Source organism: Sporosarcina soli, from assembly GCF_042655805.1.
GTDB lineage: Bacteria > Bacillota > Bacilli > Bacillales_A > Planococcaceae > Sporosarcina > Sporosarcina soli.
Window position 1 is genome coordinate 346,030 of sequence record NZ_JBHSNO010000016.1, and the last position, 57,671, is coordinate 403,700.

The 57,671-nt window shown below is 39.0% G+C and carries 55 protein-coding genes (1 of these 55 running past the window's edge); 7 read left to right on the top strand and 48 right to left on the bottom strand.

Annotated features, from left to right (window positions below; all coding sequences use genetic code 11):
- The 5 genes from ACFPRA_RS22345 to ACFPRA_RS22365 form a co-directional block, all read right to left on the bottom strand.
- Nucleotides 1-146, bottom strand: partial view of a YdhK family protein gene (locus tag ACFPRA_RS22345; protein WP_381439652.1) — the 5' end (the start) only. It extends 433 nt beyond the left edge of the window; 146 of the gene's 579 nt are visible here — the first part of the coding sequence; its start codon is at nt 144-146; its stop codon lies beyond the left edge, outside the window.
- 159 nt (nt 147-305) lie between these two features.
- Nucleotides 306-632: a four-helix bundle copper-binding protein gene (locus ACFPRA_RS22350; protein WP_381439654.1), complete on the bottom strand. Its 327-nt coding sequence runs from the start codon at nt 630-632 to the stop codon at nt 306-308.
- Between the two features lie 231 nt (nt 633-863).
- Nucleotides 864-1,679 carry a stage II sporulation protein P gene (gene spoIIP / locus ACFPRA_RS22355; RefSeq protein WP_381439657.1) on the bottom strand — a complete coding sequence of 272 codons (816 nt, stop codon included), beginning with the start codon at nt 1,677-1,679 and terminating at the stop codon, nt 864-866.
- Between the two features lie 208 nt (nt 1,680-1,887).
- Nucleotides 1,888-2,757, bottom strand: a complete 870-nt coding sequence (spoIIP, locus tag ACFPRA_RS22360; RefSeq protein WP_381439659.1) for a stage II sporulation protein P — start codon at nt 2,755-2,757, stop codon at nt 1,888-1,890.
- A 321-nt stretch (nt 2,758-3,078) separates the two neighbouring features.
- On the bottom strand, nt 3,079-4,587 hold the full coding sequence (locus ACFPRA_RS22365; RefSeq protein ID WP_381439661.1) for a multicopper oxidase family protein: 1,509 nt from the start codon (nt 4,585-4,587) through the stop codon (nt 3,079-3,081).
- A gap of 1,014 nt (nt 4,588-5,601) precedes the next feature.
- Here ACFPRA_RS22365 and ACFPRA_RS22370 point away from each other — a divergent pair.
- Together ACFPRA_RS22370 and ACFPRA_RS22375 are read left to right on the top strand one after the other, a co-directional pair.
- Nucleotides 5,602-6,603, top strand: a complete 1,002-nt coding sequence (locus ACFPRA_RS22370) for a metal ABC transporter solute-binding protein, Zn/Mn family (protein ID WP_381439663.1) — start codon at nt 5,602-5,604, stop codon at nt 6,601-6,603.
- A 186-nt stretch (nt 6,604-6,789) separates the two neighbouring features.
- Nucleotides 6,790-7,179, top strand: coding sequence for a cupredoxin domain-containing protein (locus tag ACFPRA_RS22375; protein WP_381439665.1), 390 nt, complete (start codon nt 6,790-6,792; stop codon nt 7,177-7,179).
- 142 nt (nt 7,180-7,321) lie between these two features.
- On the opposite strand, the gene ACFPRA_RS22380 is transcribed toward ACFPRA_RS22375, so the two are convergent.
- The 14 genes from ACFPRA_RS22380 to ACFPRA_RS22445 all read right to left on the bottom strand — a co-directional run bounded on the left by ACFPRA_RS22380 (nt 7,322) and on the right by ACFPRA_RS22445 (nt 21,243).
- Entirely contained in the window at nt 7,322-8,878 is a 1,557-nt protein-coding gene (locus ACFPRA_RS22380) for a multicopper oxidase family protein (protein WP_381439667.1), read from the bottom strand.
- Nucleotides 8,879-8,937: 59 nt separating this feature from the next.
- A complete protein-coding gene (locus ACFPRA_RS22385; RefSeq protein WP_381439669.1) occupies nt 8,938-9,168 on the bottom strand; it encodes a hypothetical protein in 231 nt (76 codons plus the stop codon).
- A 120-nt stretch (nt 9,169-9,288) separates the two neighbouring features.
- Nucleotides 9,289-11,706 (bottom strand): heavy metal translocating P-type ATPase, encoded by a 2,418-nt coding sequence (locus ACFPRA_RS22390; RefSeq protein WP_381439671.1) that lies wholly within the window; start codon nt 11,704-11,706, stop codon nt 9,289-9,291.
- A 152-nt stretch (nt 11,707-11,858) separates the two neighbouring features.
- Nucleotides 11,859-12,062: a copper chaperone CopZ gene (gene copZ, locus ACFPRA_RS22395; protein ID WP_381439673.1), complete on the bottom strand. Its 204-nt coding sequence runs from the start codon at nt 12,060-12,062 to the stop codon at nt 11,859-11,861.
- A 92-nt stretch (nt 12,063-12,154) separates the two neighbouring features.
- On the bottom strand, nt 12,155-12,442 hold the full coding sequence (locus tag ACFPRA_RS22400) for a metal-sensitive transcriptional regulator (protein WP_381439676.1): 288 nt from the start codon (nt 12,440-12,442) through the stop codon (nt 12,155-12,157).
- A gap of 18 nt (nt 12,443-12,460) precedes the next feature.
- Nucleotides 12,461-12,877, bottom strand: a complete 417-nt coding sequence (locus ACFPRA_RS22405) for a rhodanese-like domain-containing protein (protein WP_381439678.1) — start codon at nt 12,875-12,877, stop codon at nt 12,461-12,463.
- Nucleotides 12,878-13,206: 329 nt separating this feature from the next.
- Nucleotides 13,207-14,022, bottom strand: coding sequence for a ZIP family metal transporter (locus ACFPRA_RS22410; RefSeq protein ID WP_381439681.1), 816 nt, complete (start codon nt 14,020-14,022; stop codon nt 13,207-13,209).
- A gap of 387 nt (nt 14,023-14,409) precedes the next feature.
- The gene (locus ACFPRA_RS22415; protein WP_381439684.1) at nt 14,410-15,921 is read right to left on the bottom strand and encodes a multicopper oxidase family protein; all 1,512 of its coding nucleotides are present in this window, start codon (nt 15,919-15,921) and stop codon (nt 14,410-14,412) included.
- 28 nt (nt 15,922-15,949) lie between these two features.
- On the bottom strand, nt 15,950-16,186 hold the full coding sequence (locus ACFPRA_RS22420; protein ID WP_381439686.1) for an SHOCT domain-containing protein: 237 nt from the start codon (nt 16,184-16,186) through the stop codon (nt 15,950-15,952).
- A gap of 86 nt (nt 16,187-16,272) precedes the next feature.
- A complete protein-coding gene (locus ACFPRA_RS22425) occupies nt 16,273-17,181 on the bottom strand; it encodes an NAD(P)/FAD-dependent oxidoreductase (RefSeq protein ID WP_381439688.1) in 909 nt (302 codons plus the stop codon).
- 334 nt (nt 17,182-17,515) lie between these two features.
- Nucleotides 17,516-18,373, bottom strand: a complete 858-nt coding sequence (locus ACFPRA_RS22430) for a M56 family metallopeptidase (protein ID WP_381439690.1) — start codon at nt 18,371-18,373, stop codon at nt 17,516-17,518.
- The gene (locus ACFPRA_RS22435; protein ID WP_381439692.1) at nt 18,370-18,789 is read right to left on the bottom strand and encodes a BlaI/MecI/CopY family transcriptional regulator; all 420 of its coding nucleotides are present in this window, start codon (nt 18,787-18,789) and stop codon (nt 18,370-18,372) included. Before ACFPRA_RS22435 ends, ACFPRA_RS22430 begins: the two co-directional genes overlap by 4 nt.
- A gap of 209 nt (nt 18,790-18,998) precedes the next feature.
- Nucleotides 18,999-20,042 (bottom strand): C40 family peptidase, encoded by a 1,044-nt coding sequence (locus tag ACFPRA_RS22440; protein ID WP_381439694.1) that lies wholly within the window; start codon nt 20,040-20,042, stop codon nt 18,999-19,001.
- 277 nt (nt 20,043-20,319) lie between these two features.
- Nucleotides 20,320-21,243: a plastocyanin/azurin family copper-binding protein gene (locus tag ACFPRA_RS22445; protein WP_381439697.1), complete on the bottom strand. Its 924-nt coding sequence runs from the start codon at nt 21,241-21,243 to the stop codon at nt 20,320-20,322.
- Nucleotides 21,244-21,472: 229 nt separating this feature from the next.
- Here ACFPRA_RS22445 and ACFPRA_RS22450 point away from each other — a divergent pair, with 229 nt between their 5' ends.
- Both ACFPRA_RS22450 and ACFPRA_RS22455 read left to right on the top strand, forming a co-directional pair.
- Nucleotides 21,473-23,527 (top strand): copper-translocating P-type ATPase, encoded by a 2,055-nt coding sequence (locus tag ACFPRA_RS22450; protein WP_381439699.1) that lies wholly within the window; start codon nt 21,473-21,475, stop codon nt 23,525-23,527.
- A gap of 158 nt (nt 23,528-23,685) precedes the next feature.
- Complete coding sequence (locus tag ACFPRA_RS22455; protein ID WP_381439701.1) at nt 23,686-24,069, top strand: DUF302 domain-containing protein; 384 nt, start codon at nt 23,686-23,688, stop codon at nt 24,067-24,069.
- 352 nt (nt 24,070-24,421) lie between these two features.
- On the opposite strand, the gene ftsX is transcribed toward ACFPRA_RS22455, so the two are convergent.
- From ftsX to ACFPRA_RS22505, 10 genes are all read right to left on the bottom strand, one after another.
- Nucleotides 24,422-25,306: a permease-like cell division protein FtsX gene (gene ftsX, locus ACFPRA_RS22460; protein ID WP_381439704.1), complete on the bottom strand. Its 885-nt coding sequence runs from the start codon at nt 25,304-25,306 to the stop codon at nt 24,422-24,424.
- Nucleotides 25,296-25,982: a cell division ATP-binding protein FtsE gene (ftsE, locus tag ACFPRA_RS22465; protein ID WP_381439706.1), complete on the bottom strand. Its 687-nt coding sequence runs from the start codon at nt 25,980-25,982 to the stop codon at nt 25,296-25,298. The genes ftsX and ftsE overlap by 11 nt, the downstream gene beginning before the upstream one ends.
- Before the next feature lie 158 nt (nt 25,983-26,140).
- Nucleotides 26,141-26,950: a prolipoprotein diacylglyceryl transferase gene (gene lgt / locus ACFPRA_RS22470; RefSeq protein ID WP_381439709.1), complete on the bottom strand. Its 810-nt coding sequence runs from the start codon at nt 26,948-26,950 to the stop codon at nt 26,141-26,143.
- Between the two features lie 36 nt (nt 26,951-26,986).
- Nucleotides 26,987-28,171, bottom strand: coding sequence for a c-type cytochrome biogenesis protein CcsB (ccsB, locus tag ACFPRA_RS22475; protein WP_381439711.1), 1,185 nt, complete (start codon nt 28,169-28,171; stop codon nt 26,987-26,989).
- Nucleotides 28,171-29,820: a cytochrome c biogenesis protein ResB gene (resB, locus tag ACFPRA_RS22480; protein WP_381439715.1), complete on the bottom strand. Its 1,650-nt coding sequence runs from the start codon at nt 29,818-29,820 to the stop codon at nt 28,171-28,173. Before resB ends, ccsB begins: the two co-directional genes overlap by 1 nt.
- A 192-nt stretch (nt 29,821-30,012) precedes the next feature.
- Nucleotides 30,013-30,723, bottom strand: coding sequence for a cytochrome c biogenesis CcdA family protein (locus ACFPRA_RS22485; protein WP_381439717.1), 711 nt, complete (start codon nt 30,721-30,723; stop codon nt 30,013-30,015).
- 78 nt (nt 30,724-30,801) lie between these two features.
- Nucleotides 30,802-31,536, bottom strand: a complete 735-nt coding sequence (locus ACFPRA_RS22490; protein ID WP_381439719.1) for an urease accessory protein UreH domain-containing protein — start codon at nt 31,534-31,536, stop codon at nt 30,802-30,804.
- A 22-nt stretch (nt 31,537-31,558) separates the two neighbouring features.
- On the bottom strand, nt 31,559-32,482 hold the full coding sequence (locus tag ACFPRA_RS22495; protein ID WP_381439723.1) for a F510_1955 family glycosylhydrolase: 924 nt from the start codon (nt 32,480-32,482) through the stop codon (nt 31,559-31,561).
- A 14-nt stretch (nt 32,483-32,496) separates the two neighbouring features.
- Nucleotides 32,497-33,174 (bottom strand): response regulator transcription factor, encoded by a 678-nt coding sequence (locus ACFPRA_RS22500; protein WP_381439726.1) that lies wholly within the window; start codon nt 33,172-33,174, stop codon nt 32,497-32,499.
- A 20-nt stretch (nt 33,175-33,194) separates the two neighbouring features.
- A complete protein-coding gene (locus ACFPRA_RS22505; protein ID WP_381439728.1) occupies nt 33,195-34,556 on the bottom strand; it encodes a sensor histidine kinase in 1,362 nt (453 codons plus the stop codon).
- Between the two features lie 220 nt (nt 34,557-34,776).
- Here ACFPRA_RS22505 and resA point away from each other — a divergent pair, with 220 nt between their 5' ends.
- The gene (resA, locus tag ACFPRA_RS22510; protein ID WP_381439730.1) at nt 34,777-35,313 is read left to right on the top strand and encodes a thiol-disulfide oxidoreductase ResA; all 537 of its coding nucleotides are present in this window, start codon (nt 34,777-34,779) and stop codon (nt 35,311-35,313) included.
- A gap of 235 nt (nt 35,314-35,548) precedes the next feature.
- Here the strand turns inward: resA and asnB are convergent, their stop codons facing one another.
- The 6 genes from asnB to ACFPRA_RS22540 all read right to left on the bottom strand — a co-directional run bounded on the left by asnB (nt 35,549) and on the right by ACFPRA_RS22540 (nt 40,574).
- Entirely contained in the window at nt 35,549-37,369 is a 1,821-nt protein-coding gene (gene asnB, locus ACFPRA_RS22515) for an asparagine synthase (glutamine-hydrolyzing) (RefSeq protein WP_381439732.1), read from the bottom strand.
- Nucleotides 37,370-38,017: 648 nt separating this feature from the next.
- Nucleotides 38,018-38,314, bottom strand: coding sequence for a hypothetical protein (locus tag ACFPRA_RS22520; protein ID WP_381439734.1), 297 nt, complete (start codon nt 38,312-38,314; stop codon nt 38,018-38,020).
- Nucleotides 38,315-38,584: 270 nt separating this feature from the next.
- Complete coding sequence (locus ACFPRA_RS22525) at nt 38,585-38,863, bottom strand: hypothetical protein (RefSeq protein ID WP_381439737.1); 279 nt, start codon at nt 38,861-38,863, stop codon at nt 38,585-38,587.
- Nucleotides 38,864-39,166: 303 nt separating this feature from the next.
- Entirely contained in the window at nt 39,167-39,829 is a 663-nt protein-coding gene (radC, locus tag ACFPRA_RS22530; RefSeq protein WP_381439739.1) for a RadC family protein, read from the bottom strand.
- 117 nt (nt 39,830-39,946) lie between these two features.
- On the bottom strand, nt 39,947-40,309 hold the full coding sequence (locus ACFPRA_RS22535; protein WP_381439742.1) for a hypothetical protein: 363 nt from the start codon (nt 40,307-40,309) through the stop codon (nt 39,947-39,949).
- A gap of 16 nt (nt 40,310-40,325) precedes the next feature.
- On the bottom strand, nt 40,326-40,574 hold the full coding sequence (locus tag ACFPRA_RS22540; protein ID WP_381439745.1) for a hypothetical protein: 249 nt from the start codon (nt 40,572-40,574) through the stop codon (nt 40,326-40,328).
- 635 nt (nt 40,575-41,209) lie between these two features.
- Here ACFPRA_RS22540 and ACFPRA_RS22545 point away from each other — a divergent pair.
- The gene (locus ACFPRA_RS22545) at nt 41,210-41,800 is read left to right on the top strand and encodes a GIY-YIG nuclease family protein (RefSeq protein ID WP_381439748.1); all 591 of its coding nucleotides are present in this window, start codon (nt 41,210-41,212) and stop codon (nt 41,798-41,800) included.
- Between the two features lie 78 nt (nt 41,801-41,878).
- On the opposite strand, the gene ACFPRA_RS22550 is transcribed toward ACFPRA_RS22545, so the two are convergent.
- From ACFPRA_RS22550 to ACFPRA_RS22565, 4 genes are all read right to left on the bottom strand, one after another.
- Nucleotides 41,879-42,373, bottom strand: a complete 495-nt coding sequence (locus ACFPRA_RS22550) for a single-stranded DNA-binding protein (RefSeq protein WP_381440013.1) — start codon at nt 42,371-42,373, stop codon at nt 41,879-41,881.
- Between the two features lie 69 nt (nt 42,374-42,442).
- Nucleotides 42,443-43,228 (bottom strand): hypothetical protein, encoded by a 786-nt coding sequence (locus tag ACFPRA_RS22555; protein ID WP_381439750.1) that lies wholly within the window; start codon nt 43,226-43,228, stop codon nt 42,443-42,445.
- A 2-nt stretch (nt 43,229-43,230) separates the two neighbouring features.
- Nucleotides 43,231-44,502 (bottom strand): RecT family recombinase, encoded by a 1,272-nt coding sequence (locus ACFPRA_RS22560; protein ID WP_381439752.1) that lies wholly within the window; start codon nt 44,500-44,502, stop codon nt 43,231-43,233.
- Between the two features lie 575 nt (nt 44,503-45,077).
- Nucleotides 45,078-46,976, bottom strand: a complete 1,899-nt coding sequence (locus tag ACFPRA_RS22565; protein WP_381439755.1) for an ATP-binding protein — start codon at nt 46,974-46,976, stop codon at nt 45,078-45,080.
- 174 nt (nt 46,977-47,150) lie between these two features.
- Here ACFPRA_RS22565 and ACFPRA_RS22570 point away from each other — a divergent pair, with 174 nt between their 5' ends.
- The gene (locus tag ACFPRA_RS22570) at nt 47,151-47,738 is read left to right on the top strand and encodes a hypothetical protein (protein ID WP_381439757.1); all 588 of its coding nucleotides are present in this window, start codon (nt 47,151-47,153) and stop codon (nt 47,736-47,738) included.
- Between the two features lie 344 nt (nt 47,739-48,082).
- Here ACFPRA_RS22570 and ACFPRA_RS22575 read toward each other — a convergent pair whose 3' ends face one another.
- The 9 genes from ACFPRA_RS22575 to ACFPRA_RS22615 all read right to left on the bottom strand — a co-directional run bounded on the left by ACFPRA_RS22575 (nt 48,083) and on the right by ACFPRA_RS22615 (nt 57,585).
- Nucleotides 48,083-48,793, bottom strand: a complete 711-nt coding sequence (locus ACFPRA_RS22575; protein WP_381439759.1) for a hypothetical protein — start codon at nt 48,791-48,793, stop codon at nt 48,083-48,085.
- A 139-nt stretch (nt 48,794-48,932) separates the two neighbouring features.
- Entirely contained in the window at nt 48,933-49,370 is a 438-nt protein-coding gene (locus ACFPRA_RS22580) for a DUF3997 domain-containing protein (RefSeq protein WP_381439762.1), read from the bottom strand.
- 176 nt (nt 49,371-49,546) lie between these two features.
- Nucleotides 49,547-50,368: a S1 RNA-binding domain-containing protein gene (locus ACFPRA_RS22585; RefSeq protein ID WP_381439764.1), complete on the bottom strand. Its 822-nt coding sequence runs from the start codon at nt 50,366-50,368 to the stop codon at nt 49,547-49,549.
- A 59-nt stretch (nt 50,369-50,427) separates the two neighbouring features.
- On the bottom strand, nt 50,428-52,122 hold the full coding sequence (locus ACFPRA_RS22590; protein ID WP_381439766.1) for a type IV secretory system conjugative DNA transfer family protein: 1,695 nt from the start codon (nt 52,120-52,122) through the stop codon (nt 50,428-50,430).
- A 21-nt stretch (nt 52,123-52,143) separates the two neighbouring features.
- Nucleotides 52,144-52,557: a hypothetical protein gene (locus tag ACFPRA_RS22595; RefSeq protein WP_381439769.1), complete on the bottom strand. Its 414-nt coding sequence runs from the start codon at nt 52,555-52,557 to the stop codon at nt 52,144-52,146.
- 268 nt (nt 52,558-52,825) lie between these two features.
- On the bottom strand, nt 52,826-54,106 hold the full coding sequence (locus ACFPRA_RS22600; protein WP_381439771.1) for a S1 family peptidase: 1,281 nt from the start codon (nt 54,104-54,106) through the stop codon (nt 52,826-52,828).
- A 153-nt stretch (nt 54,107-54,259) separates the two neighbouring features.
- Nucleotides 54,260-54,763 carry a hypothetical protein gene (locus tag ACFPRA_RS22605; protein ID WP_381439773.1) on the bottom strand — a complete coding sequence of 168 codons (504 nt, stop codon included), beginning with the start codon at nt 54,761-54,763 and terminating at the stop codon, nt 54,260-54,262.
- A 153-nt stretch (nt 54,764-54,916) separates the two neighbouring features.
- Nucleotides 54,917-55,591, bottom strand: a complete 675-nt coding sequence (locus ACFPRA_RS22610; protein WP_381439776.1) for a hypothetical protein — start codon at nt 55,589-55,591, stop codon at nt 54,917-54,919.
- Between the two features lie 713 nt (nt 55,592-56,304).
- Nucleotides 56,305-57,585 carry a M20 family metallopeptidase gene (locus ACFPRA_RS22615; protein ID WP_381439778.1) on the bottom strand — a complete coding sequence of 427 codons (1,281 nt, stop codon included), beginning with the start codon at nt 57,583-57,585 and terminating at the stop codon, nt 56,305-56,307.
- Nucleotides 57,586-57,671 lie beyond the last annotated feature (86 nt).

The following is a 57,671-nucleotide window of genomic DNA, read 5'->3' on the forward strand; positions in this document are numbered from 1 at the left end:
ATTTCCATTTCCATGTCTTCGTGTTCCACATTTTCCTGTTCCGGTTCATTATTGACGGTTGGACTTTTCTCAGTGCTCGTTTTACTTCCACACCCAGTTAAACCAATCATCATCGCCAGACCTAAAAAAAATAATTGTTTCTTCATTTAAGTAACACACCTCTGATTTCATAAATTTTAATGACCAAACAGGCGAAAATTCAATTTCTAACCTGTATAAATCATAGATAGCAATGAAGTTATTCCAAGAAATAGTTTTCATTTCTCGGAATAACTTCATTTATGATCACATCTTCTATACAGGGTTTAAGCCACCATTTGACGGCATGCTTCAGCACATTTCCGGCAAGATTCAGCACAACGTTGACAATGATCGTGCTCGTGTTTTGCACACTCTTCCGCACAACGTTCGCAAACTGTTGCACAAAGTTCTAAAATCTGTTTTGTAAAGGGACTATTACGCGTTATCGCTTGTGCAGCGAATGCACACATATCTGCACATTCACGGTCCAATCGAATGCACTCTGCCATCATCTTCACATCGTCTTCACGCAAGCATGCGCCGAAACAGGTATTGCATGCTTCAAGACATTCTAAACATGCTTTTAGGCATTCTTCATATTTCGAATTCATGGAATCACCTCCTGATGTTTTGCATTCAATGATATTTTTCCCTTAGGGTGAAACTTTAAACTAAAATTGAATATCTCCTTAAAAAATCCTTATTTCTTTTAATTGATTTTGGTGTTGCTTACTGTGTTAAGGATAAATGCATCCCTCTGGCACGAGAAACCAGCTTCAGATAATATCCGAAGCTGGTTTCAGTAACAATATCCAACACAAAACCAATTTTGAAACCTAATATCACTTAGAATTTTGATCTTGTAATGCCATAGAAACTGCCTTTGCCAATACAGAAATCGTCCGATTAATTTCTTCTTCTGTATTATCTATACCTCCTAGTTCAATAAGAACCATATTTTGTGCCAGGTCTTGATTATAGACTCCGTCTACGTGCTCCCCCTTTTTCCCAAATATGCCCCTTGAAATACCCGGTACCAATTTATTCAAATGAACAGACAGCTGCTCGGCGTAATCTTTGTTTTTAGAGTAATTAGGATTATTTTCTCCTACGACGAAATAGATTTTTCCATACGTCTGATTATTGTAAGTAAGTGTCGAGGTCTTTCTTTTAGCGGAATCCCTGTGAAGGTCAATGATTAAATCATATTCATTTTCCGTGATTTGTTTATCGACAAAAGGACGGACTACATTGTAAGCCTCGTGGAAGGCTCTATTCTTCTTTTTCATTTCGTCCATTGTATCAACAGCAAGAAATTCCGTTTGAATTCCGTTTAAATCAAAATGACTTTTTATCGTATCCTCGAACGCCATAATATTTGAAGTAGGATGATAAACAGCTGTAAGATTTTCCTTGTTTTGCACAATCGGTTGGAAGGCTTCATGTGAATGCGTGAAATAAACTAAGGCTTTTGTAGACTTTGATTGTAATTGCGGAACGTCGGATTCTAACAGATTTTCCGCATACACCATTAGACTATTTCTTTGCGGCTCCGCCTTGGTTACTTGTTCAGGTGTCGAAGGAAAATTCACGACAATAATTGGAAACAAAAATAGTATAAATATAAATATCGAGTATTTTTGAACTTCTTTCCGCATTTCAATCCCCCCCTGAAGACAATTCTATGAATCGAAACTTTTGAATAGAATTGTAGTCTGAGCGGAAATCAACGATGTACAACAACTGAAATTTCAAGTTTACTCAAACTTTTACTTTGGCCGCTGTAGATGATTATCTATAAGCCTGTTTTAGATAGTTCGATGATCTAAAAAAACATTGCCACTCATTAAAACCAGGACAAATTAATTACTTTTCTCCGTGCCAGTAATAATCGCTTAGTACATCCGCCAACGCTTCGGTAGTCCGATGTAGTTCTTCCACTGTATTATCCACGCCGCCAATTTCAACAATGACGGATTTCGGGGAAATATCTTGGTTATAGACTCCATTCCCTTGACTGCTGTCTTTGGTCATTATTCCTTTTGACAAACCGGGATACTGCGTAGCGAGACGTTCATGCAGACCTTCTGTAAATAAAAGGTTTTTTTCAAATTCATTGTGCCCGGTTCCAACTACAAATAACAGGCGCGCATAATTCTCACCATTCATTTCCACAGTGGTAGAATCTTTACGCAAAGAATCACGATGTACATCCAAGAAAATTTCTAAACCTTTGTTGTCAGCACGTGCAGACCGAGCCACTTCTCCCGAAAGCTTATATGAACTGGTATAGTCCAATTTCCTCATGCTTAGTTCTTGTACGATGTCCGTTGTATCCACTTTTGTCCCTACGCCACGTCTCTCCAATGCCCTACCAAGCATTTTACCGACCAACGTAATATTCGCCTTTGAGTGATAAGCATCTTCCGGTTTATCCGTGTCTTTTAGATACGGTAAAAAAGATTCCCTGTTATGGGAATGATATATATAAATGACCTCTTTGCCAAATGTCGAGTGTATAGTATCTTTGTTAATTCTTTTGGGTGATTTCATATTTTCAAAGATGGCATCTATATTTTTGAAAGTAAGCTCTTTATCTTTTAAAAGATCTTTCATAGCAGGCTTGAATTCATCTCGATTTTGCGGTTCCAAGCGACCTTTCGTTCTATTCTCTTCACTGGATGGGTCGTCAATAGGGACAGTTTCACTTTGTGTATTAGGGATTTCAGTGGACACCTTCAGCGTCTCCTTGTCAAATTCAGAAAAAGAATACACGTTACCCAGAATTGAATCTGTCCCAATTTCATCGCGATATAAGGTGAATCCCAGCCATAAAACAACAAATAACCAAATGAAAAATAGGAGAATGGCCAAATATAAAAGGACGATTAAAAGGGGTCTTTTCTTTTTCTTTTTGTGATTCTTCATTTTGGGAAACATGATATGACCCGCCTTTGGATAGAATGAATACAGTCATTTTTTCATATGTTTATGAATACAAATCTGAAAACAGCCAGCGTGAACAGATACACACTGGCTGTTTCATAGGGACGCGTTTTATTCTACTTTCACTTGTCCCATCATACCGTTGTCTTCATGTTCAAGAATATGACAATGGAACATATATACGCCCTTATTGTTAAATTTTACTGCTATTTTTACTCGCTCGTCTGGTTCGATGGAGATACTGTCTTTCCATCCCCGTTCATTTTCTGGTGGTGCTTCACCATTCCTGGAGATTATTTTAAATTGCGTGCCGTGAATGTGGAACGGATGAATCATTCCACCCATCTCATCCGGTTTATTGTAAATTTCCCATACTTCAGTGACCCCTTGCTGTTGTGTGAAATCAATTCGTTCCGAGTCAAATTTCTTTCCATTTATCGTTACTTGGTCCATCATCCCAAAGAGTTCCACTTTCTTTGTAACTGGTAATTCCATCTCTTCTTCCGTCAATGAAAAATCATTCATCTCTCCCGGAATTGTGCTAACCGCACCGCTTTGATTCGAAACCTCAAATGGTAACAAGATAGACCCATCTTCATTTACTAACGCCAAGTCATTTTCTGAATTCATCTGTGAAAAATCAACAATGATTTCCGCACGTTCAGAAGGCGCCAGTGTCACTTCTTTTAACACAACCGGCTCATTCAAGAAACCACCATCCGTTGCGATTTGAACAAAGGAATCCCCTGTATTCAATTTAAATGTGAAATTCCTCGCATTTGATCCATTTAATAAACGGAGACGTACTTTCTCTTTATCTACTGTCAACTTGGGATTGAGTGTTCCATTGACCAATAACGTATCCCCGATTGTTCCGTCATCGTTCATTGCAGCGATGAAATTCAATTGTTTCTCATCGTCGAATAGTTTATCTTGGAAAATCAACGGAATATCATTCTTCCCATAATCACTTGGCAATCCTAGACTTTTTGAATTATCATCTTCGATATAAAGCAATCCTGCAAGCCCATTGTATACCTGTTCAGCAGTTATGCCCTCCGGATGAGGATGGAACCATAACGTTGCCGCTTCTTGTGACACTTCAAATTCAATGATTTTTTCTTCTCCCGGTTTAATCACATCATGCGGTCCACCATCTGCATCTGCCGGAACATCCAGTCCATGCCAATGAAATGTTGTATTCTCGTCAAGTTCATTAATCGTTCTAATCTTCACTGTTTCACCTTTTTCAAGACGAAGCATCGGTCCTAAAAACGATCCGTTGTAGCCATACGTAGTTGTTTCAATCCCATCGAAAATTTCTGTTTTTCCTTTTTGTGCCCGAACTGTGTAGACGACTCCTTCTTCATCATCGCGTTCTAGCATGGACGGGATTTTCAATTCGTTTTCTCCTGTTGAGTCGTTTAAACTGACAACTTCGTCATGGCTCATATGACCTTCCATCATGTCGCCATCCATATCCATCATGGAATGATCCATCTCTTCGTCACTAATCTTGGAATGATCCATTTCCTCCTCTGATTGTGAATTCGCATTACTACAACCGCTGATCACCAATATACTAATCGCCAAAGCGGTAAGCTTCATTTTAATTCCCATTACGTTTTTCCCCTCTTCTCTTAATCATTTCTTTTGTAGTGTAACAAAAGAATATGAAAAAATTATGCAGGCAAAAGATGTATATGAAAATCGTCATAATAAATGCATAGATTTTGCATACTTTATGAGAATGCTAAGACTGATGTAAGATTAAAAAAGTACTATTCATGCTTTTATTTCCTTTTTGATAGACCTGTTATACAAAAGCAAGTAACGAAGGCTACGACTGAAACAAACAATGCAAATGATAATCCTATGAAAGCTATGAATGTGTCATTTTCCGGTGTTCCAGGTCCAAGAGTTGCTATCCTATAAACGCAAAATAGGAGGAGGAGAAGATAAAAACTACTGCCGATCACGCTCATGATTAACCTTTCTCTCTTTCCTTTATCTCCCGCATTATGAATTGCTATCCACAAATAGATGCTTACGATTGTTGCCAATAGCATGATTACCAAATGGAGAAATGGAATAGTTAACATCCCCGATAGGAAGATTAGTGACACTGCAACACTAAACAATATTGCATTTAAGAAAAATAAAAATATGCCACTGTACCATTCATTTTGAAACCACCTTGCGTTCGACAATTTCTGGACTAATAAAGTGTCTGTACTATTCATCTGAATAAAAGCTTGTTTGTTAAGCAAGAAAATAAATATAAAAACAGAACCCAAAACCAATAAAATTGACATAAACACCTATTCCTTTACCTTTTTCGGATTGTTGTTTGAATCTTTAATAATTGTAACGTCATCGTGTGCTAAAAGTTTCCTCTAATTTTTTTCAAAACTGCTTGCCCATTATTTTGTACAGAGGCTTTTTTGCAAATTTGGGCGTCTACTTTTCGAGAAAGTTAAATTAGAAAGAGCCTATGCTAACTTTTCAACAAGTTAACATAGGCTCTTTTTGTCACTCTTTTTTTGTTGCCAAATCTAATTCTCTCTTGTAAGATATAAAAGCACCGCCTCAAATCGTAACTATTACTATTTAAAACCAGGAGGAGTTATTACAATGAAAAAGAAGTCTTTAATCATCTTATCGATGCTAACAGTTATACTATTAGCTGCTTGTGGCAATAAAGATAATAATACATCTGCCCCAAAAGTGGATAATGAAGAAAAAAAGTTATCTGTCTTCACAACAGCCTATCCTCTTCTATATTTTACAGAGCGCATTGGTGGCAGCCATGTAGATGTTAAATCAATCTATCCAGCTGGAGCCGACGAGCATACATTTGATCCTACGCAGAAGGATATGATAGCACTTGCTGATTCTGACCTATTCTTTTATATCGGGCTTGGACTTGAAGGTTTTGTGGAAAATGCGAAAAAGTCGATGCAAGGTGAACATGTAAAAATGATCGCGACTGCAGAATCTATTCCTGACGAAATGCTTCTTGAAGACGAGGAGGAGCACTCGGACAATGAAGAAGATGCAAATCGCGACGATCACGACGTTAAACTCGACGAACAAGAGGACCACGGAGCTTATGATCCTCATGTATGGATTTCTCCAGTACTAAGTGTCGAACTTGCTTCATCAATAAAAAATTCACTTATCGAAGTAGCCCCCAAAAAGAAAGCCGAATTTGAAAAAAACTTTGAATCATTACGTACTGACTTAATGGCACTTGATAACAAATTTAAAAAGTTGGCATCAAATAGCACAACAAAAACGTTTTTCGTTTCACATGCTGCTTTCGGCTATATCGCGAAAACGTATGGACTTGAGCAAGTAGCAATTGCTGGTTTGAACACACAAAGCGAGCCCTCTCAAAAACAATTAGCATCTATAGTGAAATCAGCGAAGGAACAGGAAGTGAAATACGTATTTTCCGAACAAAATGTATCGTCAAAACTTACCGATATTGTCAGGAAGGAAGTCGGTGCGGAATCGCTTACGCTCCACAACCTTGGTGTACTAACTGCCGAAGACATCAAAAACAACGAAGACTATTTCTCCTTAATGGGGCGTAACATTGATACACTAAAAAAAGCATTGGGTGGAAAATGAAATGCAACATTAAACAACTTAAACGTTGATTTTGACTACCTGTTTTTTGTTCAGACAATTTACTCATCCACAATCGCCATAATTTTGTCTTATTTTCTCCATAGATAATGGATGTTTAATATATATCATTATGTATAAGAGGGATACAAGGAAATAGATCCCCAAAAATTATGGGAGGTAAACATTTTGAAAAGATGGTTATTGGGAGCAGTTTTATTAAGCGTTTTGTTTGTTCTTGCTGCCTGTGGTGGTAAAGAGGCAGGTGATGAAACGGGTCAGGTAGATAATACCGGCACTACAGAAGGTTCAACCGCTAGTAATGAAATAAATATTACAGCAGTAAACTTTGAATTTAATCAGGAAGAGTATACTGTTAAGGCCGGAGAAGAGGTTAAAGTACTATTTGCAAACGAAGAAGGCATGCACGGGATTACTATCGCTGGTCTTGATGTTGACATTAAAGGCGATGGAGAGGCAACTTTCACACCTACTGAACCAGGTGAATACACAATTTATTGTAATCTCCCCTGTGGGACTGGACATGCCGATATGAAGTCAACACTTATTGTTACATGAATTTTATTCGACTTTTGAATTTTTATATGATTAATGCAAATATTAAAACAGCCAATGCGAACTAATCGCACTGGCTATTTTAATATTTCTTTTTTGTACGTTTAGTGTTATATTCGACAATTACATATTTTGGGATTGAAGTTTATTCGACCTTTATCTGAGCCATCATGCCGTTGTCTTCATGTTCAAGAATATGGCAATGGATCATATACACACCCTTATCCTTAAATTGTATAGCAATTTTTACTCGCTCTTCTGGTTTTAAGGAGATACTGTCCTTCCAGCCCCGCTCATTTTCCGGTGGCGCTTCCCCATTCCTTGAGATTATTTTAAATTGAGTTCCGTGAATGTGGACTGGATGAATCATTCCTCCCATAGCGTCCGGTTTATTGTAAATTTCCCACACTTCAGTGACCCCCTGCTTTTGTGTGAAATCAATTCTTTCCGCATCAAATTTCTTTCCATTTATCGTTACTTTGTCCATCATTCCAAAAAACTCCACCTTCTTTGTAACCGGCAAGTTCATCTCTTCTTCCGTTATTGAAAAATTATTCATCTCTCCCGGAAGGTTGCTGTCCTCTCCCCTTTGATCAGTAACCTCAAATGGTAAAAGAATGGATTCATTCTCATTTATTAACGCCAAGCCTTTTTCAGTATTAAGCTGTGAAAAATCAACAATTATTTCCGCCCGTTCAGATGGTGTCAGTGAAAGTTCTTTCAGTGTCACCGGTTTATTCAAGAAACCACCATCCGTTGCAACTTGCACAAAGGAATCTCCTGTATTCAATTTAAATGTGTAATTCCTTGCATTGGATCCATTTAATAGACGAAGACGAACCTTTTCTTTCTTTACAGTCAATTTCGGATTCAACGTCCCATTGATCAATAACGTATCACCGATTGTTCCGTCTTCATTCATTGCCGCACTATAATTCAATTGCTTCTCATCATCAAATGTTTTATCTTGGAAAATCAAGGGAATGTCATTCTCCCCATACTCATTTGGTAATCCAAGACTCTTTGAATTGTCATCTTCGATATAAATCAATCCTGCAAGTCCATTGTATACCTGTTCAGCAGTGTTTCCTTTTGGATGGGGATGAAACCATAATGTCGATGCCTCTTGTGTTACTTTAAATTCGATCGGCTCTTCTTCTTCCGGTTTTATAACAGTATGTGGTCCGCCATCTACTTTCCCTGGCACTTCCAGCCCATGCCAATGAAAAGTTGTCACCTCATCCAGCTCATTTATCAATCTAATTTTCACCGTATCACCTTTACTAAGACGAAGCACCGGTCCTAAAAATGCCCCGTTGTATCCATACGTTTTCGTTTTAATACCATCGAATATTTCAGTCTCCCCTTTTTGAGCTCGAACAGTGTATACAACTTCTTTTTCATTATTGCTTTCAAGCACGGGAGGCATTTTTAATTCATTCTTCCCTGTTGAATCGTTTAAACTCACCACCTTGTCGTGGCTCATATGTCCCTCCATCGTTTCCATATCCATCTTGGAATGATCCATTCCTGCCATTGAATTAGACTCTTCTTTACCCATATCCATATTTTTATTTGCTTCATTCTCCGTATCAGCGTTATTATTAGGCGCTGTTTTATTTTCATTATTTCCAATACAAGCCGATAAAACAAGAGCTGCAATTAAAGAAATTAGAAATACTGCGAATTTTTTTTTTCCCATTACTCATATCCTCCATTCCTAAGATGATTCTTTAATAATATCCGCTAGTGCAATCATTCCTAGTAAATCACCACCTTTACATTTTCAACTGGATAAATATCTGTTACGCCAAAGTTTCCTGCCGTTAATGTTCCCGTTTTATCAAAGACAACCCTATCCAGTTTATGGGTACTTTTTTGTGCTTTTGACTTTATATTTTCTGCCCCACTCACCAACAGAACAGCCTGTGAAAGATAGGTATCATTACCGGTTTTGTTATCCCTTATTTTTAATTCATCAGAATCGTTCACGGAACAACCAATCGCTTCTAAAGCCTTTTTTGTAAAGTTGGACGCCTACTTTTTGAGAAAGTTAAATTAGAAAGAGCCTATGCTAACCTTTAAAAAAGTCAGCATAGGCTCTTTTCTTTATTAATGCCTTATATTCACTTTCTGAAGACGCAACGCGTTTAACACCACAGACACTGAACTGAACGCCATCGCTGCACCTGCTACCCAAGGCGCTAACAAGCCAATTGCCGCAATCGGTATCCCGATCGTATTGTAAATGAATGCGAAAAATAAGTTTTCCTTAATATTCCGCATTGTTTTTCGGCTCATGATAATCGCATCCGCAACACTATTTAAATCTCCCCGCATCAACGTGATATCAGCTGCTTCAATAGCGATGTCCGTTCCGGTTCCGACTGCCATTCCAACGTTTGCCATTGCAAGTGCTGGCGCGTCATTGATACCGTCCCCGACCATCGCTACCTTCTTGCCTTGTTCCTGAAGCTTTTTAACCTCTTCACTTTTCTGTTCTGGCAACACTTCCGCAATGACGTGGGACAGACCTACTTGACGGGCAATGGTCTCTGCGGTACGTTGGTTGTCACCCGTAAGCATGATGACTTCCAAACCAAGATCCTGCATTCTGGCAATCGCTTCTTTTGATGTCTCCTTCACTGTATCGGCTACAGCGACAACACCCGCAAGTTCGTGATCCACAGCAATGAGCATCGCTGTTTTCCCCTCGCTCTCCAGTTGTTCCATCGATTCTTCCGAATCCAAAATCGCGAGATTATGCTCGTTCATCAATTTTCTTGTTCCAACTAACACTTCTCTGCCGCTTACTACGGCCCGAATTCCATAGCCCGGTAATGCTTCAAAATCAGTTACTTCTAGAAGTTCAATACTTTTTTCTTTTACGCCATTCACAATTGCCTGAGCCAAAGGATGCTCGGATTGATTTTCAGCTGTCGCAACCAGTTGGAGAACTTCCTCTTCGTTAAAGCCGTCCGTCACCAAGATATCAGTTAATGCAGGTTCACCTTTTGTAACTGTTCCCGTCTTATCCAAGACTATGGTATCAATGGACTGTGTGTTTTCCAAATGTTCTCCGCCTTTAAAGAGCAGTCCCATTTCTGCCGCTCTGCCCGAACCTGCCATAATCGACGTCGGTGTTGCCAAACCAAGTGCACATGGGCAAGCGATGACCAAAATCGAGATGGTCGGAATAAGCGCTGAACGGAAATCACCCGGTGTCACTGCAAAATACCAAATAAAGAACGTGGCAATCGCAATAATGACAACAATCGGTACAAACACACCTGAAATCTTATCCGCTAAACGTTGAATTTCCGCCTTGGATCCTTGTGCTTCCTCAACCACTTTTACGATCTGTGCTAAAGCTGTGTCTTTTCCTACTTTTGTTGCTTTTATTTGCAATGAACCATTTTTATTGATCGTTGCACCAATGACTGCATCACCGACAACTTTATCAATCGGAATACTTTCGCCTGTTATCATCGATTCATCGATTGCAGAACGTCCTTCAATGATTTCTCCATCTACCGGAATCTTTTCACCCGGTTTGACTAAGATAATATCTCCCGCCACGACTTCCTCGATTGGAACTTCTTGTTCAACGCCGTCTTTCAGAACTCGCGCAGTTTTTGCTTGCAAGCCAAGCAACTTTTGAATGGCCTGACTCGTTTTTCCTTTTGCACGAACCTCAAATAACTTACCAAGTACAATTAATGTGATAATGACAGCAGATGCTTCAAAATAGAGCTCTGGCATTCCAATGCTACCTGCCATCATCCATTCTAGCGTAAGATAGAGGCTGTAAAAGTATGCCGCGCTCGTACCAAGTGCAACCAACACGTCCATGTTGGCACTTTTATTTCTCAGTGAGTTAAAAGCACCTTTATAAAATTGTGCGCCGACGATGAATTGAACCGGTGTTGCCAGCACAAGCTGTACCCATGGGTTCATAAGAATATTGGGCAAATAGATGAAAGATAGGAATTCAAAATGTGCAACCATTGTCCACAATAACGGAATCGTCAAGATCAATGAAAAGATGAACTTGTTCTGTTGCTTTTTGATTTCCTGTTCTTTATGATCCATTTTGTCTTTACCATCTTGCTTTGGAATCAATTCATAGCCCAGTTTCTTAACAGCCGTAATCATGTCGGAAGTTTGTACCTGTTTCCCGTCATATTCAACGGAAATTGTTTCTAGCGCAAAGTTGACATTGGCGTTGGAGACACCATCCATCTTATTGATTCTTTTTTCAATCTTTGTTGCACATGCCGCACATGTCATGCCCGAAATATCAAAAGCGGCTTTTTCTTGAATGACAGTGTAGCCGAGCTTTTCAACTCTTTCCTTAAACTCATTGACATTCGTTTTATCAGGGTCATAGACGATTGTTGAACGTTCCAATGCAAAGTTGACATTTGCTTGCTCAACACCCTCTATTTTGGAAAGCCCTTTTTCAATTCGATTTGCGCATGCTGCACAAGTCATTCCATTAATTTGCAATGTTTTTTGTTGTGTTGCCATGTAGCATCCCTCCTATACATAGTGGGGGTATATTTTTTTAAAAAAGAAAGATCATACCTGAAGGTACGATCTTATCCGCCGCCTTCTACCCCCATGCGGTATAAGCGGAAGATTATTTGTTGACTAAACCCTCTATCTCATAATATCCGAAATCAGACGATGTCATACCCTTGCTCTTCAATCGTTTCTTTGATCTGATCCAATGTTGTTTTCTGGCTATCAAACTCTACGGAAACCTCACTACTTCCAAGATCCACCTTTACGGAAGATACACCAGTAAGATTACCTACGCTTGTTTCGATTGAATTGACGCAATGATTACATGACATTCCTTGTACTTTCAATGTGTCTTTCATTTTGACGACCTCCTAGTCAGTTATTGCTTTAAATTTACTATACCCCCGAACGGTATGTCAAGCGATAAATAAAAAGTTTTTTCTACAGCCCTTTATTTCGTCATCGTTTTCATGACGTCCATCAGCTCCTTAATGGCGTTTTCACCATCTTGCCCTTTAATCGCGGTCGCTACACAATGGTGCGTATGATCTTCTAGCAAGGCCAAAGACACCTTATTCATCGCTGATTGGATGGCACTGATTTGATGTAAAATATCCACACAATAGCGGTCATTATCGACCATCTGATGGACACCCCTCACCTGCCCTTCGATTCGCTTTAATCGATTGAGAAGCTGCTGTTTATTTGGTTGAACGGTTGTTTTATTGGTCTCCTGCATGTCTACTCCTCCTTGTAATTATTTTTCCAACTCTCCTGTCCATTTAGCAATACCGCCCTCGAGATTATAAACTTGCTTGAAACCGTTCTCTAACAAGAGATTCCCGCTTTCCATTCCCATACGTCCTGTATGACAAACAAAGACAATTTTCTTATCATTAGGCAGTTCAGTATATCTTGACGGTATCTCCTCAAATGGGATGTTTATTGAGCTGGGTACTCTACTTTGCGAAAATAATTCCGGTTCCCTTAAATCGACAATAACCATATCTTCTTTACTGCTGATCATTTTCGTAAGCGTATTCGTATCAACTATATGTGGTTCAGTAATATTTTCTGAAACTCCTTTCGATGTTCCATTTAAGGAGGCAACTACCGCAATAACAATAGCTACAATCAATCCAGATAATATCAAAAGCCTGTTTTTTCTATTCATATACATCGCTCCTCACATGATACAATATACCCTATACCCCTATATTATCATTCCCCTGTTATACGGTCAAGTATCAACTGGTGGTCCAGGTCATTCATGACTTTAAAGTACCAGCGGGTTCCCATGTCTTGTCGAATCAGATGGTAGTGATCGGAAGCACATGGAATAGGGCAGAAAACTATTTATGTTTACCTTTTGTTATGCAAGGAGTGCAGGCGAATTGTGATCAACGCGATGATTTTTTTAAACACGATACAAAAAAGGGTAAATTCTGTTTTTATTTATGCAATGCTAGTGATCTCTTCCCACTTTACAATTTCTATATGCCCTTATCCGAATGCCACATCGAGTATCATCATTACTGTAAATCCTAACATCAAACAAATCGAAGCTAGATCTTTATTTCCGTTTTCTTGTGAGCCTGGAATAACCTCTTCTACCACTACAAATATCATCGCCCCTGCCGCAAAGCTTAAAGCAAATGGGAGAAGTGGTGTCATGAACGTTACTGCAAGAACGCCTACCACGGCTGAAATAGGCTCTACCATTCCTGAAAACTGTCCATATAAGAAGCTTTTACGACGAGACATACCATCTCTTCGTAAAGGCATTGCAACAGCAGTACCTTCGGGTAAATTTTGAATTCCTATCCCAATTGCCAAAGCTATTGCTGCCGGCAATGAGGCAGACGGGAATCCCGCAGCTACAGCACCAAAGGCAACACCGATCGCAAGCCCTTCAGGTATGTTGTGTAATGTAATAGCAAGGACAAGAAGTGTGCTACGTCGCTTACTTGCGGGATTTATCCCTTCTGCATCTTTCATCGGGGAAGTGGGGTGTACGTGCGGAATAACCTTATCTGCCATCCAAAGAAAAAAACCACCCAATAAAAAGCCAACAGCTGCCGGAAACCATGATGGTAAAGTACTGCCTTCCGCCATTTCAATGGCAGGCGAAAGTAACGACCAAAAACTCGCGGCAATCATAACCCCCCCTGCAAATCCTAACATTCCATCCATCAGCTTTTGGTTCATCGTTTTCGTTGTGAAGACTAAAGCGGCTCCAATCGCGGTCATGCCCCATGTGAAAATGGTAGCTATTAATGCCTGGGTGACTGGGCTTAGTGTTGCTATAAAATCAATCATCTTATTTTCCCCTTCAAAATATTATTTTCTATCATTTGCTGAAACATTTTCTTTATCAATTATATTGTCATTGTATGCTTCAAGTTTCCCTAACGCAACATTTTTATTCAAATAAATAAAAAAATAGCCTCTTAAATCCTTTCTTCTATTATGGGGTACCACCAGTGAAACGCTGATTTACAACGTTAAGGAAATACCAAAGATAAAAAGCCCAATTTCTCAGCATAAAAATTGAGAAATTGGGCTTTTTATTACGCTATTGAGGGTAGCTTCATCAACTGAAAATATCCTCGCATATAGTTGAATAGGGATACCGTGTGAAACCATAGAACATACACATCACTAAAAGACAACAACAGAGTTTGGTGAAGATCCAAAATTAGACAATTAATCCACCTTGAATTGTCCCATCATTCCGTAATCTTCATGCTCGAGAATATGACAATGGTACATAAAGAGTCCTTTGTGATTAAATGTTGCAATCACTCTAACCTTCTCCCCAGGCATTACAAGAATTGTGTCTTTCCAACCGGCTTCGTTTGCTGGTGGTGGATTACCATCACGATCCAGTATAAGGAATTGGGTACCATGACTATGGAACGGATGTGCCATTCCATGATTCATCCCCATCATCCCCATCGCTTCATTTGAAATCTCCCAAATTTCAGTATCATGAAGCTTAATCTCCTCATCTATCCGATCCATGTCCATTTGTTTCCCATTGATGCTAACATTTCTACCCATGCCTTGCATGACAAATTCTCTCGTCTTGACAGCTGTTGATGGGTCCACCTCTGAAATTTCAGCTAATCGGTCCGGAATTTCGGATGGCCCACTCTTCTTGTTATCAGACACAACAAATTTCATAAATGGAGTCCCCTGATCGGTTAGTTCTACAGTTTCTCCCTCCTTAAATGTCGAAAAATCGACAATTAACTCAGCCCTTTCGCCAGAACTCAAGACGAGTTTGTTCATTTCTACAGGCTTTTCGAGTAGGCCTCCATCCGTACCAATCTGGTAAAATGCCTGCCCGTTGCTTAATCTGAATTCATAAATCCTTGCATTTGAACCATTCAGCAAACGCAATCGCACTTTGCCTTTCGGGACCTCTACATATGGATCGATTGCTCCATTTACCATAATTGTATCCCCTTGAAGCCCCATCATAACATCATGCATACTAAGGTTATAATCAATTTGACCATTTACGTCCAGCTGTTTATCCTGGACAATCAATGGAATATCATTCACTCCATAGTCTTTCGGGAGGTCCAGTTTTTCCGTAACCTCATCGTCTATGATAAATAAACCAGCCAGACCTTTATACACATGTTCACCTGTCTTATGAATGAGGTGGGGATGGTACCATAAAGTTGCCGCAGGCTGTTCAATCGTAAATTTGGGGTTCCATGTTGTGCCAGGCTGGATACCACTATGCGGTCCCCCGTCCTGTTCACCATCCACTTCCAGTCCATGCCAATGAACGGTAGTGGCTTCACCCAGCTCATTCTTAATTTTTATCGATACATCCTCACCTTTTTTGACGCGAATGACCGGACCGAGATAATCGCCGTTATAGCCAAATGTATCTGTTTTTTTTCCTTCTAAAAATTCCATTGATCCCTTTTGAGCAACAAGATTGAATTCAGCTTTATCTGGATCAGGATTTTCGTCCTTCAAAATAGGTGGAATTGGCAAAGGCTTTTCACCCTCTAAGTATGATTCATTCTTCATCTCTACTACTGAGCCGTTTACCTTACCACTCCCCTGGCCACGATTATTACTGCTCACCCCAAGCGCATTTCCTCCAACGTCCATATTTCCTGTTAATAACCAGTCGCCGGCCAAGATAATCACAAGTATTAAAACTGCAACTAAACCTATTTTTTTCAAATGCATATGGCCCCCTCTCCGGAACTGGACACCACTAATTCCGGTTTAAAATTTTCATGCGTTCTTCGTACTCCGATTCGTTGATTTCACCTTTTGCATAACGGTCATGTAGAATTTCAACAGCCTTTTTGTCAGCTGGCGTTTGTTTTTGATTCATAAAATAACGAATTCCCCAAACAACCACCCAAAGGATAGCTATCCAGATTAGAACATGAAAGATACCTGCTAACCACATCCCTCCTATCCCGAAGCCGTTGCCAAACATACACATCTTTTCTCCTCCTAACTGCGTCACTCTTCAATGATAGATATCAAGCCGGTTCCTTGTGTTTAGGGATCCGGCTGTTTTTAATTCTGTTAATTTGTTTCAAACTCATCTTTTGTTAGATCCTGATTTACACCAATTGCAGCTCTACTTCCTTCACCTGCTGCTATAACTAGTTGTGTAGGGGCAATTACTGCCGAATCTCCTCCCGCATAAACACCTGAAATGTTTGTTCTGCCAAAGTCATCAGTAATAATTGCGCCCATATCATTTGTATTGCACCCTAATGACTTGTGGAATAAAGATGCTTGACTTAATTTGGGCATTATAAATCCCGCTTGTCTTTCTAGCTCAGTGCCATCTTCTAAAATCAGGCCCCTCAAATTCCCATTATCACCCAAAAGGGATTGGATCTTTTGCGTATATACCTTAATACCATAATTCTGTAATTCCTTAATTTGTTCTGAATTCATAACTTCTTTGCCATTCGTACAGACAATCAAGTCCTTACTCCAGTTGAAATATATCTTTGACATAAACTGGGTATTCGGGGTTTCCGAAATAAAAATCAGAGGAGTATCTCTCAACTCCCAGCCATCGCAATAGGGACAACTGAAAAGGCTTTTCCCATAAAATTTTTCGATTCCGTTTACTGGTGGAAATTCTTCTTTTAAACCTGTGGCCAAAATGATTTTCTTTGCTTGAAATACTTGATCGTCTTCAGTTGTAATATAAAATGAATGTGCTTCTTTTTGGATACCAGTAATATTTTTGTTTTCAATTTTAACTGAAGGATACTGCTCAATCTCATTGTGGGCCATTTCCCTGAATTCATTTAAACTGACTCCATCTCTTGTAATAAAGCCGTGTGATACACGTGTTACAGCATTTCTTGGTTTATTATTATCAAACACAATGACTTTTCTTCTTGCTCTTCCCAAAACCAATGCAGCATTTAAACCGCCAGGTCCTCCACCAATGATTGCGCAATCGAGCATCATACAAATCAACCTCTCTAATTAATATTTATATCCCAAGGGGCTATTGGGAATAACTTGTCTTCATCATACTTTTCTCAAAACCCCTATTAGACATTGGTACCACTGTTAAAATCGAGTAATCCTTAAACATCTTCGTCACGGATTAAAAGTTCTTTAGAACGAATTCCCAAACAACTAAATGATGGCTGCCCGAATTAAAATCTAAAAGTTATCAGCAAACCACATACCTCCTTCCATGCCAAAACCGTTACTAAACATGCGCATCATCTATTCACTCTAACTAAAGCCACCTAACTACTACACAATTGTAGTAGTTGGGCGGCTTTCTGTCAAATTAATGATTCATCATCATTGGAATGAACGTCATGGAGGAGAAGAAATTCACAATAAGCATGACAATAACCATCATGCTAAACCCTGACAATACCCAATGCCATGCCGAAATTTGTTTTTTAATAACCCGACCCGAAACCAACGCCTCAATGCGGGCCGCTCCCATTTCATTTAGTCCTACAGCCATCTGTTTCGGATTTCCGGAATCATCAGCCATCATGATCTTATATAAAGCTGAGACCACTGGGCGCACTCCAACAGACGCGATCGCAAGACGATCCGCATTTAATTCCTTTTCCAAAAAATAGCGATCACGGAACTGTCTCAAAACTGGTATAAAAAACAAGGCATCTGTAATGGCATAGGAAAGTAACATCTTCAACGGATCCTTGTTCTGACAGTGCCAATATTCATGTTCCAATACAGATATCAGCTCATCATCATCAATGAGATCAATTAAACCAGTACTAATGAGGATTTTGGAATTTAAGAACCCGTAAGAACAGGCTAAAGGCCGATGATCTTTGACGACTTGCACATTCACCTTTCTTTCCGCAATAAACCGGTCTATAGCGGGATGGTCATACTGAATTACAGCCATCATCGTCTTGGAAAGCCATTTATTAGTCTTTATCGCGACCCCAAAAAGCTTGGTAAAAAACAGGAAAAACAGTACGATCATAATAAAAATCAATGGGAATAAGGTTAACGACATTCCTTGATCAAGTGGAAATGTAAAACCATGGCTTTTTAAAACACCTGAGAAAAATTTCATCAAGGCTTGGCTTGCCATAGGATATATCATCAATCCAATCACAATAGAAGAAAGGATCATAAGTTTTCCAAAGTTTGATGTCATTTCTTATGTTCACCTCGATCCAATTGCTCGATAAATTGTTTTAATTTATTCAACTGTTCTGGATCTGAACCGACCGTGTCAACAAAACGTGAAATCGCAACATCCCCAAAGCGGTTTAGTAAACCTTTGACGGCTTGATCCGATTTATGTTTTATATATTCATCTTTCTGAAACACCGCCTGATATAGGTATTTCCGTCCTGACTTTTCCTTTTTAAGTACACCTTTTTCTACTAAACGACTCATCACTGTCATGATGGTCGTATAGGCATATTCCTTTTGATCATCTTGGTTTTCATTTAACTGTTCTACAACGTCCTGAACAGAAAGGTCTGATCCCTCCCAAATTATATTCATGACTTTTCGTTCCAGCGGACCCAGTAGATCGTTTATTAATGTTTCTTGATCTTCCAACAATGAAATCCCTCCATTCAAAAATAATACTACTATAATGTAGTATACAACACTTTTCCGGATTTCAGCCATGTGTGGGTACGAAAAAGCGTAAGAAGGAAAGAATACCTAGAAGATACCGAAGACTACTTCCCTTACCTGTTTTTAAAGTTGAAACATAAAATGAGCGTACATCATTTATATTAGATGTACGCCCAAGACCGTAGTAAAACTTATTTGTATGATATTGCGGTGAATACAGCCGCGGCGAATTCTGCACGCGTTGCTTCTTTTCCTAGGTTAAACCCCGGTGTCTGAAATACTTTCGTCTCATCAAGTGATTTCAATGCAAGAATTGCTTCTGAGGCCCAGTGACTTGTTGGGACGTCATTATAATTAGATGCGATTTTTGCTTTCCCATCCATTTTCTCTTGAAGCCCGAATGCACGATCAACAATGGCCGCTAGGTGAGCACGTGTAAGTTTATCATTAACGCCAAATTCACCTGTTTCATAGCCTTTCATGATTCCTGCTTCATTTAATGCTGCAATGTCTCCAGCAAATTGATGATTGGGAGCGACGTCCTTAAATGTTGCTCCGGTCGATGCTTTCAATTTAAGCTCACGGTTTATCATCGCGGCAGCTTGTCCACGCGTAATTGATTTTTCTGGTTTGAATGTAGAGTTTTCGTAGCCTTTTATAACACCGATTTCATTAAGTGCAATGATTGCCTCAAAGGCAGGATGTTTTATTGATAGATCTTTAAATTCTTCACTCATCTGTTCAGCAGGTTTTACCTGTACAGGGTCAAAAGCTACAGTAACATTCGATACTCGTTTCGCTCCCGCATACTTTGGTGCCCAGTAAGGATCCGTCTCTAGATTCGCTTTCAAGACCCCACGGCTTTTCGCAGATATGAACTCGCCATCCCCCAAATAAATTCCAGTATGGGAAATACCTTTTTTGTAAGTGTTTGCGAAGAATACGAGATCTCCAGGTTGGAGCTTGTCCTTGCTAACTGTAGTCCCCACTTTGAACTGATCTGCTGATGTTCTTGGTAAGCTAATGTTGAAATTATCAAAGACGTATCTAATATACCCTGAACAATCAAATCCAGATGTAGTCGTCCCACCGAATTTATAAGGTGTGCCATAAAGCTTCTCCGCAAAGGTTGCAATTTCATCCGAACTTGCCGCACTCACTTTAGTTGACGATATAAATGGTATTACACTAATCAAAAACACAGCCACTAGTAGTTGAATAATTCGACTTCTCATTTTCCACCCCAACTGTTTTATTGATGTCTTTTTTCTTTGTTCGACATCTTTATTTATCACTTCCTGTATAACTTTAGCATAATCACTAAGTTTTTCGTTTTACAATTCCAATACATTCGCATGACAAAACTAAGGATTATTTGTGGAGAATTCGTGCACTGTTTTAGCAATTCACCTTGCATCTTTACCCGCAAAACAGAAAAAATCGCCTAGATTCATAATCTAAGCGATTTTTTCTATGTTCCTGTGTGCTGGAACTTGCAAATTTTTATTTCATTTAACTTACAATGAACTTGCCCACCATACCAGATTCCTTATGTCCAGGAACTGTACAAATGAATTCATAGACGCCTGATTCAGTCGGGGTGAATGTTAAGGTCTCTGTACTTTTTGGTGAGGCATGGAGATGGATCACATTATTTCCTGTTCCATGATTATGCTCGGATCCATTATCAATTGGAAGGGATGGAACCTTGATTTCAATGTCATGCACGACCTGATCTAGATTCGTGAGCGTCAAATTGACTTTTTTGTCTTTCTCAACGATTATTTCATTTGTGGAGTACTTCATATTAGCGGTTTCTAGCGCAATCAGTTGCCTTCCACTATCGAGATTTTCATTTGGTGTAGCTGTCACTGAATGATGACTATTTGACGGCTCTAATTCTATTAGATTTCCATAACTTTTGACAAATGAGTTACCACCAATTATATAAGCAACAATGACACCCGAAAGTAAAACAGGTTTTAATAGCCACTTTTTACTATGTATCCTCGAATTTCGTGGTGTTTTCAAAATAGCCATGATAAAAATTGTACAAAGAGATAGAAATAAAAATAGCTGTATCAAACTAATCGACTGATCTACACGGATCATTTCGCCAACCATTGCCCCCATCATACCGCCCATTAACCCAGCCATTACTCCTTCTAATACCGGGAGAATTCCAAAACATAATCCACATAATAAACCCGCAAGTATGCCAATAGCCATCGAAAGCATCGTTGAAAGAAATAGGTTACCTTGAAAAGTTACACCTAATAGAATGCCAGCAGTCAATCCGACATTCATCCCGAAGAACATTGAAATCATCATTCCTTGCATCGTTCGAAAAGTTTTTTTCCAGTTCACCGCTAATATAACGACTATAACTGTTAACAAGCCAAGTGAACCTAGTACAAACAATGGATAGTTCCCCATTCAACCCCCACCTTTTCAACTGAAATCATGATTATGTTTCCATATTGCATATAAAGGTTATATACCATATAAGGGTATGTATCGTGAAAACTCTTCATGAATCGTACTTAAAAATAATCTTGTGTTTCTTCGGCATCGGTAAAACAGAACTTTTGCATAATTAATGCATATTTAAAGGGTACACTCAAGATATACCTATAATTGGATAATTGAGAAAGGGGTTAATTATATGTCAAATCATTCACATCATCACCATGAACCGGAAAAACCGATTACAACAGAAGAGCATGAGCATCATCATCATCAGGAAACACATGATTCCCATGAAGGGCATCATGATCACCATGCACATATGGTCGAGGATTTCAAAAAGCGATTTTACATTTCACTAATTGTAACAATTCCTATTTTAATCCTTTCGCCAATGATTCAAATGTTCCTCGGTGTTGACTGGCGCTTTACTGGGGATATGTATATTCTATTCGCGCTATCCACCTTCGTATTCTTTTACGGGGGGTGGCCTTTCCTTACGGGTGCAAAGGATGAGTTGAAAAATAGAAATCCCGGTATGATGACATTGATTTCATTGGCTATTATCGTTGCTTATGTGTATAGCACTGCTTCCGTATTCGGCCTCGCAGAAAATGATTTCTTCTGGGAACTGGCTACACTTGTAGACATCATGTTACTTGGTCACTGGATTGAAATGCGTTCTGTGATGGGTGCTTCAAAAGCTTTGGAAGAGCTAGCCAAGATGATGCCTTCTGAAGCGCATCTCATCGATAATGATGGAACTATTAAAGAAGTTGACGTAACGGAGTTGAAACATGGTGATCGTGTACTTGTTAAACCTGGCGAAAAGGTACCTGTAGATGGAAAAATACTTGAAGGAAAATCAACAATTGACGAGTCGATGCTGACAGGCGAATCGGTTCCTATTGAAAAAGAAGCAGGCTTGGAAGCAATTGGTGGATCGATTAACGGTGAAGGTTCCCTAGTCATTTCTGTCATGAAAACCGGTAGTGAAACGTACCTTTCGCAAGTGATTACCTTAGTTAAGGAAGCACAAGAATCTAAATCACGAGCCCAGGATCTTGCCAACCGGGCTGCAAAGTGGTTGTTTTATGGTGCGCTGGCAGCAGGCCTGATAACTTTCATTATTTGGGTTTCCCTTGGCTATCCCGTTTCATTCGCCATGGAAAGAATGGTGACGGTTCTGATTATAGCGTGTCCACATGCTTTAGGTTTAGCAGCTCCATTGGTTGTAGCCGTTTCAACATCCATTGCGGCGAAAAATGGTCTTCTCATACGAAATCGGGCCGCTTTTGAAGGTGCCCGAAATATAGAAGCTGTCGTTTTCGATAAGACCGGTACACTTACAAAAGGTGAGTTCGGTGTAACAAACATCAACACATCTGGAGACTTTAGTAAAGAAGATGTTATTTCCTATGCAGCCGCAGTCGAAGCACAATCCCAACACCCTCTTGCGAAAGGTGTCACCAGAGAAGCGGAAGAGATGGGTATCTCACTTCAACGAGTGGAAAATTTCCAATCATTGACCGGAAAAGGGCTTGAAGGTACTGTAGATGGAAAGCAGGTCATGGTTGTCAGTCCTGGTTATGTGAAAGAGTTGAACCTCAAATTTGATAACGTTCAATTCGATAAGTGGTCTTCGGAAGGAAAAACAGTCGTATTCACGTTGATTGACAGAAAACTTGCCGGGATGATCGCCCTTGCGGATATCGTCCGTGAAACAGCGGTAGATGCCGTCAACAAGTTAAAAGAAATGAATGTCAAATCAATTATGCTTACGGGCGATAATGTAAAAGTGGCACATTACGTAGGTGGGCAACTCGGAATGGAAGAAATTTTCGCTGAAGTCCTTCCACATGAGAAATCCGAAAAAATCGAACATATTCAAAAAGTTGAGCGTCTTCGAACTGCTATGACTGGAGATGGGGTAAACGATGCCCCCGCCCTTGCAAAAGCAGATCTAGGTATTGCTGTAGGTGCTGGAACTGATGTGGCCATCGAAACGGCCGATGTCGTTCTTGTCAAAAGCAACCCCCTTGATGTTGTAAATATTATAAAGCTATCGAGGGCTACCTATCGCAAAATGACCCAAAACCTTTGGTGGGCTGCTGGATATAACATTCTTGCAATCCCATTGGCTGCTGGCGCTCTATATAAATTCGGGATAGTGCTTAGCCCGGCAGTCGGTGCAATCTTAATGTCATTAAGCACAGTTATCGTTGCAATTAATGCTCGTTTTTTGAAACTCTGATAACCATATAAAAACTAATTTCGTCATATACAAATACCCACCAAAAAATAAATAGTATTATTTGACGCTTCCTTTGCCGCAGATCCTAAAAATTTAGTTTAGATTAGTTTCGAAAGGATACTCTAAGAAAGATTTTTAATTCGGAGGAGGTAGATAATATGTTTGATTATACTGTTGAAACATCCAAAAATATCGATGAAGCTGTTCAAGCTGTAGAAGAATGTTTGAAAGAGGAAAACTTCGGTGTTTTGTGGAACTTTGATTTGAAATCGAAGTTAAAGGAAAAAGGGGTGGATTTTGATACACCCTACAGGGTACTTGAGGTATGTAATCCCCAAGAAGCGCATCGGGTACTGTCCGAGAATTTACTTGTCGGATACTTTCTGCCATGTAAGATTGTCATCTATGAAGACAAAGGAACAACGAAAATTGGTTTACCAAAACCAACATCACTAATTCAGATGATCCAGAATGATAAAATCCAGGCAATTGCTGAAGATATTGAACATCGGCTGATTTCTTCTATTGACAAGGCAATTTAAAAACAGAGCTAAACATCCGCCTGATAAAGACCCTTTTTAAAGGCAGTGTATAGCTGAAGGTGATGCCAAGAAATAAGAAGTGAAAACGTTAGCTATTAGCAAATGTCAAAAGAGGTGCCCATCCGTTTTTTTGTAGGATGGGCATTCACTGCGTGTAGTGATTATGCCTTCCGCAGGTCTCTTCATGCGACCCTAAAGAAAGAAAAAAGAAGTATGTTAGACAAAGCATCCTGACTTTTAAACAGGTATATTCACCCTCCTCCATGCCATCTACTGGACTTGCTGAAGCTCCTATTCTACTTAGTAAAATGGATAAGATTTATAGTACGGTTCTTCTACAACCGCCGTCTGATTATACTTTAAGAAATTTACGCACAGACATAAAACTCCCCCAAATGCCGATAAAGATCCCCATAAATAGTATCAGTCCATTCAATTGATATATAAATGGTGTCGTATTCAGCAATTGAAATAGTTCACCTTGTAGTTTTGGTTCCAATTGTTCGTATAGGTTGTAATAAGAAATGGAAATGATGAACATTGGAAAGAGCGCACCTAAAATACCAAGCCAGATTCCTTCCAGCAAGAATGGGATCCTGACAAAATTATTCGTCGCCCCTACCAATTTCATAATTTCAATTTCTCTTCCTCTTGCAACAATCGTAATGCGAATCGTATTTGAAATGAGAAACATCGCGGTGAACAAAAGCGCCAAAATAAGCACAAGTCCGATGTTTCGGCTAGTGTTCAAAACTTTGAACAGTTTTTCCACTTTCCCTTCACCGTATACGACATCAAATGTATAATCATATGTATCTATTTTCTTGGCGACGGTCACTGTCTGTTGCGGATCCTTCGCCTTCACATACAATACGTCGCCAAGAGGGTTGGCTTGCTCATACAAACGAAGCTCTTCCCCGAATGATTTGATCATCTTATCTAGTTCCTCATCCCTCGATGAATAGACGACATCTAAGACGCCTTGCGTTGAACGGACTGTTTGCTGCAACTCCTCGACGTTCTCCTTGCTTGCAGCAGGATCCGCGATTACTTTAATTTCGACATCATTTTCGATACTGTCCGCTAACTGATTTAGATTCATCATGATGACGACGAATACACCGACAAGCAAAAGTGTTACGGTAACTGCACTCACTGATGCGAAAGTCATCCAACTGTTTCGGCGAAGGCTTTTGAAACTTTCACGGAAATGTCGACCAAGCGTTCTAGCTTTCATAGCCGTACTCCCCTCCGTATTCATCACGAGTGATTAGTCCGCCTTCAATCGCTATTACACGACGCCTTATCGCATTAACGATTTCCTTGTTATGGGTGGCCATGACGATCGTCGTACCACGAGTGTTAATCTGTTCGAAGATCCTCATAATCTCCCATGAAGTTTCAGGATCAAGGTTACCTGTCGGTTCATCTGCAATGACGACTTTTGGAACATTCACTATCGATCTCGCGATGGAAACACGTTGTTGCTCACCACCCGACAGCTCGTCCGGGAACATCCTCGCTTTTTGCGTTAGCCCGACAAGCGCTAGGACATCATTCACCTTATTTTTAATTTTTTTCGGTGGCTCTTCAATAACTTCCAGAGCAAATGCTACATTTTCGTATACATTCAGTCTCGGTAACAATTTAAAGTCTTGAAAAACAACGCCTACTTGCCTGCGTAAATAAGGAATACGCTTTTTTTGTAAGCGAGCAAGATTCATGCCATTGATTGTAATTTCACCGCTAGTTGGAACCTCTTCACGATACATCATTTTGATAAATGTGGACTTTCCTGCGCCACTTGGTCCAACCACATAGACGAATTCTCCGCTGTCAATCTTAATATCAAGGCCATTCGCAGCTACGACACCATTCGGGTATTTCTTGTATACGTTTTTCATTTCAATCATGTTAAAACCGCCTGTAACTTCATATCTTTCATATATTTTCCCCTTCCAGATTGGTCGTTATAATGCTCTCTATGTTGCGGAAATCAATTTACAAAGGACAACGTCATCTACACTCCTGTGCTAGCATTTTAAACTGATTACATTTTCCGATGCCCTTTTTATACATCCTTATAATTCACGTCCAATTTTCGGACAAAACGCCTAATGATAAAAATAATTACTGCTACGATTATCGTTGTGATAGAAACAAGCTGCGCCGCTCGTAGTTCACCGATGACATATAAACTATCCGTCCTCATCCCTTCGATGAAGAACCGTCCGACAGAATACCATACGAGGTAAAACAAGAACATTTCGCCACGCTTCAAGTTGACTCTCCGCAACAAGATAATGATGATCAATCCAACGATGTTCCACGATGATTCGTAAAGGAATGTCGGATGATACGTCACCCCTTCGATTGTCATTTGATTCATGATCCAATCGGGGATAATTGTTGTCTCCAAGAACTTCTCCGAAACAGGTCCTCCATGCGCCTCTTGGTTCATGAAGTTTCCCCAACGCCCGATGATCTGACCGATCAGTAGACCGGCCGCAGCAATGTCAACCGTTTTCCAGAATGAAATGCCTCGGCGTTTCGTATACACATATGTCGTAATAAATCCGCCGATTAGTGCACCGTGGATAGCGATACCACCTTCCCAAATTCGAATGATTTCTCCTGGATTTTCTTGATAATAATCCCAACTGAAAATGACATAATAGATACGAGCGCTTATAATTGAAATCGGAACCGCCCAAATCAGTAGATCAGTCAGAAAATCAGGATGCATCCCCCGCTTCACCATCTCCTTCTGGACGACAATGAATGCGAGGACAATGCCTAGTGCGATTAGAATCCCATACCAACGGACCTCAATAGGACCAAGTGAAAATGCAACAGGATTTATTGTAAGTAGATTAACCATATATCAACCTCTCTCCTCCCGGTTTGTTTTTTGGACTTACGCGTAAGAATGCAAGCCCGCAATAATCAGGTTAACTGCAATCAAGTTAAACATGATGATGATGAAACCAATGACTGCAAGCCATGCCGATTTTTCGCCTTCCCATCCTCGAGAAAGCCGTAAGTGAAGATACGCTGCATAGAATAACCATGTAATAAGCGCCCATACTTCTTTCGGGTCCCACCCCCAAAATCTTGACCATGCTTCATGTGCCCAAATCATGGCGAAAATGAGTGCTCCGAGGGTAAATACCGGAAATCCGATTAGGACGGACCTATAACCAATTTCGTCCATCACTTGGGAATTAGCCTTCTTCGCTAACGGCTGAAATAATGCGGCGATGGGACGGCGTAAAATAAGTCTAAGCAACACATAAAGTACGATTCCTGTTGCAACAGACCATACAAACGTCGTTAGCGTCTTTGCATTGACGATTGCAGGCATTTCAGCAAGAGGTGTCATCCTATCGGGCGTAAGCGCTTCATACTCATTCATCCCGAATAATGGCGGATAATGATAAACAATTTGTGCAAGTTGTTCATTTTTATTAATATAGGTGAATTTTGCTTCATAACCCATAATCGCAAAAGTCGAGGAAGACAAAACGAAACCGATCACTAGAACAAGTGTGAACATAACCGATTCCAACCAAAACCGCTGCTTCGACTTTTTCTTCAAGTCGATATTTTTCAACAGAAAAACAAGACCTGCAACCGCACTGATTGCGAGAATAGCCTCACCGATCGCCGCTGTAATGACGTGAATCGTCAACCAGTAGCTTTTCAGCGCCGGGATTAGCGGCGTGAGTTCTCTCGGGAACATACTCGCATACCCAATAATCACTACCGCAAGTGGTAGCGCAAACAAGCCAAGTGAAGGTGTTCGGTACAGGAAAAACAACAGGATGAATGCCCCAACAATCATCATCGCAAATGCAGTCATAAATTCGAACATATTACTGACTGGCACATGGGCAGAAGCGATCCATCGTGTGACAAAGTACCCCAGATGGGTAATGAATCCGATGATCGTAATAACGATCGCAATCTTTCCCCATCGATTATTTTCATAGGCCTCTTGTGATTTTGCACCCTTTACCGCTCCGCCAAAGAACAGCGTCGCGACAAGATATGCGACAAATGAGACGAACAATAAATTCGCACTCAAAGACGCTAATTGCATTAGTATTTGTCTCCTTTCATCTCTTCCGTGCTAGATTCAGCGTCTTGCCTGTCTTCATATTGTGGCAAGTTCGCATAGACTTTCACTTTATCAAGCTCCTTTTTTAGACCGAACCAGTTTTTATTCGTATGACCTGCAAGGACAAGTTCATTCCCTTCTCCTCTTTGAATCCATATTCTTCGATGGTTCCAATAGGAGCCTTGTGCAACCCCGATCATGAAGATAATGCCCCCGACTAGCAATATATACAGCGTTTTGTCCTTCCGCACTACAAGACCGGTAATATCCCGTGTTTCAGCACTGATGAAATTCACTTTGTAGTCATTCACTTCCGTTTCCAGCGTCTGGCGAATCGCGACAAAACTCATTTCCCCGTCCGGTTTGGCTGGAGTCGCCATTTGGAAAATGAATGCTGGATTGTTCGGTATCGGCGATTTTGATATCGGTTCCCCGTTTTCAATCCCATCAAAATCTGGGTAAAAATCTTTCAGTTCCACAATTGCACCTTCACTTAGTTCGTACACACGCTCTGGGTTGTGAAGATCAACTGTAAATTCACCAAATGACTTGTTCGTCGCCTTTTCTGTTAAATGGAACGTCATCGATTTTAATTCATCGAGACGGTAGTCCATTTGGAAAACATTGAATCCTTCAAAGTTAAGTGGCTTATTGACGATAATTGAATAATCTTTCACAAATTCCATCTGCTCTGACTGACCTGGAAGACCGCCTTCCGCGTCTTTATATAAGGTCACATCTGATTGATAATTTTTAACGATTGTTCCGACACGGTCTATTGCCTGTCCAAATGCCGCATCGTCTTCTTTCGAGTAAGTTTCAATATGGAATTCATTGTTTTTCAAATAATAGCCTGGGGCACCTGGGATGGCGCGCGTCTCTCCTTCTCGGAGCCAAATTGATTCATCAACATAAAAACCGGGAAGTCCCCGTAATAGAACTCCAAACAAGAAAATGATCAATCCCGTATGATTGACGTATGGACCCCATCTAGAAAAACGACCTTTCTCCGCAAGTAGCGCTCCCTCTTCCGTCTTAACATTGTAACGGAGCTCTTTAAGCTTCTCTTCCGCTTTAGCAAGTGAACTATTTGAGTCAGCTACTGGACCTTCGGCATAGATTCTTTGCTTTTTTAAAAATGAAGTATGCCGTTTCGTACGTTGTTTTTTCAACGATTTATAGAGAGGAACAACCCGATCAATACTGGCAATAATGATGGATGTACCAAGCATCCCAATCAACGTTATGAACCACCAGCTATTGTACATGTCATAAAATCCAAGCTTGTAATAGAGGGTTCCTGCAAAACCATAATGTTTTTCGTAATATGCTAAGATATCTGCTTCAGTAACTGCCGGAACAAATAGCTTTTGCGGGAAAATTGTTCCAATTGCTGATGTCGCAAGGACGGCGATAATAATATTGATGCCTACCTTCACACTCGAAAAGAAATTCCATATCTTATCAACAATTGACCGTTTATAGGTTTGTGATCTTCTTGCTGATCCTTCATAACGCATGTCGATCAGTTTGCTTTTCTTCGCCTCTTCCGTTTGAGGTCGTCCACATTGCTCGCAAAGAACCGTGCCAAATGGGTTTTCATGACCACATTGGCATTTGATTTTACTCATTTATCTATACTCCTTACTAGATTTTAGATAGTTGTCCGATATACAATTTGGTTTGAAGATCGAACATTCAAATCGGCCTGACTTCACTGCTGAACCGACAATCGTATCGATTTGTTGACGATTGGACATTCAAATAGACCTATGTACCTCGTCGAATTAATAATCGAACAAGAAAAGCTTTACCAATTAATGTTAGAACCCCATGAACCCTCCGAAAAACGGACTAAGCCAAATAATAATGTACGTCAATCCATCGAAGAAAAGTAGAACCCCAAGTGCAATCATGAGATAGCCACCGACTTTCGTAATTGTTCGGCTATATTTTTGGATCCATTTAACCCGTGTAATGAAAATGGAGAGAAGGAAAAATGGAATCGCAAATCCGAGAACATAAGCCAGCATATACCAGACGCCCGAACCCGGATTTTGGGAAGCAAGCATGAAAACGGCCCCTGTAATTGGACCGGTACACGGTGTCCATCCCGCCGCGAAAGCAAGCCCGATAAGAAATGTACCAAAATAGCCTGCTGGACGGTTTTTAAATTGCAGTTTTTTCTCCTTCATAAGAAATTTCGGGTTAAAAAGACCGATGATCATCAAACCAAAGATAAAGATGAAAATGGCACCAATCTGGCGAAGGAGATCTTGGTATTGAATAAAGAAAGTCCCAACTAACGAAGAACTAAATCCAAGAAAAATGAAAATGATTGAAAACCCGATTAAGAATAAAATTGTATGTACGATTCCGCTTTTCCGGACCTTCACTTTGTCGGATTTCAATTCATCAAGTGACATCCCTGTAATGTAAGAAATGAAAGCCGGATAGAGCGGTAGTGTACAGGGTGAGATGAAGTTGAGAAGACCAGCTCCGAATGCGAGTACTAGATTCAGATCAGTGAACATGTTTGAACACTCCTTCTGTTGCACAATAAAACAGCATTGATTGTTCCGTTTATAACGGAAGCATTCAATTCAAATAGATTAAATCCCCCAATAAGTGACCGTATCAAGAATTCCAATCATCACAAGAATCAATCCCGCAAACCGTTGAATAACCCTACCGATTTTCATGCTTTTCCTCATAATCCGGCGATCTTTTTCAAAAACCCAAATGAGCAGGAACAGAAGAAGGAGGGGAAATGATGTTGCGATTCCAAAGACTGCGGGGAGTGCAAGACCGTACGAAGTTGTCGATACGATTGGCATAAGCCAAACGAAAAATAGAACAAACATTGTCGGACAAAAAGCGAGTGAAAAACTAGCTCCTAGAAGAAATGAACCAATTTTCCCTTCACGCATTCGCACCGGTATATGCATAGTCATGCGTTGAAAGAATTTCAGTTTCAAAATACCGAGCAAGACAAGTCCCGTAAACACGATGAGCGGACCAATCGCTTTACGGAATATAGGGAAGTATTCCGTCATCTTTGTTTCAAATGTTTGACCGAACCCCCATGCCAAAAGACCAAACGCACTGAAAACGACAACTTTTCCTGCGATGAAAGAAGCGATTTCGAGCCAATCCGTCTTCAATTGAATCGTCCGATTGCCATATAGAGTGATGGCGCTCATATTCCCTGTCAATTGACAAGGTGTAACAGCGCCAACTACTCCCAACAATAATGCAACTATGAGTGGGTAATCTGCGAATGAGTTCATAAGGATTGTAACTGGCTCTGTAATTAGTTGGCTAATTTGCGACAGAAATCCATACATACATGAAACACCATCCAAACTGTTATTTTAGTAATTCTCCATTTTCAGCAAGCGTTTCCCAATTAGCCCCTTCATCATTTGTCATATAAATATCGTTTTCGAATGTGGCAATGACAATTTCCTTTTGATCATCAGGATTAACCGCAATAAAAACGATCGGATTGGTTTCCTGATTTTTTAGCAGCTGAATTTCTACTTCCTTTTTATCGTCGAAAACAAACGATGTGAGCTTGACAGTGTCGTTTTCGAAACTTGCATACAATCCTCCTGTTTCAGTCAACGTCACAAATGTAACCATTCCCGCTTCATTAAAGGGAGCAAAGTTTTCGCCATAATCCTCCGAGAGAAATAATCCATCTTTACTACCGATTGCAATCATTTCTTCGCGAGAAGGATGGACAGCTAAATTAGAAATGAACTCGGAGTCAAATCCATTCATGGGGGCTTCCTTCCATGATTCACCCTCATCTAGGGAATATTGAAGGCCAGCCGGTAACTCTTTTGTCGGCATTTCATTTAATGCATAAATTGCATTTGACTCATAACCAGCTGCAAGATAGTGAAAATCTATTTCGCCGTAAAATGCCAATTTTTCAAAGCTAGCACCACGATCTGTACTTTTCACAAGCCCAAGTGGATTTTCAAGTTTTGATCCAGGCTCTGGATGGCCGCTTGAAAAGAAGCCTTCACGTACCGCTTGGAAACCCATATAATCATGTTTTTCACTGTTCGCTTCTTTCCATCCATCTTTATCATGGGCATAGAGCCCTTCGTGTGTTGAAATAACTACTTGCGGACCACCATTTATATAGCCCAGGCCATGAAGGTGTTCAATTTTACTATTTTTCAATTCATCAAAAGAGTAGTTTGTATCTTTATCCCCGTTACAAGCTGACAATACAGTCATTAAACTCAAAACTCCGGTAAATAGCGCTATCTTCTTCATCAAATTTATCTCCTTTAGTTCCACTTATATCCGATTCCCCACACCGTAAGTAGGAAATCTTGAATGGGGAATCCCGCAGTTTTCAATTTCTCCCTTAAATTACGGATATGCGAGTCCACTGTTCGGATATCCGTGAAAGTATTATAATCCCATGCCGTTCGCAAAAGCTGTTCCCGTTTAAATGTCCTTTTCGGATGAGTAATTAACGCTTCAATAATGTAAAATTCTTTCAAGGTCAGTTGTACTTCTACGTCTTTGAAATGTAACGAATAAGAATCCCGGTTCAATATGAAGTCGCCATGTAAAACATTGCCATTATTTGCTTCATCATTTGCAGTGCGGCGTAGCAATGCATTCACCCTCGCCAAAAGTTCACTCTCATCAAAAGGCTTCGTGATATAATCATCCGCTCCAAAGTCAAGCCCTTTTACAAGGTCTGCCTTATCTGACCTCGCAGTTAGCATAATCACCGGGACCGCTGACAGTTCTCGTATTTTCTTACACACTTCCCAACCATCCATATCAGGCATCATCACGTCTAATAAAACAAGACTGACCTTTTCTTGTTCTACTATTTCCAGTCCCTTTTTTCCGTTTTCCGCTTTTATACATTTGAACCCATGAGGCTTCAAAAACAACTCCAATAAATCGAGCATCCTGAGCTCGTCGTCAACAAGCAAGATTGTTCGCATTCGTTCAGCTCCTTACCCATTTAGATCGTTATCGTGAATAGGCTCCCTTTTCCCAACTCGCTTTTAACTTTTATCGTCCCGCCATGTGCTTCTACCAATTCCTTTACAATTGCTAGTCCAAGTCCAGATCCGCCAAAGGTTCTAGAACGGGATTTTTCAACTCTAAAAAGTTTTTCGAAAATCATATCGATTTGTTCAGCTGGAATTCCAATTCCTTCATCTTCGACAGAAATGACAGTTCGTTTTTTTTCTTTGGAAATCTCCAACCTTACAGTTGTATTTTCCTCTGAATATTTTAAAGCATTATCCAATAGATTCAGTACGATCTGTTCCAATCGAAGTGGATCTGCATCGACTTGAAAATCCTCTTTACAGATCAAATGAAGCTTTACATTTTTCAAGTCAAAAGAAGGGATAACAAGTCGATAAATATCTTCAATAAATTGTTGGGCTGAGAAATTCAGCTTAGAAACCGTGAATGTCATTTCATCCATTTTGGCCAAGTCCATTAAGTTTTTCACAAGGTCTTTCATACGATTGGATTCGTCCGCGATAATCATTAGATAACGGTTTCTTTCCTCTTCGGTTAATTCGGGTCTCATCGCAACTTTTAAATACCCGATTAAATAGGTTAGTGGAGTACTTAGTTCGTGAGAGATGGAAGCGAGAAACTCATTTCGTTCCTTTTTCATCCTTTCCAAATCGGATGCCAACTTCCGAATGGCAACCGATAATTCGCCAAGCTCGTCATTGCCTCCTGCAGGAAGGCTTACATTAAATTTCCCTTCGCTTAATTTCTCAGTCGCTTCCTTCATACGAATCAGTGGTCGCGTAAGAAATTTAGATAAAATTGTATAGATGACAAAAAGGATAACGATAATCGCTCCTCCTGCCAAACCGAAGTGGAAGTTCAGCTTCCCTACCAACCGGTCAATTGGTTCGCTACTTTGGAACATCAAAACATATCCCGATCTATTCTCGTCCACCTCGTAAGGATGAGCACTTACGATGTATGGTGAATCTTTCCAATCCGGCATGACAACTTGGTCACGTTGATTATCTGGAGTTTGTAGAAAGGACAATGAAGGCATTAGGGTTTCTAAATTTTCGTCCGAACTCCGGATGATTTCACCGCTTTTTCCAGTAATGATTACTCCTCTGTCCCCTTCAGCCTCCATTAAAATAATGTGTGTGATCGTTTCATCCGAATAATGGGATTTTAGGACATTTCGGTGATTGGAACCACTCGCTAACAGACGGGAATATTCTTCATCCACTCTTGTATGGATGATATTTTGGTGTAAATACATCATCAGCACTGTTTCCAGTACGAGGAAAGAAACAATAAAGTAAGCAGCCAGCTTTTTTGAAATCTTATTCATCCCAGTACGTACTCCTCTCCTCATGTAATTAGTATAGAAAATAATTGTGAAAAAATTATGCAGACGAGGGTCAAATCAATGAGTTCACTAAAATTCATGACTTCTTTGTGTCTGCATACTTTCTTCATAATTCTTCGGTATAGTAGTGGTTGCAATCATCACGAAAACATCTCAGGCGTACGATTGGTGTCCTGAAGGATCTCGAAAGGGGCATGTAACAATGAGTAACAAAAAAAGGAATCGTTTTATTACACGTATAATTGTATTGTCAGTTCTGGTAGCAGCCATTGTCTTTACAATATACACAAGTTTGGCAAAAGAGAAATATGATGTTTTAGAGGTAGGGGATTATGCTCCAGACTTTGCGCTTGTTGATTTGAATGGGGAAAAACATCAGTTATCTGAGTATAAAGGACAAGGGGTCTTTTTAAATTTTTGGGGAACTTGGTGCGCTCCATGTAAAAAGGAAATGCCTGCCATGGGACGCCAATACGAAGTTTATAAAGATCAAGGCGTTCAAATCCTGGCTGTCAACATCGCAGAACCCGACTTGAAAGTTCGTACATTCGCCGAACAATATGGGATGACGTTTCCAACCTTAATTGATACAACCAAAAGTGTAATGCAAGCGTATAATGTTAAACCTTTGCCTACCACCTTACTTATCAACCCGGAAGGTAAAATTGTAAAAATAATAACAGGGGAAATGTCGGAAAACGATATTAAAGGTTATATGGAGCAAATTAAGCCTGGATAACTGTACCGTTTTAGATATTTTTTTACCAAAGTTCTTGAAATGCAGACAAATAGAGCCTAAAACCTTTGTGGTTTTAGGCTCTATTTGTGTTGTTCTTTCGAGATTGGTATTTCTGAACTTGTGAAGAACGAATCGAGTAATCGTCAGTAATCTAACCTATGTGCAAGTCTCTTATAAATCGCATTACGTATGCTTATTCGTCAATCATTTTAATCTGGAAATCACTCGGAAATTCTTAACCAAAATACTTCTTATGCCAAACTAAGAACATATAAATTGTCCATACTTTTCGTCCGTTATTCGCTTTACCATTATAATGATCATTTAACAAATCCATAATTGACTGCAGATTAAAGAATTGAGCCGCCTCTACACTTTCAAAATAAGACTTGATTTTCAAATAGTATTTTTCTTCTCGGATCCAATGACGAATTGGAACGGGGAAGCCAATCTTTTTACGGTTCGCATACTCTTCTGGTAGCGTACGCTTTGCAGCGATTCGAAAAGCGTATTTCGTATCAATATCATTTACACGAAATTTTGTAGGCACTTTTGAAGCAATTTTCATCACTTCACGATCCAAGAACGGCATCCGTACATCAAGAGAATGTGCCATACTCATCTTATCTGCTTTCAATAAAATATCACCCACTAACCAAAGATTCAAGTCTAAATACTGCATTTTTGTAACATCGTCTTCGCCCTTCACCTGGTCATAATATGGTTTCACAATTTCTTTTACGGTAGCCTGGTTGTTATACGATCTTGTTAAAATTTTACTCACTGCTTTTTCTTCAAATATTCTTGCTTGTCCAATGAACCACTCTTCCGGCGAAAGACCACCTTTTATCAAGAAATTCTTTCCTCTGACTTCTGGAAAATGTTTAGATAGGAGGCCCAAAGGTTTGCGAACTGAAAGTGGAAGTTTTTTATATTTCTTCATTAAGATTGTCGAATCGTATAGATCGTATCCACCAAATAATTCATCAGCACCTTCTCCGGAAAATATGACCTTTACATCACGGCTTGCAAGCTCCGCCAAAAAGTACAACGGCACTATTGATGGATCTGAATGTGGTTCATCCATCATATATTGAATATCCTCCAATTTATCAAAGCAAAGGTCGGGATCTAAGATTGCATTACTATTTTCAATTCCTAATTCATTAGATAATTCCTGTGCATTATCGATTTCAGAGAAACTCTGGTCACCAAAGCCTACCGTAAATGTCTTTTTCGGTTTCAACACGGATGTTACATAACTTGAATCAACGCCGCTTGATAAAAAGGAACCAACCTTTACATCACTAATTTGATGTGCGTGTATAGATTCTCTTACCATTTGATCAATTTCTTCCGCAATCTCCTCCAATGGTTGATCCGTTGGATTGAATTTAGGAGTCCAGTAACGCTGGATATTAATTTTTCCATCCTCATATGTCATATAATGCGCTGGGGGTAATTTAAAAACACCTTTAAAAAATGTTTCGTTTAATACCGAATACTGAAACGTTAGATAAGGCTTCAAAGCATTTTCATTTAATTCTTGATTAAAATGCAAATGTGGCAGAAAGCTTTTAATTTCAGAACCGAAAAATAGCGTTCCATTCATATACGCATAATAAAATGGTTTAATGCCGAACATATCACGTGCACCAAATAGTTTATTGTTTTTTCGATCCCAAATAACAAATGCAAACATACCGCGTAATTTTCCAGTCAAACTCTCCCCATACTCTTCGTATCCACGGATCAATACTTCGCTATCTGTGTGACTTTTGAACACATATCCATTAGAAATAAGTTTTTCCCTTAACTCTTGGGAATTGTAAATTTGGCCATTAAAAACCAAAACAAGTGATTCTTCTTCTTTGTTATACGGCTGGCTCCCATACTCTAAATCAATATTACTTAAACAACGAAATCCGAGTGCTGCTTCTTTTTCTATAAACATACCCGACGCGTCAGGACCGCGATGAATGATATTGTCCATCATGCGCTCTAAAACAACTGAAGCATTTTTTGTTTTTCCAATAAATCCAGTGAATCCACTCATATTTCGAAACTCCATTCATTTTTTAGAATTACAAAAATTGTTGAATCAAATGTGCGTTGTTCAGTTTCCGATAAGCACTTGCACAATATGGTGTTAAATTTTACTTAGTTACGCGAAAAATTTTTTCAAGCACTTTTTTAGGGTGTTAAAAAATTATATCTTTTAAATGCGCAAAAACTTTGCACAAAAACCACTTAATTCAATAATAATTTCTTAAGATTTCCTTAAGATGATTCGAATATTTTTTAAATCAACATTTATATGTGTCATAGTTATACTATGTCAAGATACTATGGATATAGATCGATGAAAATTGTACAATTCCGTTGTATAAAAAAAAACGCAAAAACAGATTTTTGTCTTTGCGGAGTTTACTAAAATGGAAATTCAAGTCAATATTTTCTTTGGAAAGCATTCAAGAGTGTGTAAAGCCCAATTTTCTAAACCGGTTTCTTTTTTTACAGTATTAGCTATTTAACTCTTTACATTTGGATCTTAATAGTTGTAAGTTGTTTTCTTTCACTGATTTTATGATTTCTACTATTTGAGATTGATAAGGCTCATCAACTGGAGATAAACCACAGATAGCAATTTGCTTTATACCATATGCATCTTATGGAACTTAAAACAGCTATCAATTCTATCCAATCAATATTCTTCAGGTAACATAGCAACACAAACCAGCTCATCTCCGTAGTCCTCAGTCACCAACCAAATACTCTCCGAAATGTTCAATTGCTTTATATCCAATTCATTAAAAACATTGTCGTTCCCATCTGTTACAACAATTACATCGCCATCCTTCTTGAACACGATAAAGTAACTTTTCTCGTAACATGCCCTTGCAATCCGAAACATTGATACCAATGCATTTAAGGTATTTTTGTCCTCATCACTCAATCCTTTTATCCCTTTTGTTATCAATGGTCTAAATGTTTTTCTCATACTACTCTTCCTCCCTTAACCGATCCATTTCATCATTTCATGTCGAATCTGTCTAATTCCAGCACAGTCAATTCTCGTTCGTATCCAACGACACCATGTCATACCTTATCCTCAATCACTTCAACAAAACCCTTTGGCTGACATCCATTTGAAACAGGGCGTAGCAGCATTTCATACCAATGCTTCATTTAATTTCCCCGTCAAATGTTTTACTAATAAACAAAAGACGTTCCATTGAATACACAATGAACGCCTTTTGTATAAATTTAATCAGTCGTACCAAATATGTTCCCTTTGATCCAATGCTTTCACGTCATTGACCGTTTGACACTTTTCAATTTTCTTAGTTAATCCGCCAGTACTTTCCCCATCCCGGCAAGTTAAGTAAAGAACTTTTACCCCATCGGGAGTATTTAATACGGCTGTCCAGGACGAGTCATAACCTAGGCGTAACTCAGTTCGAAACAAGTGTAACAAAGTAATACTTTCTGTTGGAACTCGAATCTGCAATACCAAATCCACTATTTTTTCATCCATAAATTTTTTCATTTCTATTACTCCCCTTTTGGATTCCTTTATAGCATAACTCAACTCCTCTTTTTCTTTTTCTAACTTTTCAATTCTTTCCCCCAGATACTCCACTATATCCCATACCGTTTTATACGAATTAGTTAGCCGGAATTTCTCTTGATCTAGCGCCTTATTTGCTTCTTGTAGTTTTTCAATTTCTATGTTCTTTTTATTGAAATGTCTTCATACTTTTGCAATAAAGATTTTCATTTTGCATTCTCCTCGCATCTAATTTTGATAAAAAATGAAGATCAAAAATTACTACGCTCCCTGTACTCCATTTCAGAAAAAACCTTTTTCTTTTAAGCTAATAAAGCGATTATCACCGATGATGAGATGATCAATCAAATCCACTCCCATAACACTACCCGCCTCAGCCAATCTCTTCGTAACATCAATATCTTCAGGTGAAGGGTCGGGCCGACCGCTGGGATGGTTATGAAGACAGATTATTGAGGCTGCACTGTATTTTACAGCTTCCTTGTACACCTCCCTTGGATGTACTATCGATGAATTTAACGAACCAATGAAAACGGTCTTCTTATGAAGTACCTCATTCTTCACATTTAGATAAAGTACAACAAAATGCTCCTGCGTGAGAGCAGTCATTTCAGTCATTAGATAAGCTGCCGCATCTTCCGGAGACCGGATAACATATCGATGATCAACTTTTCCAGCAGAACGCATTTTTCGTGCAATCAACATGCCTGAATGAACCTTAAGGGCTTCGTTATGGGTCATACCCTCCGCTTTTAATTCGGGAACAGTCATATCGACTAATGCCCTAATTCCGCGAGCGGCCAAACGTCCCGTAAATTCTGGTGTTGCCGAAGGTCCAATCAAAACAGCAAGAATGTCTTGCAATTCAATTACGCTTTCAGAACCGACAGCATTGTAAGTTGAAACTGCTTCACGAGCAGCTGTAATGTATTTTTTCGTTGTCATTTTATAGTCCTTTCACACACAAAGCTAGTACCGAGTGGCACTAGCTTTCATGTGCCACTCTTTTCTTGCCTAGTGGAAGGCTTTTTATGTTATAATCAATCTACAAGGTTTTAATAATTACTTTTTTCGAGATGCGAACCGTCGCGTCTCCTTTTTTTCGCCCATTTTTGCGATTACTGCATCATCCCAGCCCATATTTTTTAGATTGGAGGCTGTGATGTTCAACATTTTCCAAGGATTCACACCTTCCAGCACCATATTTTGTGCTAACTCCTTCATCCCCTTTTCATCAAATTGCCACGATGCAGAAATGAAGTAATCCCAAATAACGTCGCCTGTATCAACAGGGCCATTAACATCAACGAAAGCCTTTAATTCAGCTTTCATTCCTTTCAGTGCTGATTCTACACGTTCAATTTCTTTTCCTAACTTAATTGCCTGTCCAAGGTTTTCAATGCCTTCTGACTTTGCAAGTACCATTTAAAATGACCTCCCTTTAGATTCCTATGTTTCCACTGCCAATTACCTTCACGTCACCGTTTTCGATGGACAGGAATATATCCTCAATATCTGATAGCAATTTAAGCTTATTAGATACCCCTTTACCATCCAACAGGTGAACGCCATCAAATTTAAAGACGAGAAACTTCCTTTCCCTTTTTTCATCTACATAGCAGATGAATGACTTGTTAACACTCCCCTTTTTGCCGTTAGAAACCAGACGTTCTAATTGTTTACTGACCATTTGAAACACTCCTTTTCATATATTTATTTTTAAAACAGAAAAAGCCGACTGCCTCCCGAAGGATTCAATCGACTTTTAATATATATCACGCAATTAAGCGTAAATATCCCATATGATTATGTTCGAAAACAAATTTGTGATGCAGATTACATCAGCCAGTCTTTTCTCTTAACGAGAATAAAATAGCAACATGATTTTCGTCGGATCTCCTTTTTAAAAATCTAAAAGGTATAACGACATTCATCAAAACGATGACTTAAAAACTTAAAGGTTATACATATTTTATCAAAATCGTATTCAGGTCGCAAATCTAATTTCCAAAAGGTCAAGATAGTAAATACATTCTTTATTATTTCCTAATTATTTTCCTGACAACTCTCTATCTTTTGGACTTTTCACTTACATTGTCGTTTTGCAAAATACATTTTTGTCTTAAACATCTAATATACACACCATTCTTCTCCTTGCATAGCAAATGGTTGATTCACAATTATTTTCGCTCTACTATTAATCTAGTTGTTTATTGCACATTCCATTATAAAATTTATTGAATTCAGTAACAATATAAAAAAATTTGGTTGAATTACGGAAAGAAGAATCCGCATAAATCATATTAGCTTAGGATGTGTTTATTGATGGATAAGATGAAATACAAGATTGGAGTTATATATATCGCTACAAATAAATTCATCCCTAACTTGTTAAAGATTGGTATGACCACAAATATTGAAACCCGAATACCGAGTATGAGTAATTCTTCTTCGGTTCCTGGTAAGTTCGTACTTGAATACGAATCCCCTTCTACAAGGCATGTAGATATAGCAGAGAAATATATTCATGCATTATTGCATGAATATAGAGTGGACCTGTCGAAAGAATTCTTTAACCTCTCTATACCTAATGCAATTAGAATAATCGAAAAAGCGATAGTCATTATTGATGAAGAACCCGATTATTTGTCCAAGTTATTTTGCAATACCCTTAAAAACTGGACTGCAGAACAAGCCATGACCGCGGTAACCACCTATCTAAAAACATATTCATTTTTAAAAGTGGCTCCGTTAGTAGGAAAATTTCCAATTGAAGTCGAGTCATTCTTGAACTCTATTGGTGCTGCTAATACGCAAGAGGTAAAATCTAACTCCTCTTTTAGAGATTTTCCCAAGAATTGTTATCTGGAAGGTGAATTTGAAAAGATTGTAAGAAAAAAACTGAGAAAGTCATGATCCATATTAAATAAACTATTCAAAGTGACCAATTCAATATAAGGGAACTGGCTGACCAATCCCCTTCTCATTACTCTTTCAGAATGGTAGGTCGTCATCACTTACCGCAACTGAACCTCCACTTCCCCTAAATTGGTTGGTATTTTGATATTGAGCGCTATTGTTGCCAGTATAAGGATTAGGCTGCTGTTGATAGTTCCCTTGACCTTGTGGTTGCTGAAAACCCCGTCCCTGCTGATTTCCTTGTCCTTGGGGTTTGGGGTCGAGAAACTGGACAAAGTCAGCGATGACTTCTGTAACATATACTCGACCCCCTTTGTCGTTCTCGTAGTGACGAGTATTGATTCGACCATTTACCGCAGCCTGGCTACCTTTTCTAAGAAAGTTCGCCGCATTTTCGGCTGGTTTTCGCCAAACTTGAACCATAATGAAATCAGCTTCATTTTCACCATTAGCATTTTTAAATGGTCGATTCACCGCAAGCGTGAAATTGCATACTGCGACACCATTTGGGGTGTATTTTAGTTCCGGCTCTTTCGTTAAACGACCTACCAAACTAACGTTATTCATAATTTCCTCCTTTTCTCGTAACTGTTTATCAGCTACGTCCCTTTTTCTCTTCCGTAAAGGATAACGGATATTTTAATTGGCCAAAGACATTTTGCCATTTTCAAGGGAATTCGTTTTATTTGGATCTATATTTAGCTTTTGAATTTTATCCATTTTCAACATGTGATATAGAAATGCAACGTTAAGAACGACCTTTTCCATTTCAAAATCGTAAGTGGAGAGAGCAACCTTCCATGAAGCTCTTCCTATTTCGATTCCCTCCTTCGCCCAATCAGCACGATCAGCTTCTTCCTTCACGTATTCAGCCAGCAATCGATTGAACAATAAATGAATTTGTGTAGCACGACACGATTGCATAACGAACTGAAGAAGATTGTTTTGACGGTCATCTTGATTTTCAATATGAGCGATCACAATGAACATGGCAAAATGCTTTACAAGCTCTTCGTATTCGTAAATCTTCCAATCACGTAGAACAATCTCTCGATTCTTTTTAAAAGCAGTACGGTTTTTCCGTTTATATTCAGCCCAACCAATTGTACGAAGTTGACGCGTATTTAATTTTTCAGCCGGATGAACGGGTTTCTTCCTTACCCCGAAATGCTTTGAACGTATTTCAGAGTAAGGTTGACCCGATAACTTAGCTTCAAAATCTAATACACCACCTGACACTCCACAAAACCAACACTTAAATACTTGATCTTGCGTGTTGAGCGACATATAGTATTTATGTCCTTTACCCGGCTTGAAATCCTCTTCGCAAAAAACACATTTGCAAAGAGTCTCCTTTTTACCGTGTGTACGATGATTGAACGTCAGCCCATATTCCTCCGCAACTTTCAGGATTTCAGGAAGCATGATCAAGCCACCCCCTTATCCGCATCTCCCAACTTCTCAAAGAAAGTAAATCCGTTTTCTGTACGGGTCTGCATTTTAAACTTCCCACCTTCAGAAAGATGTTTTGTTTGTTGCACAGCCTCTTCACCTTGTGCAAACACCATTGTTTGAGCATTGCTAGCCAAATTCTTCACGTACATCTTTGCGAAAGAAATGCCAGCGGGAGTTTTACCCTGTTCATACTTTTCCAAGATGAATGCATCAAGTGATTCAGAAGCCGTTTCATTTTCCCGTGGTATAGGATCTTGAACGGATTCTTTTTGTTCAGATTGAACAGTTTGCTCATTATCTTGAAGATGAGAGAAGCTTTCAAGGAAATTGAAGCCATTCTCTTTCTTAATGACCAAGACCAACTCCTGCCTCATTTGAATGTGACTAAGGGATTCGATTACATCCTCTTTTCCTTTTACTAGAACAAGACTCACTTCGTTTGTAGCCTTATCCAGTACATTCAATTTTGCAAATGGCACATTTTGTGGACTTACCCCTTTTTCAAAACTTTGTAGGATGAATGCTCCTTCAAGACTGTTGTCATTTGATTGCTGTGTGGTTGTCTCACTGATTTGTTGATTTTCTGCAAACAAGTCTTGCTTAATAGGGGCTGGATTAAATTTCATTGGTACATCCATGTTTCCACTATTACCGTTATCATTCACTTCGAGCGACATTTCCTCACGAGTGTACAAACCACCCAATGGAAACTGACGGCGAAGGACAAAGACTTCGGCAATCTTTTGAATCATCGCGGAAGGCATGCGATCCCACACATTTTTATTGCCGTATCGGTTATTCAACTCCCCTGAATTTGCCTGAAAGTATTCTTGGAAGTCTACAAACACGGCTACTGGTCTGAATCGCTTGTGATGCATAACAGCATAAGCACCAAGTATCTGACCACGCTTCTGCCCGAACTCATGACGTACGCTACCATCAGATGGGATGAACTCGAATTTATCACCTTCACGAACCACGTTAGCGTTAGGAGGTCCTACATAGCCGTCTTGGGAAGTGGCTACACGAAGCAACCCATCGCGAGTTGTGATGAAACTTGTCACAGGGCCATTTTTACTCTCGTATCGTTGGAACACGATATCGCCAAGTAAAGGATTCAGTCCGAAGGTTTCAGACACTTCAATAAAGTGGTTTGCCTCTTCTTGTGTTCCTTTTGCTGGCTGAACAAACCTACTCCAAATCAATGTTTTCTGTTCGTTTGTAAACGTAAACACTTTTTCCATTTCAACCATCTCCTTTATAATTTTAAAAATAAAAAATGCCGACATCACCCGTAAGGGATCAATCGACTTTTAAGAAACCAATGCAACAGAAAACGAAATCAATTTTGTTTTCAAATCATTTCATGCAACACTCCTTTCAGGTTTTAAAGCAAAAAAGCCGATGTCACCCAAGATGGGATCAATCAGCTTTTAAAATATATATCACGCAATAATGCGTAAGTATCTAGTGTGCGTACAGCAATTTTGTGACGAAAAACGTCTGCCTGACTTTTTTCAAAGGGAATGAAAATGCAAAGGCTGAACATTTTTGTCGAATCTCCTTTAGAATGGAATTAAAGGTTTAGCGACTTTCACCTGTGAAATGTGGTGACGTGAAAACTAATGAAATATGAGTATAGTATATCTAATTGGAAAAGGGATAGCAAATTGAATGGAAATTCGTTTATAGGCTATCGCGCGCAATTAAGCATTTATACAAAGAGATACTTTTCAATTCCCTTATGCCGGTATCACCTTTCCTTAAAGCTTAAATATTTTAAGCCCATCAAAACCTAAAATTCATTACTTTTGATCTATTACGTTAAAACCGGTGTTCCTTTAGATTGCTCCACAAGGTTTCTCATCTCAATAAACCACGACTCCAATTCTTCATAAAACCCATAAGACTCCAAATGCATTTTATTAACATTATTCACCAACTCAGTATTGATTTTATTTTTGGCTTTGCTTATTTTTTTTGATTGCTTTTCACTAGTTAGGTTTTCCCATTCAATCGTACTCTCGGAATTACCATGAACTATTTTGGCGATAGTTTCAGGTACGTTTAATCTGTTCCAATCAACTTCCCCCAGTTCGAAGGATTTACCGTACTCAATTTCCAAAACAGCTGGAGTTATATAGTTTTCTAATTCCCTTAGATTCGTTTCAAATGCTTTGCTATTTTCCCTTGTATTAACCGCATCTACAGACTCCCTATATTTATTTGGTTTTTCTGACCCAATATCACTATCATAGATATGTACTTGACACAAATTCAACTTTTCCAGGTAATTATTATTTACCCAAAATTGCAGTGTACTACCTCCCATAGGTAATAGAATTATATTTTCACCACTTAAATTGAAAATCGTTTTCAGCTCTGGAATATTACGGTTTAATGCTTCTAAGAAATGTATGTCATTCTTACCTTCAACACAAATGGCCAATTTAACCTTTGAGACATTATTTAATTCTATATCTGGGAACACACCCAGATTTATCGCGATTTTTTCAAGAATATCAGCTGAAGGTTCCCTAATTATCACATCCCTGTCTGTATTACGGTCAATCATCCTAAGACTTTCTATAGGTAATAATTTTGCAATTGCGGGGCTATGAGTTGTTAGAATAACTTGGTTAATATCAGCTTTGGATAATTCTATAAAGGACTCTATTAATAACTTTTGATGTGAAGGGTGTTGGGATGTTTCGGGTTCTTCAAATGCATAAATTATGTTAGGAACATTTCTTTCTTGTTTTCTCCTTTCAGCTTCTGCCCTAAAAAAGTTCAACAATATTAATCTTCTAACACCACTTCCACGTTTATTCAGCGGAACACCTTTATCGCTTGTAATTGAAAATTTAAAAACACTTTCCCATGTCGGTGACTTGAATTCTGGCTTTAGCTCATTAGCTATTTCTGGATTCATCTCACTTAATTTTTCTAACGTAAGTTCTGCTAATTTTTCTGAAGCACCCTTCACCTCGGAATATACTTCCTCTAGTTTAGTTATTAAGTCATGCTTTTTCAAAATCTCTTTAATGGCCAACTTCATAGGGTCTTGTATTTCGGTATCTTGATCTTCATTTTTTCTATCCGATTGAAAAAGGGAATATACCGGCAAATATTCTTTTAATTTATCCCATATTTGCTTTCCTCCTTCTTGGTCAATTTGTATTTCTTGTGTTTCAAATTTAATACTTTCAAAACTCTTAAATATTGCTTTTCTCATTAACGATGATTTTCTTTTATCAGATACCTCTAAGTTATTATCTTCTACAATTTTTACAAGTTCCGGCTTTTTTAATTTGTGTAAATCCTTTAATTCATTATTAGAAGGGTAAAGAGCTATAAGAACAGTATTAATTAATTTTCCGTTTTTATACTTCTTGTGTATCTCTAACTGACCTGATTCATTTGTCAAATATTCTTCTTCCAAAGAAGTCTCAACCGTTGAATCTACAACCAACTTTTCCGGTAGTCCTTCAAATGCCACACCAATTGTGATAATATCATTACCTGAGTCTATATTGGCATCGTTTTTATCCATTTTAATATTCGCATTAGTATCATTAAAAAAAATATCCAACGCCTCTAAAATAGTTGATTTTCCAATGTCATTTCTACCAACTATTGCCGTTAGTTTATCGAAAGGTGTTTCAATTTTATTTTTATATCCCCTAAAGTTTTCTAGTGAAACCGTTCTAATTTGCATTTTCATTCCCCCTCTACCTCAATATGATTAATAGTAACACTATAACCGTATATTGGTAACCAGAACTTCGTGAGTATTTTGTCAACTATAATTGAAATTTGTAATAAACCTACTTCTTACGTCAATAATAGGAGATAATTATTTACAATAGATTTTTTGAAAGGGGAAGGGAAAATGAACAGTTTAGAGGTCTTTGAAAAAAAGGCATTAGAAGCAATTAGACAGGACATAAACGCAATCGTAGATATCTATCGGGATCATCAATACTTTTGGGGAAATGCGGCTGGATGGGCACCAGAAGAAGCGGAGAGAATCCTAACACGTTCTCGGCTAGATTGGTTACACGCATTATCGGAATCCTTATTCACTTGGACTGAAATCTATCGTACATCTACGGATAACGAAGGAAAGCTAATCCTTGCTTGGGCTAATCTAGGTGCTTTGTTGGAAGGTGGAATCAAGCTTTTTTTATCGGTTTATGTGATTCATTATCAAAAAAGCCAACACCGCTATCTGGACAAAAATGGGAATCTAATTGAACCTGATGTATTGCCTCTGGAAAAACTGAAAGTCTTTTTACAAAAGAATAATATCTTTGATGAAAAATGGTACCCTTTTATTTCGTTGGTGCAACAACGCCGAAATGCCATTCACGCTTATAAAAATCGTGAAATTGGAAATTGGACTGAGTTCTATGATAGTATTGAAAAACTACGTACATTTACGCAGGAGATTAAAGAAAGACTTCCTTATCCCGGGTAAGCCATTATAAATACCTGTAAATATTATTATGACAGATGATAATAACATTACTATCTACCTACGAATATCCATGTCCGGTCATAATCAATAGTACACCTCATTTCTAGTTTATCTTTTCCTGCAATTGTTATACTTTTTAAATAAAGGTAATGCTAAAGCAGGAACTTTAAACAAAGCACCTATTTAAGAAGTCCCCGTACTTAGAATGGGGACTTCTTATACCACTATTTTCTCCTCCATTCGAGCCGAAACTATACACTTTGCAAAAAACTTCAGTAGTTAAATATCGGTGATCAAAAGATTGACCATCCTCCCTAAAATGAATTATATTGAAAGCCTAGCCTTTACCCAAATTCATTAATAAACTCACCGGATTCATCCAGGAAATAAAAAAGCTTTTGAAGGTCTTTAATATCATCTCGTAAATCCAAGTCTACCGCCACTCTTACTTTAAGCCTTTCAGTAGTCACCTTTAACGCTTGCAAGTGTTGAAGCGACTCAGTAACAAAAATAAGACGCTCGTTAAAATGTTGACCTTTCCACTTTAAATACATCATTAAGTCATTAACATCACCGCGAACCACATACACATAAATCGTCTTGCCTTGAAACTGAATCGCACCAATAAACGGCTCGTGGGTTGGCAATATTTCCGAACCTGAAAAATGCTGAAACAGATGAAAGAACAGAATACGCTTCAAAACATCTTCTATTTTGTATTCAATCCAGTAGTTACTTTCATAACAGTCATCCATCCCAGCAATGACTGCTCCATTTATGCCTAGTGAGTAAATCGGTATGATTTGTTTGCTTCTATGGATTTCATGCCGAATAATTTTCTTCTCCGCTGCCATTCGTTTTAATCGTTTCCTATCCAAAGAAAATAACCGGGAGAGTTGTGCTCCCCCGATTAACCCTACAGCTGCAAGTGCCTCTAACGCTTTTCGTTCTTTTGGTGATTCACCGTTGACGTAACTTGATCGCTTTATATTCGACGGAATACGTGTCCAGTGTAGCGACCAAGAGTGTGATAAGGAATATGGACTAAGTGACATTGCCGTTACCTCCTTAGATTATCCTTTGAGGGACCTGATAAATTTCCGCTGTTTAATTTTCTGTGAAAGCAAAAATACACCTTGAGGTCTATTTTGTAATACTAGGACCTTTCGGTTTTCCCGTAATGATTAATTTTTATTACTTATCCATATCGTCAACATCCTTCAGAATTACATCGTCAGCTATTTGAAATTCAATTCTTTTTTCAATGAATCCGTCTTCATTCAGTGGACCTGTTGTTTCTCCAGTCTCATATTCCAAAATCCAATAATGGACACTCTGCTTGTCTGGAATCTGATATCCATTACTACTTTTAGGGGCATCTTTTAAACCAAGTTGTTTTGCTAGGATATACTTCTCATCCCATGCAACCTCGGTAACTTTGGCTGGAATAACATTACTGCCCCAATTACCTTCTCCTGTTTTTGGAGCTATGAATACACTATGGGCGGATGTTCTAACAATCGAATAACTGCCTGGTAAATCTACTTCATAATCTGCTAATCCTGCACAACCACTTACAATTATAAGACTTAACACAGATACGAATAGACAAATGAATAATCGGTTCCTCATAATAATATCCACCTCTTTTATATTACGACGAATAATAAGAATGAAAGTTTTCATAAAAACAAAATAGTCAGATATTTTATCGATAGAACCCACATAACTGTAAGATTATATGGGTTCTAAGAATTATTGGGAAACTGCTATTAAAATCAAAGATACGTTAAAAACACAACATTTTCTCATAACACACGAGTAATACGAGTACGAATCTGTTCTTTCTGTTGATCTGTTTCCAACACACGGACAAGCACTCGATCACCCTTTTTAACATTTTGAAACTTCAAATGACGGGCCAACGAATCCACACCTGCTTCCAGATTGATAAACACGCCATATTCACGGACACCTGAGACTGTACCGACATATTCGTTACCGGAAGTGTAGCGACCAATTGATCGAAGCCATGGATTATCCTGTAATGCCTTTGCACTGACAGTCACTTCCTTCTTTTCCTTATCAATTTCTAGCACTTTTACTCTCAGGTGGTCACCTTGCTTCACCTCTTCTGTTAAATCGTCAATCCAACCGTACCTGATTTCTTCAAGTGGAATCTTAACTTCAATTCCTCCAATATCCGCGCGGACAAATGAGGGGCTGACACTACGTACCACGGCAATGATTTCATCATCTACTTCAATTTTCTTTAGTGTGATGGCTGCCATGTGATCCAGAGCGGCAGTACGTGAGCCAGTGAATACTTCTGCTTCCCTGTCATAATTCAACACTTTGAATGCAACGGACTGTCCTGTCATGGCACGTAAGTGACGGAGGTTGGCAGCACCTGTAAATTCAAGCGGAATATATCCTCGAATTTTCCCCACCCCTACAACTGCACACGGCTTATCTAGCAACTTTTCAATCCCAATGATAGGCGCTTGAATGATTGAATTATTTTGATGTGCACCGTAGACCTCTTTCCAATCTTTATCAAAATTATTTACCGCTTCCACTTTAGATGGGTCAAAACCTTCAATAAGAACCTGTACGTTGTTTTCAGCCATTTTAAAATCTCTCCATTTCATTAGTTTATTTTGTGTGGATATAAACTCGTTTCATTTGATTAATCCCAAAATCCGTCATTAGACTTCACTACATTGCTCGTTTCCTTCGATTTTATTTTTGTACCTGATGACTGTTCAGCCCTTGCTTTCGATTGTTGAACAATGGAAAGCAAAGGCTCCTTCAATTCCTTTTTCTGCTTAGGAACATGTTTCTTTTCGGCTGGCTGTTTTGTTTCGGTTGGCAGAGAAGCAGTTGATTGTTTCTTATCTGTAGTTGCTTCATTAGAATGTAGCGTTTCAAGTTCTGGCTGGGTAATCAGTTCCGTTGGTGATTCAGCCCCTACTTGCATCTCCTGTTCAAGTCCAGCCACCTGTTCTTTTTTCATTTTCGTTCGCTTCTGAAAGCGACTAAAGCGACTAAGCAGACTATTTTTCATTGATGTTTTAAAAGACGTTCCATCTTCCCATTCCCTCAACTCTTTCCAATTGTGAGGAACAAACTGTCCTTTAGCTAACGCTGGCTTTTGCGGTGTTCCATCCTGAAGAAGTTTATGAACAAAGTTGAATCTAGGTATGCCATCCATTAAATCGGTCGGATCGAAACGATATTCTTCATCCTCTGTGTCCCGGTAGGAATCTGGAAACAGACGTGGCAGTAAGATACGATTCTTATATGTGCTTTGCCGCATGATCACTTTGTCTTTCCCAAATTCATCAGCGAAATCCTTAGCATCTTGTGCGGATATGCCACCAAAACAGATTTTGTTTCGACAAGACGTAAGAATCGCCTGTTTCATTGCCTTTGGACCAAGATTTCCTGACTCGATTTCAAGTTGGCCAAGTGACTGGGTAGCAAAAATACCCGCTACCTTATATTCGGCAGCGAGTGATAAAAAGATTTCAACGTCTGGGTTAATGTAACGACTGTATTCATCGACAATCAAAAAATGGGGAATTCGAGTATCTTCCGTTCCCGGTCTTCTGAACGTACCGTTTTGTAAGTGCATAATCATAAATTGGCCGAAGGCATCACCGGCTTTTCGTAGCTTTCCAAGGGCAGTGTTGACCGCAAGGACACCCCCTGTTTCTAAGTGTTCGTCAATATTCACATCGCTTCGACCAGTCATGATAGTTCGTAGGGCTTCATTACTGACGATGTTTTCCAGTTGAGCTCTAAGACCGATTACGAATTGTTGGTATTTCTCACGCATGCTTCCGAGCAGTTCTGCCTCAAAGAAATGCACCAAGTCCGTCATTCCGTCACGATGCTTCAATTCCGCTACCTTTTGCTGTAAAACGTTTTGATCGCGTAGTGTGTTCATCACATCAATAATGTCCATGTTGTCTCCATGTAGTTCTTTCAATAACTTCGTAACATTTCGGGCTGATAGTTCTTGGACAGTCGCAAAGAACGCATCCTGCTTACCAAACAAGCCTTTTAATACAACGACCGTTGCCTCCGCTACTGTATCCGTTTCACCTTCCATCGGATTAAAGCTTGCGGAATTCGGTTTGTCGGGGTCAACGTGAATACATGGTATATCCATTTCTTCGCACATTTCTGCGACCATTGCCGCCACATCCCCTTTGGGCTCGACAACGGATATACCTAACGGAACACCTCTTTTCTTCTGTAACAGTAATTGATAAATCATCGGTTTCAATATGGTTGCCGTCTTACCGCAACGGGTAGGGCCTACGGCAAGCATATGAGTGAAGCAATCACTTCCTTGCCATACGATGGGCATTCCCATCTGCCTCACCTCCTCTCAATATCATTTTTTTATCCAATCCCACTTACCGAAGTACTCATGTATATGATCCATTTTGAATGGTGCACGATCATCTTCTTCATAACTAAACAGCGTCTGAATGGTTCTCGAAATTTTGTAACTAAGTAATTCCAGGTTCTCTTTGCTTTGTTTTCTAATTACCAATTGATTTGACTGTTCATCCTCCTCCCATAAAAATTCAAGTAACGCATTGGCATTTTGAGAAATACGTTCCATCCAAAACCTCATATTCTTGTTGTAGTTTCGCGTACTCATCATCCTTAAAAGTAGAAGGGATGTTTCTAGGGCGACAAAACCCAGCTCGATTAGTTCAGTTGGACTTTGTTTTGCTACATGGATTTCCACTTCAGGGTAGAGATAAAGCTTATTTCTACAGATTTTAGTTTTGAAAAACACCTTCCGACTTCCTCCTTTCGTAAAATTGGCAATAAAAATAACACGTTTCATTCAATGGTTGAATGAAACGTGTTTTGTGTAGGTTAACAGTAATCTTAAACTGTTAAATGATGATATTTTAAAAAACAAATCAAATTAAGGGGCACAACCAACATTCGGCAGAAAACATACGATAAGAAAATTGTTAAACTACTTGTAGTCTATTTAAACAATTTACAATATCTTAGCATTTGTTTTCCCATTTTTGTTGGTAGGAGCCCCTTATAGATTAATTTACAATTTTATAATTGGTATCTGAAGTGTAAAACGTAATTCCGTAATGAGCTTGGACATCTCTATATTGGGTAACATAACCACTAACGATCGTACCATTTACAGTATTAAACCCCGAAGCGATACCAGCTAAGTACAGGGTACTTCCACTTTGATAGAATGCTGCCCCACCACTATCACCCTTTTTAATATAGTTTGTTCCACTTATTTCTGCAACTTTAAATGTTGGATAACCTTCGTATTTAACAGTAGTATTAGCATTCGTAACTAAGCCACATGTTGTATTAGTGGTTTTTCCCGTTTTACATATATTTACACCATCGTACATAGTTGTCCAATTTGAGAAAGAACCATCGAAAACATCAGTAGATGACCAACGTTTGATCTTGTTTGTAGCATACCTACCACCTGTTAAATAGGTGCCTGTTACTCTGACTAGACCGACGTCAAGTCCTGCTCCACTACCAATAGCATGCTGACGACCAACATTTGTATCCCACTGTCTAATTAAGTCTCCACCTGTTGAAGAAGTTTCTCCAACGAAACAGTGTGCAGCAGTAAGTATAAAGTAATTACCACTTTTACTTGCCATTCCAGCTGTAGAACATCCTCCACCATTCTTATTTTTAATTCCTAAACCTGCCCCTAATTGATTCCAATCTGCTTCACGAACTTTTGCCACTTTAGGTACTGAATCTGTTTTCTTTTCCTCAAAGACGTCACCATAATTAGCTTTTATTTGGTTTATGAGTGTTTCGCTTAGGGCGTTATGCTCTAATATAACCTTTTGATTTGCAAACGACGCCACTGCTACAAATGCAAGTTTATTATATTCATCTTCAGAATAAGCATCTTGAATATCTACTAGTATCTTTTCTTTTATTTCTTCTAAATCCAATGTAGAGTACTCAACTAGGTCTGTTACAATATTTTCCTCACTCACTATGTTGGTAATTGATTGTACAGCTATTGCATTTGTAGAACCTTTTGCAGTAGAAGCCTTATATTTCAAATGTAATATACCATTTGAATCAAAATAAAGACCACCTACTTTTTCAAAATTATCTAGGGAACCGTGCCCCCGTTCAATTTCTTTAGTAATCTGTACAACATGCATTAATGCTCTCTTGTCATTAAGAACCTGATTTGATTCTTGCTCTTCATTAGTCATAGCTATATTATCCCTATCGTCAACACTACTACTAGCGACAGCATTGAAACCACCAAATCCAAATGAAAGTGTACAAACCAAAGCCAAGGACAATAGTTTCTTCAAATCAAACTCCTCCTATTCTTTATATTATCACAATTTTCGTACTATCATAAAATTTTGTACATTAAAAGCGTTTTACATAAAACAAAAAAATCTATTCCTGCCGGAATTATATATAGAAAAAAGTGCTGATTTCTAAAATCGACACTTTTTTTATTAATTATCGCTTATAGGTAATAAAATTCTTTTAGAATTGTTAACAAGGACGAGAGTTGCCAATTCATTAGAGATACTTTTGTCCATGGTAAGCACAAAGTTTTTTGGGCTGTCATCAGCAGTACAATTTCCATCTTTTGACACCAAGTTAACTTCTAGTTCATGTTTTTCAGTATTGGCTACCATATCTTTAATGTCATAAGGACAGCTACTTGATTCGAAGAGACCTATAAATAAAATGTCCTTATCATCAGTATCAACGTCCACTAACTCTTCCTTTATCTGAAACTTGCTCCACATTTCTTGATAGTCTTCTTTGTTCTTGACTCTTTCGACAACATACTTCTGTTTGTCGTGCTCCGTAGCCATCTGATCAAAGGAATTTGGCAAGCTCTTTTCGGAAACAATTAGACTTTGTTCTAAAATCTCCGTCCCCCCCTTTTGATTACATCCAAAAACTAATAGTAATATAAAGGTAAGTGCAAGTAATCCTAATTTCCTCATAATGATCCCTCCTTTTAGTGTTAGACGGTTGAATTTTGGTAAAGGTTACACATTTTCATAAAGGTAATAATTTCGAGTACCGGTTCTAACAAAATTCAGAGTTCATTGAGAGCCCTCAATTTATAATTGTTTGGTGGCTCCTACTCGATTACCTTACTTTTCGTTAAGTGTTTTAAACGCATTAAAAATATTCGAAGATTTGAAGATGTCCTTGTGAGTGTATTTCCCTCTCTTCAAGTGTTGTTGGAAAGTATAAGATTCAATTAGAAAAGCATAAATCGCTTTTTCGATAGTGAACAAAAGAATCTGTTGTTCAATAATATTAATTGGAGAAATATCAAAGTAAGTGATTTCGTTTATTCCACCTTTTAAGAGCTGTGACACCCGCTTATTGCCATCAATCAATAAGTACATTTTGTTCCCTGTAGGAAATGTTACAAGATAAACTGGATCATTTATTTCATGCGTTGATTCAATTTCTTCTTCGGTCCACATTACTTTACTGAAAAAATCCTTTCCGGACATTTTATTAGGTGATACTTTACTGTTATTTATATAATTCTTTGCACCTTCAACAATGAAATTGAATTTAAAATTAGCCTTTCCGAAGCTAATCTCTTTTACGAATACTTCAAATGGTGGAATGCCATTTTTCTCCAAGTTTAAAATTTGGGTAGAAGTATCAATCTCAGCGTTTTTAAACACATTCATCCATCCATTTAACCACTCGTCAAAGTACATGAAATCAAATTCCTTCTGTAAAACGTCTTTTTGTAGTTCCTTCAAATCTAAGTCATATTTGGTTAGTGTCGAAAAATCGTAAGCCATAATTCCCCTTCCCCTTTTCAGCGAATTTTCCTCAATACAATTCTACTCTTTCTTCAACTAAAAACCCATTACTTTCCACTAGTCTTCCAAATCCCAAATTCTTTTACTCGTAACTCAACACCCTTATTCTCAACTAAATTTTCGCTCAAACATCCTTATTATCAGAAGAGACACCCAGAACGACTCTAACATTCCTTCGGTCAATCCTTCCCTTTTCCTCCCTTAGTTTTTCAAAATAGCTTTTGTTCGGCTGTTCTACGATATATTGGTTACCGTGCTTTTTCATATTGGAAATTTCTACTCGGATAAAGACAACTTTCAAAGTAATAGGGATCTTCCAAGTTTAAGAAAACCCAACTCGATTAATTCGGAGGGCTTTGTTTTGCTACATGGGCTTCGACTTCAGAGTAGATGTGTAGCTTATTTCTACAGATTTTAGTTTTAAAAAACGCTTTTGGATCCCTCCATTCAAAATGACAATAAAAATAACACGTCTCATCCATCGATAAATTGATAAATGAAACGTGTTTTGTGAAATTAAAAATAGAAATATTTATTCTTATGTTAGTCATTTTCCCTTCTCGGAATTGTTTAACTTTGTAGATCCACATTTTCTGATACGTATTATGGATTAGACCTTATTAATACTTGATCTATCTTAACGTTATAAATTTCAAACTCCTGGCCCTACATCAAGGTGGGTGAAAATAGATTTAAAATGACCTAAGATACTTAACTGCCGTCTCAGCATATATCTCGGCGGATTCTATTAAGTTCTCTATTGAAACCTGCTCATCGTACCCATGGATAGTGCGTTGCTGCCCAGGACCGTAAAAGGCCGTATCAATGCCATTGCGCCGGAAGTGACTGGCATCACTTGAACCAAGCGAAAGTATGCTGAAGACAGGTTCCTCCATTCCGAGGACACGCTGGATCCCCCATTCTATAGACCGTACAATTGGACGATTCTCTAAGGTCCAGTTCGGGTTATTATTGGGCACTATTGGCTCTACAACAGCACCTGGCGCTACAACTCTAACAAGATTCTTGGCGACATTCTGTAAAAACTCGGATTTCATACCGAATGGAACCCGGGTATCCACTTCAATGACGCACTTCTCTGCGATGACGTTTACCTTTGTTCCGCCCTGGATTATACCTGGATTGTAAGAGGGACGATATAGTAATTGTGACATTAAAGGATTTCCAAGACGCTGTGATTGGAACCATTCAGTATTGTACAAAAGATGACCCAGCTCGGCCGGTGGCGTTGCTTTGAACTCCCATAGCTTGGCTAGCGCTTCGACCGCGGCTGCCCCTCTCCGTACAGCGGAGATTCCGGAAAGCGGTTGTTGGCTACCATGCCCGGTCTGACCAGGTATGGTCATCCGCATCCATGCCATGGCCTTTTCACCAACATTCGGATGGCGGGGGTGCGTTGGTTCGCCAATCAGACAAGCATCCCCCTTAATCAATCCCTGATCCAGAAGTGAGGACACCTCCATGCCGCCATTCTCTTCATCCGGAGAAGCAACAAATCCTAGGCTACCTTTTAAATTAAGGGTGGGGGCAAACTCCTGAAGCAGTCCAGCTACAAAGATGAGGGATGCCAACCCACTTTTCATGTCAGAGGCTCCCCGACCTAAAAGCATACCTGATCTGACTTCTCCCGAGAAAGGGTCGAAGGACCAACGCGAACGATCGCCTGCAGGTACGACATCCGTATGTCCACAAAATAAGAGCCGTGGGCCAGGCATCCCGGTTAAGGTGGCATCACAAACCACGGTAACCAGTGCATTTTCACTACGGCGGTGCTCGGTAATCAAGAACCCTTTTGCTGCTAGATATCGGCTAATATGGCGTCCCATTTCTGCCGACCGCTTTTTAAACTCGGGCGATGGATTTTCAGATGGAATTCGAATAAATGAAGCAGCAAGTTCGACTAATTCCTGTTGCCTAGACCTTATCAGTTGCCGAATCATTCTGATACTCATATAAATACATTCCCTCCATAGCCAGCAATAGCCGCAATTTTTCAATACTATCCTATGTGCTTTTCATAGATCATATACTGTAGTTA

Excerpts from the sequence above, each read along its gene's own strand:
- ACFPRA_RS22590 (WP_381439766.1), bottom strand. The coding sequence starts at position 52,122 with ATGGGAATGCCCATCGTATGGCAAGGAAGTGATTGCTTCACTCATATG.
- ACFPRA_RS22490 (WP_381439719.1), bottom strand. The coding sequence starts at position 31,536 with ATGTATGGATTTCTGTCGCAAATTAGCCAACTAATTACAGAGCCAGTT.
- asnB (WP_381439732.1), bottom strand. The coding sequence starts at position 37,369 with ATGAGTGGATTCACTGGATTTATTGGAAAAACAAAAAATGCTTCAGTT.
- ACFPRA_RS22505 (WP_381439728.1), bottom strand. The coding sequence starts at position 34,556 with ATGAATAAGATTTCAAAAAAGCTGGCTGCTTACTTTATTGTTTCTTTC.
- ACFPRA_RS22485 (WP_381439717.1), bottom strand. The coding sequence starts at position 30,723 with ATGTTCACTGATCTGAATCTAGTACTCGCATTCGGAGCTGGTCTTCTC.
- lgt (WP_381439709.1), bottom strand. The coding sequence starts at position 26,950 with ATGGTTAATCTACTTACAATAAATCCTGTTGCATTTTCACTTGGTCCT.
- ACFPRA_RS22570 (WP_381439757.1), top strand. The coding sequence starts at position 47,151 with ATGAACAGTTTAGAGGTCTTTGAAAAAAAGGCATTAGAAGCAATTAGA.
- radC (WP_381439739.1), bottom strand. The coding sequence starts at position 39,829 with ATGACAACGAAAAAATACATTACAGCTGCTCGTGAAGCAGTTTCAACT.
- ACFPRA_RS22540 (WP_381439745.1), bottom strand. The coding sequence starts at position 40,574 with ATGGTCAGTAAACAATTAGAACGTCTGGTTTCTAACGGCAAAAAGGGG.
- ACFPRA_RS22410 (WP_381439681.1), bottom strand. The coding sequence starts at position 14,022 with ATGATTGATTTTATAGCAACACTAAGCCCAGTCACCCAGGCATTAATA.
- ACFPRA_RS22555 (WP_381439750.1), bottom strand. The coding sequence starts at position 43,228 with ATGCTTCCTGAAATCCTGAAAGTTGCGGAGGAATATGGGCTGACGTTC.
- ccsB (WP_381439711.1), bottom strand. The coding sequence starts at position 28,171 with ATGCAATTAGCGTCTTTGAGTGCGAATTTATTGTTCGTCTCATTTGTC.
- ACFPRA_RS22400 (WP_381439676.1), bottom strand. The coding sequence starts at position 12,442 with ATGCAGGAGACCAATAAAACAACCGTTCAACCAAATAAACAGCAGCTT.
- ACFPRA_RS22380 (WP_381439667.1), bottom strand. The coding sequence starts at position 8,878 with ATGGGAAAAAAAAAATTCGCAGTATTTCTAATTTCTTTAATTGCAGCT.
- ACFPRA_RS22585 (WP_381439764.1), bottom strand. The coding sequence starts at position 50,368 with ATGGCTGAAAACAACGTACAGGTTCTTATTGAAGGTTTTGACCCATCT.
- ACFPRA_RS22500 (WP_381439726.1), bottom strand. The coding sequence starts at position 33,174 with ATGCGAACAATCTTGCTTGTTGACGACGAGCTCAGGATGCTCGATTTA.
- ACFPRA_RS22405 (WP_381439678.1), bottom strand. The coding sequence starts at position 12,877 with ATGAATAGAAAAAACAGGCTTTTGATATTATCTGGATTGATTGTAGCT.
- ACFPRA_RS22440 (WP_381439694.1), bottom strand. The coding sequence starts at position 20,042 with ATGAGAAGTCGAATTATTCAACTACTAGTGGCTGTGTTTTTGATTAGT.
- ftsE (WP_381439706.1), bottom strand. The coding sequence starts at position 25,982 with ATGATTGAAATGAAAAACGTATACAAGAAATACCCGAATGGTGTCGTA.
- resA (WP_381439730.1), top strand. The coding sequence starts at position 34,777 with ATGAGTAACAAAAAAAGGAATCGTTTTATTACACGTATAATTGTATTG.
- ACFPRA_RS22565 (WP_381439755.1), bottom strand. The coding sequence starts at position 46,976 with ATGCAAATTAGAACGGTTTCACTAGAAAACTTTAGGGGATATAAAAAT.
- ACFPRA_RS22390 (WP_381439671.1), bottom strand. The coding sequence starts at position 11,706 with ATGGCAACACAACAAAAAACATTGCAAATTAATGGAATGACTTGTGCA.
- ACFPRA_RS22495 (WP_381439723.1), bottom strand. The coding sequence starts at position 32,482 with ATGAAGAAGATAGCGCTATTTACCGGAGTTTTGAGTTTAATGACTGTA.
- ACFPRA_RS22605 (WP_381439773.1), bottom strand. The coding sequence starts at position 54,763 with ATGAGGAAATTAGGATTACTTGCACTTACCTTTATATTACTATTAGTT.
- ACFPRA_RS22575 (WP_381439759.1), bottom strand. The coding sequence starts at position 48,793 with ATGTCACTTAGTCCATATTCCTTATCACACTCTTGGTCGCTACACTGG.
- ACFPRA_RS22420 (WP_381439686.1), bottom strand. The coding sequence starts at position 16,186 with ATGTGTATGTTTGGCAACGGCTTCGGGATAGGAGGGATGTGGTTAGCA.
- ACFPRA_RS22425 (WP_381439688.1), bottom strand. The coding sequence starts at position 17,181 with ATGATGCTCGATTGCGCAATCATTGGTGGAGGACCTGGCGGTTTAAAT.
- ACFPRA_RS22535 (WP_381439742.1), bottom strand. The coding sequence starts at position 40,309 with ATGGTACTTGCAAAGTCAGAAGGCATTGAAAACCTTGGACAGGCAATT.
- ACFPRA_RS22560 (WP_381439752.1), bottom strand. The coding sequence starts at position 44,502 with ATGGAAAAAGTGTTTACGTTTACAAACGAACAGAAAACATTGATTTGG.
- spoIIP (WP_381439657.1), bottom strand. The coding sequence starts at position 1,679 with ATGCGGAAAGAAGTTCAAAAATACTCGATATTTATATTTATACTATTT.
- ACFPRA_RS22430 (WP_381439690.1), bottom strand. The coding sequence starts at position 18,373 with ATGACATCAAACTTTGGAAAACTTATGATCCTTTCTTCTATTGTGATT.
- ACFPRA_RS22370 (WP_381439663.1), top strand. The coding sequence starts at position 5,602 with ATGAAAAAGAAGTCTTTAATCATCTTATCGATGCTAACAGTTATACTA.
- ACFPRA_RS22455 (WP_381439701.1), top strand. The coding sequence starts at position 23,686 with ATGTTTGATTATACTGTTGAAACATCCAAAAATATCGATGAAGCTGTT.
- ftsX (WP_381439704.1), bottom strand. The coding sequence starts at position 25,306 with ATGAAAGCTAGAACGCTTGGTCGACATTTCCGTGAAAGTTTCAAAAGC.
- ACFPRA_RS22520 (WP_381439734.1), bottom strand. The coding sequence starts at position 38,314 with ATGAGAAAAACATTTAGACCATTGATAACAAAAGGGATAAAAGGATTG.
- ACFPRA_RS22545 (WP_381439748.1), top strand. The coding sequence starts at position 41,210 with ATGGATAAGATGAAATACAAGATTGGAGTTATATATATCGCTACAAAT.
- copZ (WP_381439673.1), bottom strand. The coding sequence starts at position 12,062 with ATGAAAGACACATTGAAAGTACAAGGAATGTCATGTAATCATTGCGTC.
- ACFPRA_RS22365 (WP_381439661.1), bottom strand. The coding sequence starts at position 4,587 with ATGGGAATTAAAATGAAGCTTACCGCTTTGGCGATTAGTATATTGGTG.
- ACFPRA_RS22610 (WP_381439776.1), bottom strand. The coding sequence starts at position 55,591 with ATGGCTTACGATTTTTCGACACTAACCAAATATGACTTAGATTTGAAG.
- ACFPRA_RS22350 (WP_381439654.1), bottom strand. The coding sequence starts at position 632 with ATGAATTCGAAATATGAAGAATGCCTAAAAGCATGTTTAGAATGTCTT.
- ACFPRA_RS22450 (WP_381439699.1), top strand. The coding sequence starts at position 21,473 with ATGTCAAATCATTCACATCATCACCATGAACCGGAAAAACCGATTACA.
- resB (WP_381439715.1), bottom strand. The coding sequence starts at position 29,820 with ATGAGTAAAATCAAATGCCAATGTGGTCATGAAAACCCATTTGGCACG.
- ACFPRA_RS22525 (WP_381439737.1), bottom strand. The coding sequence starts at position 38,863 with ATGAAAAAATTTATGGATGAAAAAATAGTGGATTTGGTATTGCAGATT.
- ACFPRA_RS22615 (WP_381439778.1), bottom strand. The coding sequence starts at position 57,585 with ATGAGTATCAGAATGATTCGGCAACTGATAAGGTCTAGGCAACAGGAA.
- ACFPRA_RS22415 (WP_381439684.1), bottom strand. The coding sequence starts at position 15,921 with ATGCATTTGAAAAAAATAGGTTTAGTTGCAGTTTTAATACTTGTGATT.
- ACFPRA_RS22445 (WP_381439697.1), bottom strand. The coding sequence starts at position 21,243 with ATGGGGAACTATCCATTGTTTGTACTAGGTTCACTTGGCTTGTTAACA.
- ACFPRA_RS22580 (WP_381439762.1), bottom strand. The coding sequence starts at position 49,370 with ATGAGGAACCGATTATTCATTTGTCTATTCGTATCTGTGTTAAGTCTT.